The sequence below is a fragment of the Streptomyces sp. NPDC101110 genome, from assembly GCF_044759525.1.
Lineage (GTDB): Bacteria > Actinomycetota > Actinomycetes > Streptomycetales > Streptomycetaceae > Streptomyces.
Genome location: NZ_JBIVZM010000023.1, coordinates 1 through 55,851, shown reverse-complemented (window position 1 = coordinate 55,851; position 55,851 = coordinate 1). Strand labels below are relative to the sequence as shown.

Sequence of the window (55,851 nt, the reverse complement as noted above, 5' to 3'; positions counted from 1 at the left end):
TACGGGTACGAGCGCTGTGGTCCGGAAACCTGGGGAGAGGGCCTTGATGACTCGGCAGCAGCTCTCGGCGACCGGCCCCGTGCCGGGCCTGGCGGTGTTTCCGCTGGCCGGCCGGCAGGGCGTCCGGGCGGCCGGGGAGGTCGGCCTGACGACGCGCGCGATCTGGGAAGGTGTGCTGGAGGAAGCTGTCCGTGAAGGCGAGGACGTGTACTACCTGGAGCTGTCCGACGTGACGTTCGTCGACGTCGCGGGCGCCGGTGCCCTCGCGGCCGCCGCCGGGCAGCTCCCAGACGGCCGGCGGTTCGTGGTGCGCCGGCCGCCGCCCGCCCTGCGGCGCACGCTGGACCTGCTGTGGCCCGGCCAGAGCGGAATCGAGGTGTCGACGTCATGACCGCTGCCGTGACCGAGCCCTTCGGCCCTCTGGGCTCCTTCGCCCACCCGGCCCTCTTCTACCGGGACGAGGAGGAGTACCTCGGCGGCACCCTGCCTTTCGTGCACGACGGCCTGGAGGCCGGCGAACCGGTCGCCGTCGCGGTGCCCGGCAAGAACCTCGCCCTGATCAGGGACGCGCTGGGGGACGCCGCCGCGTCCGTGCGCCTGCTGGACATGCGCGAGGCCGGACGCAACCCCGGGCGGATCATCCCCGGTGTGCTGCTGGCCTTCGCCGACGCCCAGCCCGCCGGCCGCCGGGTGCGGATCGTCGGCGAGCCGGTCTGGGCCGGCCGCTCCGCCACCGAGTACCCGGCCTGCGCCCAGCACGAGGCGCTCATCAACGCCGCGTTCCGGGGGCGCGCCGCGACGATCATGTGCCCGTACGACGTCGCGCAGCTGCCCGAGCACGTCGTCGCCGACGCGTACGCCACCCACCCCGCCGTCATCCACCCCGGCTCCCGGACGGCGCAGGACAGCGCTGCGTACGCCCCCGAGGACGTGGTCGTGCGCTACAACGAGCCGCTGCCGCCGGTGCCGGAGGCGCTGACCTTCGCCTTCGAGTCCGACTCCCTCCCGCACGCCCGGCATGTGGCCGTCGGGGAGGGCGCCCGGCTGGGCCTGGTCGGTGTGAAGCTCGACGACCTGGCCCTCGCCACGGCCGAGCTCACCACCAACAGCGTGGTCCATGGCGGCGGTTCGGGCGTGCTGCGGGTGTGGTCCGAGGCCGGGTACGTGGTGTGCGAGGTCCGCGACGACGGGCTCCTCGGGGACGCCCTGGCCGGGCGCCGGCCGGTGCCGCGCGACCAGCGCGGCGGGCGGGGGATCCTGCTGGTCAACCTGATCGCTGACCTGGTGCGGGTGCACCGGGGCGACGACGGGACGACCGTGCGCTGCTGGTTCGCCCACTGACCCGGCGAGGGGCGCTCGGGCTCCCGGCGCCGCGGTCGGCGCTCAGGTGCCCAGCGGGTCCAGCGCCAGCGGTGCGATCCTGCCCTCCAGCATCGCGCCGAGCCCTTGCACCGCGCACACGTCCGGACGCTCGGCGATGTGCACCGGCATGCCCGTGGCCTGCCGCAGCATCTGGTCCAGCCCCGGCAGCAGCGCACTGCCGCCGACCATCATGATCCCCCGGTCGGCGAGGTCGGCCACCAGGTCGGGCGGGCAGCCCCGCAGCACCTTGCCGATGCCGTCGAGGACCGCGGTGAGCGGCGTCTGGATGGCGTCCCGCACGGCCGCGGTGTCGACCTGGACGGAGCGGGCCAGGCCCGTGGCGACGTCCCGGCCGTGGATCTCCGTGGAGGCCGGGCCCTGCGCGGTGAGGCCGTTGCCGGACAGGGCCAGCTGCAACGGCCGTACCGACTGGCTCGGCAGCATCAGCTCGTGCTCGTGGCGCAGGTGCTGCACGATCGCGTGGTCGACGGCCTCGCCGCCCACCGGGACCCGGTCGGCGGTCACGATCGAGCCGAGGGACAGCACGGCCACCTGCGTGGCCGCCGCCCCGCACACCATGATCATCGTGGCCTCGGGCTGATCCACGGGCAGCCCGCAGCCGACGGCCGCGGCGATGAGCGTGTCGACCAGTTCCACCCGGCGCGCCCCCAGCCCCACGAGCGTCTCGATCGCGGCGCGCTGGGCCAGCGGGTCGGCGTCGTGCGGGGTGCAGGCCGCGGCGCGCAGGATCGGCTTGCGGCGCAGCGCGCGGCGCATCTTGTCGCCGAGGAGATGGCGCAGCATGCGCTGCGCCATCTCGATGTCGACGACGGTGCCGCCGGAGACCGGCCGGACCACCCGGATGTAGTGCGGGGTGCGGCCCTTCATCTTCTCCGCGAGCTCGCCCACGGCGATCAGCGCACCGGTGCGGGTGTTCACGGCGGCGGCGGACGGCTGGTCGACGACGAGCCCGGCACCCTTCACGTAGACACGTGTGCGGGCCGCTCCCAGGTCGACGGCGAAGTGGCAGCGGCGCAACTGCTCCAGACTGGCGGTCATGGCAGGTCCTCCCGAGAGCACAGACCGTGGGGGGCCGCCAGGTGGCGGGCCTCGCAGACGTGGGTCCGCCGGGTGGCGGGCCTCCTTCGCATCGTGCGCGGGAGGGGACCGGGCCGCCTTTCGTAGGGGGCCGGGCGGGGCGCCGCCGAACGGGGGGTTCGGGCCGTGCTACAGCGAGCGGGCGGCCTCCAGAACCGGCGTCAGGGAGGTGACGGTCGTCTCGCAGCCCGCCTCTTCGAGCAGCCGGCCGGCGGTGGTGTTCCGGGCGAGGCCGACGAAGCCCAGGCCCGCCTGCTGTGCGGCGGTCAGTTCGGCCACCGTGGAGCCGATCAGGACGCCTGTCGCGGCGGCGCCGCCCGAGGAGTGCACAGCGCGCAGCAGGCAGTCGGGGTGCGGGGTGAGCAGGGAGAGGTCGGTGCCGCGGGCGTGGATGCCGGCGAGGGGCAGGCCGTACGGGGTGAGGTAGCGCTGGACGGCCGGGGCGCTGACGTCCGAGACGACGCTGACGCGGCGGCCGGAGTCGTGCAGGGCACGCACCAGCGGCACGGAGTTGTGCGTGGTCGGCGCGTCCGGGACCGCGCGCAGTTCGAGTGCGTCGAGGCGGTCGCGCAGGAGCGGGCCCAGCGGGTCCCGGGCGAAGGCCCGCAGCACGTCGAGCGGGTGGGCGAACGTCTCCCGCACCGCGGCCGGCGGGACGTCCCGGGGGTCGCGGTGCTCGGCGACCAGGGCGAGCAGGTCGAGCGCCGCCTCGCCCGCAGTCCGCGCCGAGAACAGCCGGGCCACAGGTCCGTCGAAGCCGAGCAGCACGCAGCCGGCCCCCGCGAGGAGGTCCGACAGCGGGCGCTGCGCCGGGACCGTGCTCCGCGGTCCGGGCAGGGCCGCGCCCTCCGGGGCCAGCTGCACCGAAACCGACACCGACAGACCCGGCACCGGCCAGCGGCGCAGGCCCGCGTTGACCGCCCGCTGGGCCGCGCCGGCCCGGCGCAGCGGATGCCGGCGGGTGATCCGGGCCGCCTCTTCCAGCAGGTGGGCGAGCAGCGGCTCGGAAACCCGGGTGACCTCGGCGCGGACGAAGGCGACCGGGTCCTCGACGTGCCAGGACAGCTCCACCGCGGCCGCGAAGGCGCCCTTGCCGGAGCTCGGCAGCGAGACCCGGTGGTGGGACTGGTGGGTGGTGAGGTCGACCTTGTAGTACGTCACGGACCGCGACGGCCGGTCGCCGTGCGGATGGGCCGGGTCGAAGAGGGTGAGGGGGCCGTCGGGCCGGGTGTGGACGACGGCCGTGCGGCCGGGTGCCGGTCTCCCCAGCCGGGGCAGGTCGTGCGTGATGAAGGGTCCCTCGACCAGGTCGCGGGCCCCGGGTTCGGGCGCCACGGCGGGGATGAGCGGGCAGTACCAGGCGACGGGCGGGGTGTCGGTGGCACCGTCCTGGTAGAGGGGCTGGAGACGCCGGGGGCCCCGGGCGGCGGAGCTGGCGGCGAACTGCTCGTACACGGCCGGGGAGACGATCACCTGGATGCCGGTGGTTACGGGCGGTGCCGCCGGCGGCGGGGTGGGCCGGTCCCAGAAGGTGACGGTCAGCGGCGGGGGGTCCACGAGCCCGGTGAGGACCTCGGGCAAGCCGCGCAGGACGGCGACCAGGACGGGCAGGACGAAGGTGCCGGGCTCGGTGTGGACGACGTAACCGTCGGGACGGACCCGCACGTCGAACCGGTGGGGGGCCAGGGCGCCGCGGGCGAGCATCTCGTGCACCGCGTACTCGAGGGTGATCCGGGCCTCGGGGCGGCCGGTGAGGTCGTCGGCCTCGAAGATGATGGTGGGGGCGGCCTCCCGGGCCTCGTCCGCTTCGGCGTGCAGAGCCCGGAGCCCCGACTTCAGGACCCGCAGACGGTCCCGGGCCGCGGCCGCCGCGGGGCCGGGCACGCCGTCCAGGGCCGGGCCGTACCAGAGGTCGAGCGCCTGTCCGGCTTCGGCGGGGCCGCACGCCGGGTCGTCGAGCAGTTCCTCGCAGTGGAACGCGTCGACACGCACGTCCGGCACGTGCAGGGCGTAGGCGTCCGGGAGACCGACCAGGGCTCCGGGGGGCAGGACCCGGCGCAGCTCGGGGACGAGGTCCTCGATGCGGGCCGCGGCCCGGCGCTCGTCCGGCGGCTCCTCCCACAGACCCCGGGCCAGCTCGGCGTGCGTCACGCGCCGCCCGTGCGAGAGGAGCAGCATGCACAGCAGCGCCTGGGCCTCCGGGGCGGGGGGCTCCACGGGCCGGGTGCCGTGGCTGATGCGCAGGGGGCCCAGCAGGGTGACGTCGAGCGGGGGCGGCCACGGGGCCGTCGCGGCCAGATCGGCGGCGTACCGGGCGGCCGCGGGCAGCCTGCGCCCGTCGATCAGGTCGAGCAGCTCGCGGTGCTCGTCGGGCACCGGCACACTCGTCGCCAACTGCTTGAGCAGCCAACGGAATTCGCTCAGGTCCCACTCGGGATCCTTGCCCCGCGACTCCTCGCCGAGCGCCACCCGGCTCAGCAGCACGCCCCCGTCGGGACGCAGCAGCAGACCGGTGGGCCCGCGCTCCCCGCGCACCAGGCCGCGGTCGTGCAGCGCCTCGAGGCCGGCCAGTCCCTGGGCCACCAGCCGGGCGAACGTCCTGAAGGAGAGCCCGGAGAGCACCTCCGCGAGGGTCAGCCCGTCCACGAACTCGGTGACCAGGTACGGGCTGCCGTCCGCCACACCGAAGTCAAGGACCCGTGTGACGTGCGGGTCCCGGACTTCGGCCAGGGCGCGGGCCTCGCTCAGGAACCGCTCCTGCGCCGCGGGCCGGACGCGGTAGGGGCGCACGACCACCCGCCGGCCGGTGTGGACGTCGACCGCCTCCCACACGGCAGGGTACGTCGCGCGCTTGCCGGCCAGCCGGTACCTGCCGGCGAACAACCGCTCCGGCGGCCCCTGCCCGCCCAGCCGCCGCACGGTCTCCTCGCTGACGGTGGCGAACGCCGGGCCCGAACCGCCCTGCCCGCCGTCGGCCTGTGCCCGGAACTCCCCGGCCGCGAGCCCCGCCCGCTCGTCGATCAGGCCACCGATCTCCGCGAGGAACTCCCGGGTCCGGCCACGGGCCGTGCGGGGCAGGGAGCGCAGCAGCAACTCCCGTACGCCGGGACGGAACGCGTAGGAGCCGGGCGGGCCGGGGACCGCGGTGAGCATGCCGCTGAGGATCACCTCGGCGAGGTGCTGGGGGCGCGGGTCGCGGTCCACGGCGCGCTGGACGAGGCGCATCACCGGGACGGAGGGCACCGCCAGAGCGAGGTGCCCGGCCAGCCGGAAGGCCTCCGGGGACGCGGTCGCGCGAAAACGCAGCACCAGGTCCTCGGGGAAGGAACCGGCGATGTCCGGGGTCGGTTCCACGGGCGGCGCGGGGGCTGGCGGCAGCCAAACCGCCGCGCCCGGGGTGCGGGCGCCGCCCGGGCCGGCGATCAGGGCCGCCCAGTGGGAGAGCCAGGGCGCGCCCGGCTCCAGCACCGGCAGGGGCAGGGCGCGTTGTGGGGGAGGAGCGGCGGGGTCGTACGGGGTGAAGGCCAGGGCCGCCGACGGTGCCGCCGCGGCCGGGGACGTCAGCAGGCCCGGCTCGGCGGGCAGCGCGGTCGAGGACCACAGGCGCTCGGGCAGAGGTTGCACGACGCCCAGGGGCATGCGGTGCGCCCAGTGGCGCAGGGTGCGGTACCAGCGTTCGCCGGCCTCGCCCGGGCGCCACTGCGGGCCCATGCAGTCGCTGACGACGAGAGTGACGGTCCGTCCGTCGTCCGGGTCGGGCACCCGGCGGGCCCGGCCGTCGGGTGTGGCCGGGTGCAGGGTGACCGTGCGGAAGATGCCCGACTGGGCGAGGGCCGAGTGCAGTTCGCCGACCAGGGGGCGCCAGACCGGCATGGTCGGGCCCGTGTCGTGCACGAGGTTCAGGCGCAGCCAGCGGTCGGGGGCCGGGCGCAGCACCGGGAACCACACGTCGGGGTGGGCGCCGAGCCGCGCGATCCGGTCGGCCGTCGCCCCCTCGTCCAGTACTCGCGCGTGCGGGGAGGGCACCGTGCGTTTCAGCGGGCGCAAGGCACGTTGCAGCGCGAGGGGGTGGGGCAGCATCGGGGGCGCGGGGGCGAGCACGGGGTTTCCGTCGCCGCTTCGGGGACGGTCCGGGGACCGCGGGGCGGGCAGGGTCAGCGGCACGCGCTCGGCCGCCGGCCCGGCCGGCTCCCGGCGCGGGGGGAGGGACGCGTCCTCGGGGGATGCGGGCGGGGCAGGCGCGTTCCGAGGCTCGGCCGCAGGCACCGGTGTCTCGGCCGGAGCCTTCTGTTCCGGCGGCGCGTCCAGCCGCCGCTCGGCGTCCAGCCGGCCGGCCAGCCATACCAGTTCGGCGATCTCCCGCGGTGTCGGCTCGGCCCCCGCCGCGACCAGGACGGCGTCGAGCCGGGCGATGGGGGAGGGGCCGGTGCGCCGTGGGGCCCGGGAGCCGGCCGGTGCCGGTGGGATCGAGGGCGGCACCGGCTCGGCGGTGTGCCGTGGCCGCGGGGGCGGTGGGGCGGGGTCAGAAGCCATCGCCGTCCGCCGTGGCGCTGAGGTAGGGCATCAGCTGTTCGGCCAGGTGGTCGCGGGAGTCGGCGTCCAGTCCGGCCACGCCGGTGAGATACAGGGCGTTCAGCAGCTGGTCGGTGGCCAGCTCGCCGCCGGAGGCCCGCTCCAGGAAGCGGGTGATCAGCCGGTCCGCGTCGCCGTCGGGGGTGTCGAGGTGGGCGCGGACGATGTCGGTCAGCTGGTCGCGGTCGGGGCGGCGCAGCTTCAGCCGGACACAGCGCCGCAGGAACGCCGGCGGGAACTCGCGTTCACCGTTGCTGGTCAGGACGACGAACGGGAACGCCCGGCAGCGGACCCGGCCGCGCCGGACGGTGACGGGCGAGTCCGTGCCGTCGGCGAGGACGTCTGCCGCCCCGCCGCCCGAGTGGCGTGCGGCGCGCACCAGTTCGGGGATCTCGTACTGGCCCTCCTCCAGGACGTTCAGCAGGTCGTTCGGCAGGTCCAGGTCGCTCTTGTCGATCTCGTCGACGAGCAGCGCGCGCGGCCGGCCGTAGGGGAGCAGGGCGGTGCCGAGCGGTCCCAGGCGCAGATGGTCCTCGACTCCGCCGGGCCGGTCGAGCCCCTCCCGGGCCGCGTACAGGCGGGACAGCGGGTCGTACTGGTAGAGGCCGTCGGCGAGGGTGCTGCGACTGGTGATGTTCCAGCGCAGCACCGGACCGAGCCGCAGCTCGCGGGCGACCGCGTAGGCCAGCGAGGACTTGCCGGTGCCGGGTGGGCCGGTGACCAGCAGCGGCCGGCGCAGCACGAGCGCGGCGTTGACGAGCCGGACGGTCTCCGGGGTGGCGACGTACGACTTCGCCCGGTGCACCCGGTCCGGCGAGACGGCCGAGACGTCGTCGCCGTCGTGCGGCGGCGGCAGCGCGGGTCCACCGTCGAAGGCCCGCCAGGGCGGCGGGGCCGGAAGGTCGTCGATGCCGTCGTGCGGCTCGTGGTCGCCGGTGTAGACGGACCAGTGCGGCATGGGGGGTGCTCTCCGCTCTCCGTTTCGTGCAGCTGTTCTCGGACGCGTCGGGCCGCTGTCCGGCGGCCCCGGGCGGATCAGGCCACCGGCGACCCCGCGTGCGCGGCGGCGACGGCGTGCGGGTCGGTGAAGACCCGCGGGTCGTCCCACAGCAGCTGGATGCCGTGCGCCCAGTGGTCCTCCTCCGCGTGCGCCTCCTCGCGCAACGCCAGGACGTGACGCGGGAGTTCGCCCGGCGGTACGGCCGCCACGCACGCGTCGAGCGCGTCCAGGAAGGCCTTGCCCGTGCAGCCGTCCGTCCCGGCGCACTCCTCCTGCCCGGAGCCGCAGCCTCCGTGCGACCAGACGATCACCGGGGCCGGGGCCGTGAGCGAGACGTCGAAGTGCGGCCGGGTGCGGGAGGCGGCAGGGGCGTTGCCGAACCCGGCGAGGCAGGCATCGGGCCGCCGCAGCCGCATCCGCAGCCGCCCGGGCTCCTCCGGGCCGCCGCACTCCACGCGGTGCAGCCGCGCGCCCGGGAAGCCGTCGAGCCGCTTCCAGGCCCGGGTCAGCACATGCCGGGTGCTGGCCTTGCGCCGGGCGTGGTCGGTGACGACCAGCGGGTAGAGGCAGCCGAGCGGGGTGGTGTCGTCCGGGGCGCTCTCCCAGCGGTCCACGGGCCAGTCCAGCCAGTCCCGGGGCAGTGCGAACGCCACCAGTTCGTCGGCGCCGGGCGTCAGATACCCGAACGCCGCCTCGATGCCGTCCCGCACGTACGCGGACAGTCCCTGCTGCTCGACCGTGCCGGAGTCGACCGGGTGCCGCCGCCCCTCGCTGTACGCGGACACCTCGACCCGGACCAGGCCGTCGCCCGCCCCGCTGTGGTCGAGTTCGACGAGGATCGGCGACCAGCCGGGCGCCGCGGGCGTCACGGCCGGGGTGTGCAGCAGGGCTTCGAGCCGGTCGGCGAACCGGGCGACGGTCCGTGCGGCGCCCGGGCCGTCGAGCTCGCACAGCACGAACAGGGCCGCCGACCACAGGGAGTCGAACCCCTCCTCGGGCGGCGGCGGATCGAACGGGTCGGCCGCCGCGCGGTACAGCCGCACCGGGTCGCAGTCGACGCCCGCGCGGGCCGCCCTCTCCACCAGGGCGCGCAGCCGGGCCCGGTCGGCGGTGGTGTGGTCGGAGGTCGGGACCAGACCGTGCAGGGCGGGCCAGTAGCGGGCCATGACCTGGGTGGGCATCATCCGGCCGGTGCGCACGTCCCGGGCCTCGGCCGCCGACGTGACCATACCGATGACCTCGCCGGTGTCGGCCAGCGCGACTGCGGCTCCGCTGAAGCCGGGGACCAGCGGCTGCCCGCCGGCGTGCCAGGCCTCCAGCTGGAGCCACTCCCGTCTGATCAACTGCGGTGCGGTGACGCGGTACTCGGCGAGAGTGCCCTCGTCGAAGCCGACCGGGTAGCCGTAGACGACGAGTTTGCGCGGGGGCGTGCCGTGGGCGGCCTCGACCGGCGCGAGGGCGGCCGGGGCGATCGGCATCTCCCGGTCCAGTTCCAGCACGGCGAGGTCGCCGGGGTCGGCCGCGCCGCCGTTCCAGCCGCCGTGGGCGACGACCCGGGCGGGCACGGGCGCCGTGCCCGGCAGCTCGGTGAAGCTCACTGCCGGTTCCTCGCCGGCGCCCACCACATGGGCGCACGTCAGCACCGTACGGGGCGTGACGAGGAAGCCCGCTCCGGCCACCCGGCCCCGTAACTCGATCCGCGCGTGCCACTCGGCGCTGTTCATGAGGCCGGGCTTGCCTCCGTGCCGGCCGGTGACCAGGTCAGTCTGACCACCAGGTGGCCCTCGGCGGTGCCCTTGGCGATGAACGCGCCCGTCTCGGCGGCCAGCTTGACCCCGAACTCGATCTCCACGCCGTCCGGTTTCAGCGACCCGTCGCGGAACACCCGCAGCGCGGACTCGGCGGCCGCCCGCACCCCGTCCAGGGCACCCTCGAACGTGCGGGTCGCCCGGACCGTGCCGTCGCCCCGGGAGACCGGGCGGGAACCGGAGCGCTCCTCGGCCGCCTCGACCGTGACCACCGCACCGTCACCGGTTCTGAACTCGACCAACCCGTCCACGGCACCCCCGTCGTCCTTGCGCTCGGCATTCCCATTGTGACGGACGGTACTTGATGGCGTGTGAGGCGGCCACCGTTACCTCAGGGTCCCACGGTCCCCCGGATCACTCCGAGCTCCACCAGGTCCTGCGGCCGGATGCGGAGCTGGTCCGCCGTCGTCTCCACTTCGCGCGGGGGGCGTTTGAGGATGGCCGCCGCGAGTTCCGGCGCGATCACGGAGAAGTAGCTGTCGGGCGTGGCCCAGGTGTTGCCGGGGGCGGCCAGGGCCAGGGCGCCGCCGGAGCCGCCCTCGCCGATCACCAGCGTGGTCACCGGGGTGCGGGCGGCCGCGACCGCGGCGAACAGGTCGGCGATCGCCGGGCCCGCGCCCTGTCGTTCCGCCTCCGCGTCGTTGGCCGCGCCCGGGGTGTCCACGAGGGTCAGCACCGGGATGCCGAGCCGGTCCGCGAGGCGGATCAGCCGGGCGGCGGTGCGGTAGCCGGCGGGGCGGGTCGCGGTCCCGGTCTGCGCGGCGTAGGCGACCGTGCGGCCCTCGTGCGTGCCGAAGCCGCACAGCATGCCGTCCGGGTCCGTGCCGCCGCAGCGGTCGCCGCTGATGGCGACCCGGTCGGTGAAGTAGGCGTCCAGGTAGGCGGCGGCGCGCGGTCGTCGCGGGGACCGGGCGCGGCGGACGGCGTCCCAGCCCGTGGCGGGCAGGACCGTGGACTCGCCGAGCGGCTCGGGCGGCGGGGCGGGCGTGGTGGAGGGGCACGTCAGCAGTCGCAGCCACCGCCCCAGCGTCTCGCGCAGTTCCTCGGGCCGTACGACCGCGTCGGCCGCTCCCGCCGCGACCTGCGCCTCCGCCGTGTACGCCGCCGGGTCGGCGTCGGCCGGCCGCACCCGGGAGCCTGCGAAGCCCACCTGGGCGCCGGGCAGTGCGAGCGTCACGTCGGCGCCCGCGCCCAGGGTGGCCCAGCCGCCCCCGGTCGTCGGGTCGCGCAGGACCGCGACCTGCGCCAGACCGGCCTCCCGGGTGAGCGCCGACTGGCCTGCCACCCGCTGGAGTTGGGACAGTGCGAGCATGCCCTCCTGCATGCGGCTGCCGCCCGTGGCCACCAACGGCACCAGCGGGAAACGGCGTTCGCGGGCATGGGTGTACGCCGCCTCCAGCCGGTCACCGGTGCGCTCGCCCAGGGAGCCACCGAGGAAGCCGAACTCGAACGCGATCAGCACGGCCCGGGTGCCGCCGACCCGGGCGGTTCCGCACACCACGGACTCCTGCTCGCCGGTGCGTTCGACGGCACGGGCGCGGGAGGCGTCGTAACCGGGCCAGGCGAGCGGGCCGTCGGGCCTGGAGTTCCGTGCCGGGGCGGGGAGTTCGGCGAAGGTGGCGTCGTCGGCGAGGGCGGTGACGACCGCGCGGGCGGACAGGGGTTCAGCCATGGGCCAGCACCCGCTTCATGATCTTCCCCAGGTCGTTGCGGGGCAGGGCGTCGAGGTGGTGGACGACCCGGGGCCGCTTGTGCGGGGCGAGGCGCTCGGCCACATGGCCGGCCAACTCCTCCAGCGTGGGCGGCGCCTGGGGGTCGTCCGGCACGATCCACGCCACGATCCGCTCACCCAGGTCGGCGTCCGGCTCCCCGGTGACGGCAGCCTCCCGCACCCCTGGGTGTTCGAGGAGCGCGTTCTCGATCTCACCGGCCCCGATCTTGTAACCGCCGCTCTTGATCAGGTCGGTGGCCTTGCGGCCGACGATCCGCACATAGCCGTCGGGGTCGCGCACCGCCATGTCGCCGGTGCGGAAGAAACCGTCGGCGGTGAAGGCGGCGGCGGTGGCGTCGGGGCGGTTGAGGTACTCGGTGAACAGGTTCGGGCCGCGTACCTGGATCTCGCCCACCGTCTCCCCGTCGTACGCGGTGATCTCCGAGCCGTCCTCCTCGACCAGCCGCAGCTCCACCCCCGGCAGCGGCACGCCGACCGTGCCCGGGCGGGCCTCGCCGTCGGCGCGGACGGCGGTGTTCATCAGTGTCTCCGTCATGCCGTACCGCTCGATCACCCGCCGTCCGGTCGCGGTCGCGATCCGGCCATGGTCGTGCACCGGCAGCGCGGCGGAGCCGGAGACCAGCAGCCGCGCCCCGGTCAGCCCCTTCACCAGGTCCGGGTCGCTCGTCACCGCCTCCGCGATGCGGTGGTACATCGTCGGCACGCCGAACAGCATGGTGGCCCCGGAGTTCAGCTCGCGGGCGACGCCCTGGGTGCTGAAGCGGCCCAGGTGCCGCACCGAGCCGCCGCGCCGCAGCGGGCCGAGGATGCCCAGGACCAGGCCGTGGACGTGGAACAGCGGCAGTCCGTGGACGAGGACGTCGTCGCCGGTCCACTGCCAGGCGTCGGCCAGCGCGTCCAGGCTGCCGGAGACGGCCCGGCGCGGGATGACGGCGCCCTTGGGCGGGCCGGTGGTGCCCGAGGTGTAGACGATCAGGGCCGGGTCCGCGTCCGCGGCGCGGTCCCCGGGGGCCGGGCCGGTGGCGTGTACGTCGACGTCCACGCGGGCGAGGTCCCGCAGGGGGGCGGGGAGCAGGTCGTCGGGGGCGGTGAGTACGAGGTCGGGGGCACTGTCGGACAGGATGTGCCCGAGTTCCCTCTCGCCGGACCTGGGGTTGAGCGGCACGGCCGGGACTCCGGCCAGGAGCGCGGCGACCACGGCGACGGCCGTCTCCATCGTGGGCGTCGCCAGGACGGCGACCCGTGTGGCCGCGCCGATGCGGCCCGTGAGCGCCCCGGCCGCGGCGGCGAGCTGCGCGTAGGTGAGGGAGCGCTCGCCGAACCGGAGGGCCGGACGGCCGGCCGGGCTGTCGGTCAGGGCCGGGAAGAGAGGGGGCACGCGTCACATCTCCTTGACTGTTGCCTGCTGTTGCCGGTGGGCGGTCGGCCCGACCGGGTCGTCTCCGCCCGGGGACGACCATCACCCGCCGGGCCGCCGCCGGTACGACCGCGACCACAATCCCTCCGTACACCATCAGCTGCCGGAAGAAACGCCCGCGGCGCAAGTCCGGGTCAGCTCTCCACCACGTCCGCCACCACACAGCTGACGTTGTCCGGCCCGCCCGCCGCGTTGGCCGCCGCGACCAGGGCCTGGACCGCCTCGTCCGGGGGGATGGGCGCGGTGAGGAGTTCCCGGACGCGGCCCTCGGGGACGACGCCCGTCAGGCCGTCGGAGCAGAGCAGACAGCGGTCGCCGGGGAGGGCGTCGTGCAGGCGCAGGTCCGGGGCCGTGCCGGTACCGCCTCCGGTGAGGGCCTTCAGGAGCAGGGCGCGCTGGGGGTGGGAGGCCGCCTCCTCGGGCGCCAGCCGGCCCTCGTCGACCATCGACTGGACCATCGTGTGGTCGTGCGTGATGCGGAACAGTTCGCCGTCGCGCAGCAGATAGGCGCGGGAGTCGCCGATGTGCACCAGCGCCAGCCGCGACCCCGTCCACAGCAGCGCCGTCAAGGTCGTACCGATGCCGTCGGAGCCGTCGGCGACGTCCCGCACGGCCTGTTCGGCACCCCGCACCGCGTCCTCCAGGACGCCGAGGACGCCACCGGCGGGCACCTCGTCCGCGTCCAGGACGCGCAACGCCTCCACGGCGGCGCTGCTCGCGGGGCCGCCCGCCGGTCCGAAGCCGTCGGCCACGGCGAGCAGCCGGCCGCCCGCGTAGGCGGTGTCCTGGTTGACGGGGCGCACACGGCCGGTGTCCGAGTGGGCGGAGTAACGCAGTTCCAGCATCGCGGTGTCCTTCCCGGGCCCGTCCGGGCCCGTCGTCAGGTGATCGACCAGGAACGCGGCGAGGTCCCGCCGGACTGCCGTCTCCGCCTCGACCCGTGCCCAGAAGGCCCGAATCTCGTGGGCGGCCGCCGACGCGTCGCGGGCGTGCAGCAGGCACACCCGGCGGATGTCGGCCAGCGGCATGCCCAGCCGCCGCAGCCACACCACCAGCCGTGCCTGCTCCAGCTGCGCGGCCGCGTAGTACCGGTATCCGGTGTCCGGGTCCACGCGGGCGGGGCGCAGCAGGTCCAGCTCGTCGTACAGGCGCAGTGCCTTCGGCGAGAGCCGGCACGCCTTCGCGAAGGCGCCGATCGTGAGCATGGTCATGCGTCCCCCCGGGGCCTCGGGTCCCTCGGTCGTCCGTTCCGTCTCCGATGCTGAGGCTTCACCGAAGGTGAAGGTCAAACGGGGTGTCGCGGTTCCCGGCGGGGTTGTTAGCCTGCGACGGACATCCCGTCGATCGTCCGTACGAAGAGGGAGTGGCCGTGGCCGGCACCCCGCGCATCGCCGTCGTCACCTACGATCCCCGCGGCGAGGAGCACAAGGACCGCGACCTGCCGGTGCTGGTGGACGCGCTGCGGGAGGCCGGGGCCGATGCCCTCGCCGTCGCCTGGGACGACCCGGACGTGGACTGGGCCGGATTCGATCTCGCTCTCCTCCGCTCCACCTGGGACTACAGCTGGCGCGCCCGGGAGTTCACGGCGTGGGCCGAGCGCTGCGCGAGGGCGACGCGGCTCGCCAACCCGCTCCCGGTCGTGCGGTGGAACGCCGACAAGCGCTACCTGGGGCAGCTCGCCGAGGCCGGGGTGCCCACCGTGCCCACCCGGTACTTCGCGCCCGGCGAGCCCGTCGAGCTGCCCGCCGACGGCGAGTACGTGGTGAAGCCCGCCTCCGGAGCCGGAGCCCGGTACGCCGCCCGCTACCCGGCCGGGGAGCGGGACGCCGCCCTGCGGCAGGCCGAGCGCATGCACGCCGAGGGGCTCACCGTGATGGTGCAGCCCTACCTGAGCGGCATCGACACCCACGGCGAGCGGGCCGTGCAGTTCTTCGGCGGGCGCCTGCTGCACGCCGGCGTCAAGGGCGCCGTACTCGCACCGGGCACGCCGTACGACGCCGACAAGGTCGCGCACCCCGGCATCCGCCCGTGGCAGCCGACCGCCGCCGAACTGGATGTCGCCGAGCGGGCGCTGGCCGCCGTGCCCGGGGACGCGGAGCTGCTGTACGCGCGCGTGGACCTGGCCACCGGGCCGGCGGGCGAGCCGTGCGTGATGGAGCTGGAGCTGATCGAGCCGAACCTGTTCCTCGATCTGCACCCGGGCTCGGTGCCCAGGGTGGTGGAGGCGGTGCTGGCCGCCGCCGGCTGAGCGCGGCACGCGGGGGTATACGTCCCCTGATGGGGCTTTTGGTGTACTGCTAGGGCCATGCCCTCCGAGCGACGGTCCTGGGCACCGCTGCTGGCGGTGTGCGCCGGGTACTTCATGGTGATCCTCGACGTGACGGTCATCAACGTCGCGGTGCCGGTGGTCGGGCGGGAGCTGTCGGCCTCGCTCACCGGCATCCAGTGGATCACCGACGGGTACACGCTCGTCTTCGCCGGGTTCCTGCTGACGGGCGGGGCGCTGGGGGACCGGCTGGGCAACCGGCGGGTCTTCTGCTGGGGTGTGGCGGTGTTCACCGCTGCCTCGGCGGCCTGCGCGCTCGCGCCCAGCACGCCCTTCCTGGTGGTGGCCCGGCTGGTCGAGGGGCTCGGCGCGGCGCTGATCGTGCCCGGGTCTCTGGCCCTGCTCCAGCAGGCCTACCCCGAGCCCGACGTGCGCGCGCGGGCCTTCGGGCTGTGGGGATCGATGGCGGGCATCGCGGCCTCCGCCGGGCCGTTGCTGGGCGGGCTGCTCGTCTCCACCGTGGGCTGGCGCTGGGTGTTCCTCGTCAACCTGCCCGTCGGCGCGGCCTGCCTGGCGCTCACCCTGCGGCACGTGGCCCGCTCGCCGCGGCGCGCCGACCGGGCCCTGGACCTGCCCGCACAGGTCGCGGTCGTCGCCGCGGTGGCGCTGCTGACCGCGGCGCTCAACGAGGCCGGGCGGCGCGGCTGGTCCGATCCGGCCGTACTCGCCGGGCTCGGACTGGCCGTCCTGGCCGCCGCGGCCTTCGCCCTGCGCGAGCGGCTGGCCCGGTCCCCGGCCCTCCCGCTCGACATGCTGCGCTCACGCGCCATGGGCGGCGGCGCCGCCATCGGCCTGCTGTTCAACTTCGGCTTCTACGGCATGGTGTTCACCGCCAGCCTGGAGTTTCAGCACCAGCGCGGCTACAGCGCCCTCGGCACGGGTCTCGCGCTGTTCCCCGCGGTGGCCATGACCATGTTCGCCTCGGTCCTGTCCGGCCGGCTGTCCCGCCGTACCGGCCACCGCCCCCTGGTCGTCTCGGGCATGCTCCTGGCCGCCCTGGGCCTGGCCGGCTGGGCCGCGGCGGGCCCCGATCCCGCCTACGGTCTCCTGGTGCTCCCGATGATGGCCGCCGGCTTCGGCACGTCCTTCGCCCTCACCGGCTCGACCGCCACCGTCATGGGCGCCGCGCCGCCGTCCTACTCGGGCGCCGCCTCCGCCCTGTTCAACACCACCCGCCAGATCGGCAGCGCCGCCGGCGTCGCCCTCGGCGGCAGCCTGCTCGCCTCCGCCGCGACCTACGGCACCGGGATCCGGACCAGCATGGGCATCGGGGCCGCCGCCTACCTGACGGCGGCGGCCCTCGCCTGGTGGTGCGTGCCGTCGAGGACCCGGCGCCCGGACCCGGTCTAGAACTCACGGGTCCGGGCGAACTACTGGCGAATTCCGCCCACTTGGCACAAAGTCGCGATGTACGGTCGTCGCCGACGTGGTCGAGCCGCACGGGGGAGTGGGCATGGGGAGCACCTTTCGCTACTGGGCCGAGCGCATCGTGCTGGGGCTCACCGCCGCAGTCGGCATCGTCGTCACCCTCGCCGACCAACTGGACCTGCTGGACGGTCTGGCGAGCGACACGGTCCCGAAGCTCACGCTGCTGATCCTCAGCACCGTCACGCTGTTCCTGCTGTTCGAGATCGACCGGCTCAAGGCGCTGGACAACATCAGCACCCAGCTGTCCAAGCTGGACATCGACGCCCTCGCGCGGGACCTCAAGCGTGAGCACTACGGCGGTGTGGTGCGGGTGCACCGGCGCTTCCCGGAGGAGGCCTTCGAGGGCTTCCTGAACAGCGCCGAGCGTGAGGTCACCATCCTGCAGACCTGGATCCCGAACGTGCACCGTTTCGAGTCGGCGCTGAAACAGGCCATCGCCGACCGCCGGGTCCAGGTGCGGGTCCTGCTGCTGCACCCGTCCTCGCCGGTCGCGGACCTGCGCAACGAGGCACTGCGCGGCCTGCGGGACCCCGCCCTGGAGGAGGACGTCCAGGCCGGTGTCGCACGCTGTCTGTCGACCCTCGCCTCCCTCTTCCAGAGCGTGCGCGACGGCGACCGGGCGCGACTGCAGGTGCGGGTCTACCAGGCGCTGCCGTCGATCGCCGTCTACAAGGCCGACGAGCACTATCTGGTGAGTTCCTTCCTGCACGGCCAACTCGCCATCGACTCGACCCAGTTGGAGATCGAAGGCGGCAACACCGTGATGGGCGGGGAGATCCAGGAGGAACTGGACACCCTGTGGCGCATCGGCCGCGACGTCGACCTGGACGACTGGCGCAGGTCCGTCGACACCGGCCGGTGAACCACCGGCACCACCCGTGACCCTCGGAAAGGGGTACGACATGAGAGACCTGGACGCCTTCGAGGACGGGCTGATCGAGCGGTTCCGGCAGCATCCCGTGCTGGCCGGCACCGGACGGCTGGCGCAGGACGACTTCGCGGCGCTGCTGCTCCAGCGGCGCTTCGTCTCCCTGGCCTTCACACCCTCGTACGACCTGGCGATCGACCTGCTGACCGACGAGGCCGGCCTGCGGATCGCCCGGGCCATCCTGCGCGAGGAGTATCCGGACGGCCGCGGCCACACCCGCTCGCACCGCGAGGACATGAAGGAGGACCTGCTCCAGCTGGGCATCAGCCGTGCGGAGCTGGTGGCCTCCCGGCCGACCGAGGCCACCCGGCGGGCCATTGACGATGCCTTCGCGCTGATCGCCGACGCGGGCGGGCACGAGGACGCCGACCTGCGGCTGCTCACGTTCCTGCGGTTCTGGGGCGAGGTCCTGGTGTCCGTGGAGTACGAGCACTTGTGGCGGCGCATGGAACCGGTGCTGGCGGGCGAGGACGGCCGCAACCGCTCCCGCTTCTACTACCCGCACTACGTCCACGACGCCAAGGCCCACCCCCTCACCACCGTCTCCCTGCTGTCGGCCACTCACTCCGACCGCCTGGCCACCCGCATCAGCGACCTCCTGGCACGCCAGGGCGGAGCCGAGGCCTTCCGCGAGACCGAGGAGCGGGCCCTGCGCCTCAAGGCCGCCTTCTACGACCAGTTCCTCCCGGCCCTCGACCGGGTCGGCGCACCTCAGGCCTGAGCGCCGCCCACGGACACCCGCTGCAGCAGCCCCCAGGTGAACTCCGCGACCGTCTCCCGCGGGACACCCCCGGCGTCGGGCGCGGTGAACGCCAGTCCCCACCGGGTCGGTGCCGTGCCCTCCAGGGGACGCGCCGGGGCGAAGGCCCGGGCCGCCTCGTCGACCGTGCAGGACCAGGGGGTCAGGTCGTCCAGCGTGCGCAGCTCGGGGCCCCTCGCGCCCGGCGCGCGAACCAGCCACTCGTTCCACACGGCGCGGTTCGGGGCGGTCAGCACCTCGAAGCGCAAGGCGGGCCAGAGGGGCACCGGCCAGAGCCAGGCCTCGCAGTCCAGGGCGCCGCGCCGGATCGGCGTCCTGGACTCGGGCTCGCCCAGCACCTGGCGGTACCGGGAGAGCGGCGCCCGGGAGCGCGGGGAGCGGACCATCGCCTGCCAGCGCCTGTTCGCCTCGCGCATGTCGGCGATCGACACCCCCAGCTCATGGCGGGCGTCCTCCACCAGGCCGGGGTTGTGGTCGGCCATGCGGCGCAGCAGCACCAGCTGGAAGTCGAGCGGGGTGAAGGGGCTAGCGGGGGGCTTTCCGGAGGGCATGGGACCCATCGTCGCCCACCCGGGCCCGGGCTGGACGGCGGCCGTCGGGCAGGAACAGCACCGAGTTGACGTAGCGCGGGCCGCGCAGGTGCGGCGAGGGCAGGACCCGGCGGAGCAGGCCGTGCGAGACGACGTAGGACGCACGGGCCTGGTGGTCCTCCAGCGGGAACTTCGCCAGCGGCACCCAGGTGTCGCCGGGCAGGACCCAGCCGTCGTAGCCGAGCAGGGCCAGGTAGGTCACCACCGGCGCGATCGGCTGGATGCGGGACTCCAGTTCCACGAACAGGGCCGGCCGGTCACGGGCGAGCAGGCCCGTCGCCCCGCGCAGCACCGCGGGCTCGTTGCCGTCCACGTCGATCTTGATGAAGCCGACGTCGCGCAGTCCCAGCTCGTCCAGCGTGAGGCACGGGACGTCCAGCGCGCGGCCGTGGATGTCGCGCCGGACCAGCGACGACACGCCCCGGTCGCCGGAGTCGTCCGGCGGCAGCCACAGGCGGGCGATGCCCGGCCGGTCCGAGGCCGCCGCGCGGATCACGCGGACGTTGGGCGGTGCGGCGGCGGTCAGCAGCCGGGCCAGATGGGGCACCGGCTCGACGGTCACGACCTGCTCGGCGAGGCCCGACAGGCGGTGCGTCCAGGGCCCGTACCAGCCGCCGACGTCCACCGCCGTGCCGCAGCGGGGCGGGCACAGCTCGGCGAGCCGGGCCAGCTCCGGTTCGAACCGCGGGTACAGCGCCCGGGCCGTCGCGGCCACCAGGCGGGTGGGCAGCAAGGGGGCGAGGCGGGCCGCCAGGCTGGTCACGGGGCCATCCTCTTGAGGAGTTCCTCGTGTTCGTCGTCCGGCACCTGCTCGCCCGAGGACGGCAGCAACTGCGGAATGCCGTCGGTGATCGGGTAACGGCGGTGCAGACGCGGGTTGTACAGCGCCTCCTCCCGCCCGGCCTCCTCGGCCAGCAGGTGCAGCGGGCCCTTGTCGATCGGGCAGGCCAGGATCTTCAGCAGCGGGTCGTCGGGCTTCACGGTGAGGTCAGCTCCTTGGCGGGTGGGGAGGGTTGGGGAGAGGCGTCGTGCTTCGGCATGGTCAGCAGCACGGCCACCGCCAGGGCCGTGCCCGCCACCCGCAGCGCGAGCCGCAGCGGCTCGTCCGGCAGGGCCTCGCCGAACGACAGCGTGCCGAGCACCGCCGTGAACAGGCTCGTCACGGTCGTGCACACCGGCACGATCAGCGAGGCCCGGCAGCGCTGCAACGCCGCCTGCGACATCACCAGGCCGAACGCACCGGTGAACAGGAGGAGATACGGATAGGGGGAGGCCAGCAGGCCCAGCACCGCGCCGCCGAGCCCGTCGGTCGTCAGACGGCTCGAGACGCCCTTGATGGCCAGCGAGCTGACCCCGTACAGCAGGCCCACCGCCACGCCGTACTCGACGCCGGTCGTCGGGCGCCGGTGCCGGTTGCGGGCCCGCCGCTCGGCGGAGCCGTACAGCCACACCCCGGTGGCCAGCGACGGCACGCACACCAGCAGGATCAGCTGGTAGGGCGCGTCCTGGCTGACGGTGTCGGCGCCCTCGCGCAGCGACAGCACCACCATCAGCAGCGCCAGCAGGATCGCGCCCAGCGCGTATCGCTCCCGGCCGGAGGTCTCCTCCCCGAGCAGCCGCGCCGACAGCAGCACCAGCAGCACCAGGCCGGAGACGAAGATGCCCTGCGCGGCGGCGATCGGCAGGGTGCGGTAGACGACGAGCTGCGCGGCGAAACCGGCCGCGAGGGCGAGGGAGCCGCCGATCCACAGCGGACTGCCGACGACGAGGCGCAGCAGCCGGGCCGGCCGGCGGATCGACACCTCGGGCAGGGCGGTGAGCGCCCTTTTCTCCAGCACGAAGCCCAGGCTGTACAGGGTGTTCGCCAGCAGCGCGGCGGCCACTCCCCACCACATGGGCTACGTCCTCCTGGCGTGCAGCAGCAGGATCGACGCGAGCTGCGGCCGGGCGCAGGCCAGCCGGTCCAGCGGCCGCAGCGGGCGCGGCACACCGTGGAAGGGGGCCCCTTCGAGCCGTTCGACGGTGAACCCGGACGCGGCGACGAACTCCTTGAGCGCCCGGGCGGTGTAGAGCCGCAGGTGGCCCACGACCTCCTTGCCCGGGCGGCCGTGGATGCCGCGCAGGCTGACCTCCGAGAACACCGGCTGCACACCGGCCAGCAGCAGGCCGCGGTTGTACCAGGCGGCGAGGTTCGGCGTGGACAGCATCAGATGCCCGCCGGGGCGCAGGATCCGCCGGATCTCGTCGAGGGCCGCGTCCGGGTCGACGAGGTGCTCGACGACCTCGCTGAACAGCACCGCGTCGGCCGACCCGGACGCGAACGGCAGTCCACCGCCGGTGAGTTCGCCGCGCACCGCGTACGGGATGCGGGTGCGGGCGCGGCGCAGGGCGTCCTGGGACCAGTCGACGCCGATGACGCGGTGACCCGGCAGGAGCGGGGCGGCGGTGGCGGCGGCGGTGCCGTCCCCGCAGCCGATGTCGAGGATCGTCTGCGGGCGCGCGCTCGCCGGGCTGTTCAGGGCGCGGGCCAGCATCCTGGCCTGACGGAGACTGCGCGGGGTGCCGGAGGCGACCGGCACGGCGGGGTTCTCGTAGAAGTCGCGCAGGTCGCGGGGTGGGGGGCCGGTCGTGGTCGGTGTCGTCACCCGGTCACCTCCGTGGTGTGCAGGTAGTGCTCGAAGAGATCGCGGAGGTGGGCGCCGTCACCGCTGCTGAGCAGGGCCTTCGACCAGCGCAGGGCCAGGTGGAGGCGGCCGGCCGTGGAGGCGGTGGTCACGGTCAGACCGCGTGGCATCCGGGCCGGGGCAGAGAACCAGACCGCGTGGGCGCGGCCCGCCTCTTCCCCGAAGTCCAGCGGGTAGGGGATGCGGCCGATGTTGCTGAGCAGGGTCGTCGACGTCCAGGGCGCGGCGGCCCGGCGCAGGGTGCGGGTGAGGGCGGCGCGGGCGGCGACCGGCGCCCAGGGCGAGGTCAGGAGGGCGGCGCCGTGGCCGAGTTGAGGACGCGGAAGGGCCTTGAGGGCCCGGGTCCGCTCCGCGGTGCGGCGCAGCAGGGCGGGCATGTCGGTGACGTCCGGTTCCCCCGGCGCGAACGGGACCTCGACCAGGCGGGTGCCGTTGCCGATGGGCATCGTGATGTCGCGGGGCCGGTCGTCCACGGGCATGGTGATGCGCAGGGGGCGGGGACGGGCGCCGTGCTCCCTGTTCCAGTGGGCGATGGTCAGGGCCGTGGTCACCATGAGCTGGTCGTTGACGGTGTACGGGGAACCCTTGGGGCGGTGCGGGAGGGGCAGCTCGGACACCAGCAGGCCGTTGCCGGGGGAGGGTTCGGGCGTTCCGTGCGCCACCCGGGCCGGGGGTGACCAGCCGGCCGGGGCGTCCGGGACCTCCCGCCGCCCGGGGTCGGCCGGGCGGGTCGGGGGCGCCGCCGGGGCGTTGTCCCGGCCCCCGTACACCTCGGCTGCCGTGGCCAGGACGCGCAGGCACGCCGGGCCGTCCAGTGCCGTGTGGTTGATGGTGAGCAGCAGGACCGAGTCCACCACCTCGAGCCGGATCGGCGGGGACGCCGACAGCGGCGGGGCGTGGGTGAGGGCCCGGGCCCTGGCGTCCCGCAGGGCTCGCGGGCCGGGCGCGGCGAAGGACACCACCTCCACGTCGGGCTCCGGTGTCAGCTCCCACTCGTACCGCCGCCGGTACCAGGGCCCCCGCGCCTCCCGCATCAGGATCCGCGGATGCCGGTGCAGGGCCTCCAGGAACGCCTTGCGCAGCCGCGCGTGGTCGAGGGGGCCCGGGAGGTGGACCTCGATGTGGACCGTCTCCGGCTCCGCCTCCTGGAGGCAGTGCCGGGACACCTCGTCCACCACCGGGAACGGGATGCGTACCGGTGCCGTCATACGGGCTTGCCCTCCCCGGTCTCCGTCCTCGGCAGCTGCCGCGTCGGCGCCTCCGACGGCGGCGGCCCCTCGCGCAGGCTCACCAGCCCCGCGAACAGGCCGATCAGCGCCAGCAGTTGGGCCACGTGCCCGAACGCCCCCCCGCCCGCGCCCACCGGCTCCCCGGCGCCGAGGGCCGCGACGAGCCCCGCCCCGGCCAGGGCGGCGAAGGCGATCGGCACCAGCAGGGTGTGCCGCCGCGCGGCGAGCAGCGCCAGCGCCGGGACCAGCAGCGCGAACCAGCCTGCGATCACCACCCCGACCAGGGTCAGCGCGACCGTGCCGAGCCACAGCCCGGGCAGCGGCGGGGCCGGCTGCGGCGCGTCGGGGTTGGGGGCGCGGCGGCGCCACAGCGCCAGGCCGATCAGGACCGCGATGCCGATGCCGCTGCCGATCAGGGCGGCGTCGTAGGTCGTGGCCGGCTCGTACGACAGGGTGACCCGGCCACCCGCCCCGGCCGGGACCCGCCAGCCCTGCTGCCAGCCGTCCAGGCGCACCGGGGTCAGCTCCTTGCCGTTCAGCGTGGCCCGCCAGCCGTCGTTGAAGTTCTCGTACGTCGTCAGGTACGAGGCCGCGCCCGAGCCGACCGTCACCGCGCGCCGGTCGCCCAGCCAGTCCCGGATCCGCAGGTCGCGCCCGGCCACGGCGGCCTCGGGGACCGTGCCGCGGGTCAGGGTCACGTCCGTGAGCGCGAGCGGCCCGGCGTCGCCGCCCTCCAAGCGGTGCTCGCCGGCGTCCAGCCGCACCTCGGGGTCGCCGCGGCCCTCCTGGCAGAGCGTCACCTCCACGCCCCGCCGCTCCACCAGGTCCCGCACGGTCCCCTTCGCGCCCGTCTCGTACAGCTCACCGTCCAGCGCCACCACCGGGCCCTTGCCGCAGGGCACGGAGAACTTCCGGGTGCCGTCCGGCTGCGGGGTGCGGTACTGGTCGAGGGACGGGAGGTACGCCTCCGTGAGGCCCACCGGCAGGCGCAGGTCCTCGTCGGCGACCGGGTTGTGCAGGGTCAGCGGGGCCGTCCGGGTGATCGTGATGTCGAGCCGGTCGGTGGTGATCGGCGGGAAGCGGACCCAGCCGTTCTCGTCGGCCCCGGCGATGGCGGCGCCGTCCGGGGAGCTGATGTGCACCTCGGACGCGCGGGACGACAGGCCGCCCGCGGGGGCCAGCACCAGTTCGCCGACCGGCTGCTTGCCCTCCCAGCGCAGGTGGATCGTCGGCCGGTCGCCCGCGATCCACGCCGTCGTCAGGTCGCCGTCGGTGAGGTTGCGTGCCGTGAGGCCCGCGCCGAGGCTCGCCGTGGAGTCGGCGGTGGCGACGATCCGGGACCGCTGCTCGGGCGCGACCTCGTAGAGCAGTTCGTCGAGTTCCGTGCCCGGCACGGGCACCGCGCTCGCCTTGACCCGGTACGTCCCGGCGGCCGGTGTCGTGAAGCGGCGGTGCAGGCCCGCCTCGGTGCCGGTCGCGGACAGGCCCGTGGGGTCGGAGGCCCGGTGCAGGGACACGACGGTCGCGGCCGCCGCGGCGTCGCCGGCCTCCGCCGGAAGCCGCAGCAGGCGGGTCACCTGCACGTCCGGCAGGCCGATCTCGGAGAAGCCGGCGCCGGTGAGACCGCTTCGGCGTTCCACGGAGTCCACGATCGTCAGCTTCATCCACCCCGTCGCGCCCTCGGGCGCCTTGATCCGCTGCGTCTTGCCGTTCGGCTGGAGGAAACTGGTCTTCTCGCCCTTCTCGGTCTCCACCCGCACCTTCGTCGCCGCCGCACGGACGCTCTCCTGCGGCAGCGGAGTGACCTTGAAGGAGGACGGCATGTCATAGCGGCCGGTGAAGCCGATGCGCAGCCATTGCCCGTCCGGAGTGTCCGGCGCGCCCTCCGCCCACGCGGTGTCCGGGTTGCCGTCGAATGCGTTGACCGGGTCGTACTGCGGAAGATGGAAGAGCCAGTTGCCGTAGGAGGACGCCGACACCGAACGGGCGCCGCGCAGTTCGGCCACCGTCTGGTGATCGGTGCCCTCGGTGGGCAGGATCTGCCGCGGCTTCTCACCCGGGTCCTGAAGCGCGTCCGGCGCGTTCCGCTCGTCGCGCGTGTACGTGTACGACGTACCGGCGCTGACCAGCCCGAAGCGGGTGTCCGCCCGTCGCAGCCCGTCGCCGAGCACCTGGACGGCCGGGGTGCCCAGCCCGGGGTGGTTGTCGCCGGTCAGCACGGTCGCGCGTCCGCGCAGCCGCTCCGCCAGCGGCAGCAGCGCCTCCGGCCCACCGGACACCACGGCCGTGTCGGCGACCGGGGCGAGCCCCGCCTGCCCCGGCCGGACCACGTCCTCACCGGCCGGCCGGTAGATCTCCACGGCCCGCTGCCGCGGGTACAGCCCCTCGACCTGGAGCGGCGCGTCCTGCGCGATCCGGCCGCCGGTCATCACCGGCCCGAGCCCCGTCACCCGCTCGTACCCCGACTGTTCGAGGGTGCGCTTGACCGTCGTCGTGGGCACGTAGCCGATCTGGTCGGGGTCGAGGTCGTTGCGTACGACGACGTAGTACAGCCCGGCCCGGCTCAAGTAGTCGGCCAGCCCCGGGACTTCGGCCCCGGACGTCAGCGCCTGCTCGACGGCGTCCATCGCGCGCCGGTTGCCGGGGGTGCCGAACGGCACGTAGTCGCGCTGCGCCCACCGCGACTCGGCGAGCACGTCGAGCGGCTGGTCGACGGGGGAGCCCCAGGTGTACAGGCCGTGCGCGGTGGCCGGGACGACCAGGGCCCGCGAGTCGGGCGAGTACTTCTCCAGCCAGTCGGCCGTGGCCTGCCAGTGGGTGGGGAGCTTCCGGAACGAACCCGGGTTGAGGATCGATCCGTTGAGGTACGGCCACAGCAGCCCGGGCAGGATCAGCACGGCCGCGACCAGCGGGGCGAAGCGCCGTCCGCGCACCTGCCGGGCCCCGCGCGGCTCGGCGGCCACCCCCACCAGATGCGCCAGACCGAGTACGAGCGCCAGCGCCACGCCGGCCTGGAACTTGTAGATGTTCCTGAACGGCGACAGCCACCCGTCCAGCCAGCCCTGCACCACCCCGTGGAACGGCGCCCCGAACGCCCCGCCGTACCCGGCGAGCAGAACCGGCACGGCAACGAGCACCGTCAGCACCAGCCACCGCCGCTCGGGCATGTCCCGCCGGGCGAGCCCGGCGAGGCCGAGTCCGGCGGCGAGCGCCGAGCACACGATCACGACGACGGAGGAGGCCACGGCCCAGCCGGCCGGCAGCCACGCCTCACCGAGGTGCAGATAGGCGACCCAGTTGCCGGCCCCGCGCAGTGCCTCGGTCGCCGACATGGTGTCCGTCGTCGTCCGCGCGGTCTCTATGTAGGGGAGGAAGTTCTCGCCGTACACGCCGAGCAGCAGCAGCGGCACCCACCACCAGGCGGTCACCACGATCACGGCCGGGGCCCACCAGGCGATCAGCTTGCGCCGGCGCGGGCCGGGCGGCCGGGACAGCAGGTACAGCCCGGCCGGCAGCAGGGAGGCCAGGGTCGCCGACGCGTTGACCCCGCCCATGAACGGCACCAGCAGTGCCGACCGCAGGGCCGCGACCCGGGCTGCGAAGCGCTCGTTCGTCAGCGGCAGCAGCACCCACGGCAGGAACGCCCCGGGCAGCGCCGCGGCAGACGTCGACCCGATGACGGTGGTGAACACCGGCCAGAGCGCGTACGCCACCGCCCCCAGCAGCCGGGACGCCCCACTGCCCACCCGCAGCCGCTCCGCCAGCCGCAACGCCCCCCAGAAGGCGACCGACACGATCAGCGACAGCCACAGCCGCTCCGCCAGCCACACCGGCAGCCGCACGAGGTCGCACAGCCAGTGGAACGGCAGCATCGGCCACAGATAGCCGACGTACTGGTCCTGGATCCCGCCGAACCCGGCCCGGTCGTGCCACAACTGGCCCAGATCGGCGAGGAACCGCCCCGGGTCGACCGTGACCCCGAGCTTGGTGTCGAAGGTCTGCCGCCCGGGCCGCACCGCGAGGAACAACACGAACACCACGGCCCAGAAACCCAGCAGCCAACGTCGCGACCGCGGCCCGTCGGGCGGGCCCGAGGTGGTCGCGGTGGTGGGGACGGCTGCCGGGGGAGGAGCCTGGACCGTGGTTGTCATGTAGGACACCGCCGCAGAATGAGGAGGAGGTTCCAGGTGGCGAACTCACGGATGCCGGGCGCCTTGACGACGGTCTCCGCGAGGAACGGCCAGTAGCGGGAACGCGCCGAGACGAGCGTGACGTCGTCCCGGGCGCGCACCTGCCGCAGGGTGGAGCCGATGTGCACCGCGAACAGGTTCTCGCCGAGGGTGTGCTTGGCCGGCCGGCCCGTCCGCCGCAGGTAGCGGGCCCGGGCCCGCTCGGCGCCGAACCAGTGCCACGGGGCCCACTCGTGCCCGCCCCACGGTGACAGCCAGTTGGTGAACGACACGTAGATCAGCCCGCCCGGCCGCGTCACCCGGGCCAGCTCGCTGAGGAACGTCTCCGGATCGGCCACGTGCTCCAGCACGTTGGAGGAGAAGGTGACGTCCGCGACGCCGTCCCGCAGCGGCAGCAGGTACCCGTCGGCGACGACCGCCGCGGCGGGAGGTTTCCCGCCGAGCTCGGCCGGGTCGGGCTCGAAGAGGAACGCGTGCGCCCCGCGCCGCCTGAACTCCTCGGTGAAGTACCCGCTGCCGCCACCGACGTCGAGGACGGTGCGCCCGGCCACGGGTCCGTCGTAGGCCTCGACCTGATCGGCGGCGTCGCGGGCCAGCAGGGCGTAGCAGGCCTCGGGGTCCTCCTGCTCGCGGCGGAACGCGCGGAACAGGGCGAGGGAACGCCGGAAGGACGGATCCCTCCAGCCGAGGCGCCGCGAGGCGCCTTCCGGGCCAGGGGCGGTGACGTGTGCGGCTCCGCCGCGCGGGCGGGTGGACGGTGTCACGGGGCCCAGCCCTTCACCGCCTCCGTGGCGACGGCCCTGAACTGCCGCACGGTCCGGTCCCACCGGAACTGCGCCGCACGCTCCCGGGCCGCCTTGCCCATCAGCTCCCGTTGCCGCCCGGACAGCGTCAGCGCGCACCACGCCGCGGCGAACGACGACTCACCGCGCGCGAGGATCCCGGTCTCGCCGTCCACCACGGAGTCCTTGAGCCCCGGCACGTCGAAGGCCACACTCGGCGTCTCCCGGGCCGCGGCCTCCGTCACGACCAGACCCCAGCCCTCCACCGCGGACGGATGCAGCAACAGCCAGGCCGCGCACAGCAGTCGGTGCTTCTCCGCCTCCGTCACGTACCCGGTGAACTCCACCCCCGGACCGGCGAGCCGCTCCAGGCGTTCCCGCTCCGGCCCGTCACCGACGATCACCAGCCGGCCGCCGGTCACCGGCCGCACCCGCTCCCAGAGCCGCAACAGCAGATCGACCCGCTTGTACTCGACCAGCCGCCCGACGGCGACGAACAGCGGCTCGGCCGAGCGGTCGGCCCTCGGGCCCGGCTCCTCGACCCCGTTGTGCACGACCCTGATGCGGTCCCGCTCGACCCCGATCGCCCGCAGCGCGTGGGCGGTCGAGGAGGACACGGCGACGAGCAGGTTCCGCTGCTGCGCGCCGGTCAGGGCCCAGTGCTCGAGTCTTCGGCCGATCCGTGCCGCCGGCGCCAGCGGCCCGCCGAAGCGCATCCTCCACAGGTCCGTGTGGACGTGGTTGACCAGACACAGGGTGGGCCCCCGGTGCCACAACGGCGCCAGGTACGGCATGCCGTTGCACACCTCGACCAGCAGATCGCAGTCGCCGACCCGGCGTGTGAAGGCCGATCTGGCGCGCAGGTAGTGCCCGTACGGGCCGCCCGCCGACACGACCCGGTAGTCGCGCAGGGCCGCGGGTCCCCCGCACAGCAGGGTCACCTGGTGGCCCAGGCGGGTCAGGCCGTCGGCGAGTCTGTCGACCAGCAGCTCGGAGCCGCCGGCTGAGGAGTTGCCCAGATCACGGTGGGCGAGGAAGACGATCCGGCGCGGATGTGGGGGGAGCGCCGGAGGGTGCTGCCGTGCGCCCGGGGACGCGGCGCGCAGGGCGGACGGTACGTGCTGGGGCATGGGTGCTCCAACTCGTCTCGGGGTGCGGAACTCAGCGTGGGGAAGACGTGGGCGATGCGGTCGTCGCAGAGGGCGGCCTGTGGGGGGCCTGAGCCCTTCCTGGGAGGGGAGTGTGGACGGGATGTGCTCGGGTGGGGTTGGACAGTTTTCGCCCGGACGTTCGCCAGGGCTACTCACCGACGTGACAATTTCGGGCTTTGTTGGAGCTGACGTCACATCACATCGTGAGGGTGGGCTGGGGTGAATCGGACCTTTCCGTCGGAACGGGGTTCTCCGGCTCCTTCCGCCCACGCGTCACGAGAGCACCCCCCACCACCGCCAGCACGAAGCCGGCCGCCGCGGCCCCGATCGGCAGCGTCGTGCCCACCAGCCGCAGCTGCCCGCTGTCCCGCTTCGCCTGGCGCACCGCCTCCTTCTGCGTAGCGGTCGTGAACGACACCTTCCGGCTGTCCAGCAGCACCGCCGCGTCCTTCTTCCCGTCCGGCGCCCGCAGCGTCCGCCGGGGGCCGGTCCGGGCGTAGAGCACGCGGCCCGTCGCCTGGTCCACGACCAGCTCGAAGCCGTGGTTGGAGTACCACTCCTCGGCCAGCACCTGCGGCCGCTTCGGCTGGTCGACGAGGCTGCCGGGCACCATGCGCGTGCCGGTCCGCGTCGGCGGCACGGAGCCGGTGAACCGGTAGCCGGTGTAGCCCTGGATCTTCGCGGTGCCCCGGTAGCGCAGCACGACCGTGTCGCCGAGGGAGTTGTCCCACCACTGGTAGGAGCGTTTCTGCACGTCGAAGGGGAACTTCAGGTACGCCTCGCCCTCGATGTACGGCTTCTCCCCGCAGCAGTGCACCGGCCGCGTGGTCCGGCGGTCCATCACCCAGCGGTGCGGCACGAAGTCCAGCGCGTCGTGCGGATCGGCGGCCGGCAGCGACTTGTCGGTGTCGACCGTGGTCGTCACGTCCCACACGGCGTTGCCGCTGCGTTCGCTGTCCTCGACGTTGCCCCGCACCCGCTGCGTCACGGTGATCTTCCGGTCGGGCACCGTCTCGATCCGGTCGGTGTCGAAGACGCTGCCCCGGCCGGTGTAGACGGCGGTCGTGTCGATGTCGATCGGGTTGACCGCGGCACGCGGTTCCACGTACCAGGCGAGCAGTGGCGCCAGCACCAGCAGGAACGTGCCGAGACCCAGCAGGACCAGGGAAAAGGGGGAGGTTGTACGGCGCATCCGGGCACTCCAGTGGCTTGGGACGGCTCGACGTACGAGAGGGCCGGCACGGCAGCGAGAAGCGCGCGTGCGGCTGGGCCGGGAACCGTAGGCCGCTCTTGACGGGGTGTCAATGCTTGTCGAGACTGGGCGCGACAGGCAGGGACGGGGTGCCGGGGTGGGGCAACCTCCGGACGATCTCCGGACGAATCCGGACAGAGAGGCTGACCCTGCGATGTCAAGACTGCTCGCTGCCGCACTGACCGTCGCGCTCTCCGCCGCCCTCGCCGTGGGCGCCGCGCTGGGCGTGGTCGCGCTGCTCGAAGCCACACCCGACCAACCGAACACCCCTCTGATCACGTACGAACAAGACAGTCAGGGGAGTTGACGGTGACGGCCGCCCGCACCGCAGCCGTCACGACGCGCTCGGCCTGGCACGACGTACCGCGCTTCCAGGTGCGCCGGTTCGCCGCGATCGCCATGGCCGAGGCGCCCGAGCTCGCCGAAGAGATCCTCCGCGAGATCCAGCGCGAGTACCCGCACCTGCCCGTCGTCCTCGACGACTCCGGCGAGCCGATGGCCCTGGTCGGCATCCGGCGCGCCATCGAGGTGTTCGTGCAGCACCTGGAGCACTCGGAGGGGCGCCCGACCGTCCCGCCGGGCGTCTTCCAGGACTTCGGCCGCGGCGAGGGCCTCAACGGCCGCTCCCTCGACTCCCTCCAGGCCGTCTACCGCATGGGGGTACGCCTGGCCTGGCGCCGCTTCGCCGACATCGGCCAGCGCGTGGAGATCCCGCCCCCGGCCATGTACGAACTCGTCGACGCGGGCTACGAGTACCTCGACGGACTGGTCGACCAGTCCGTACGCGGCTACGCCGAGGCCGCCGCCCGCCAGGCGGGCGAACGTCTGCGCCTGCAACGCCGCCTGATGGAGCTGCTCCTCGCCGAGCACCACCGCGGCGACCCCGCCGAGGCCCTGACCGAACGCGCCGCCCGCATCGGCTGGCCCTTACCGGCGAAGGTCGCGGTCGGCGTGCTGCTCCGCCCGGCCCGGGAGGCGATGGCCCCCGCGGTCGGTCAGGGCGTCCTGCTCGACATGGAGTACGAGCAGCCCCGCATGGTCGTGCCCGAGCCGGACGCCGCGGGCCGCCCCGAGCTCCTGCACCGGGCCCTGGCCGGCTGGTCCGGCGCGATCGGCCCACCGGTCCCGCTCACCGACGCGGCGAAGTCGCTGCGCTGGGCGGAGGCGGCGGTCCGTCTGATGGAACGCGACCTCCTCCCCTCCGGCGAGGTCCTCCACTGCACCGAACACACCGAGGCCCTGGTCCTCCTCCAGCCCGAGGAACTCATCGACGACCTGGCCCTCAGGTGCCTGGCCCCCCTGACCCACTGCGGCCCCACGCACGGCCGCCGCCTCGCCGAGACCCTCCTGGCGTGGCTGGAGACCCGCGGCGGCGCCCCGGAGGTCGCCGCCCGCCTCGGCGTCCACCCCCAGACGGTCCGCTACCGCCTGCGCCAGATCCGCGAACTGTGGGGCGACGAGATCGACGACCCGGACCGCCGCTTCGAACTGGAACTGGTGCTGCGGGCACAGCGGCTGCGGGGCGAGCTGGGGGTGACGGCGGAGCGACGGAAACGAGCGTGAGCCACACCTCGGCGGGCGCTTCTCATCGGGGCGGCTCCGGTCACGAACGTGCCGGGTGGGGGCTGCTTCTCGGCCGGGTGTCTCTCAGTGGGGTGGTTCTGTCACGTATGTGCCGGGTGGGGGCTGCTTCTCGGCCGGGTGTCTCTCAGCGGGGTGGTTCTGTCACGAATGTGCCGGGTGGGGGCTGCTTCTCGGCCATCGCGCGGCCCCCCGCGAGTCTCGCCCTGAGCCGGATGACGGTTCCCGGCGGCAGGCCCTCCACCAGTGCGCCGGGCACCGCGAGTTCCAGGCGCTCGCCCACGTACCGGGACAGCAGGTCGGCGTAGCCGGGGACCGGCCGGGCGTCGAGCACGTCGACGAGCAGCCGGTCCCAGCCGTCCAGCCGCGGGTGCGGACCGGAGGCGACCACCCGGGTGTCCAACGCGGTGAGATTCTCGATCGCCTGCACCATCCCGGTCACCTCCGTGTGTCCGCCGACTGCCGGCCGCGGCCCGTGTCCGCCGAGTCCCGCCCGCCGCGCGACGCCCGGCCCGTGCGCTCTCCGCACCGGACGCCGCGGGGGCCCGCCCTCCGGACGGAGGACGGGGCTCTGCGGAGACGGCCTACGACCTACGGCCGACGGTACGAGTGCCCCACGCCGCCCCCGGTCGAATTCGCCGCACGCGGCGCACCGTTGAGCTCCGGCTGCGAACCCGCCTCGGTGAACGGTTCGGGCCCGCGCGCGGAGGCGCTCATCCGCTGCTCCAGAGCGTCGAGCCGGGCCTGGAGGGCGTGGACCGTCTCGGCCAGCCCGGTCTCTGCCGGCCCGGTCCTGCCCGCCGGTGCCGCGCGCCCCGCGCCGGAGTGGACCGGCATGTGGACGGGACCCGGCACGGTGACCCCGACGGCGGCCGTCATCGTGGGGCCGGAGGCGGAGATGCCGCTGACGGACACACCGGTCGCGGCGCCCGCGTAGGAGTGCGAACTCGGTGCGGTGGACGGGCCGAACGCGGTGTTGCCGGAGCTGCCGGGATAGGCGTCCCCGGCGTCGCCGCGGTTGGCCCCGAGCTCCAGCTCCCGCTCGTCGTCCGCCTGCACCAGACCCACCATGTAGTGGGTCTCGTCGGAGTTGTCCGGCTGGTGCTCGTCGATGTGCCAGATCAGCAGCCCGTCGCCCGGCAGCGAGGCGTCGTACCCCGTGCGCTGGCGGTTCTCGAGCAGGAAGTACTCGCTGCCCGGCAGCCCCCCGGTCCACAACCGGTGCACCTGGTGGCTGTTCTTCACGTCGGGCAGGGACAGCGTCGTGGAACCGGTGACGTTGGCGACCGTCGCCCAGCCCTGGTCGATCTTGCACCAGGCCGACGGATGCGTCGGGACGTCACCACCGCCGCCCCAGGAACCGCCGCCCATCAGGCACCAGTTGCCGACGCCCTCGGACGAGCCGTCGATGTCGTACAGGTCCGGGAAGCCGAAGACGAGGTGCCCCAGCTCATGGGCGCAGACACCGATCCTGGCGTCCTCGGGGATGGTGAGGTAGGCGAAGATCCGTGCGCCGTCGGCGTTGTAGGCGTCCGGCAGGACCCACTTGTGCGACCAGATGTCCCCGGGGTCACCGGTGACCTCGCCGCCCCGCCCCGCGTGCACGACGATGAACGCGTCGACGAACCCGTTGCCGTCGTTGTCGTACGGGGCGTAGTTGATCTGCGGGTCGGCGGTGATCGCGGTGTCCCGGGCCATCAGCTGCGCACGGGCCTCCCCGGAGGGCCGGCCGATGCCGAAGTTGCCGTTGGCGTAGAACGACAGCTTCTTCGGCAGCCTCACCGGGCCGACGACCTCGCCGACGATGTCGACCAGACCGTGCGTCGCCTCCCGGAAGTACTCCCGGACACTGCCGTGCGGCATCGAGCCGAGGGAGAAGAACAGCTCCTCGAAGTGTTCCTGAGTGGCCGTCATCTCCTTGTCGGCGAAGTCGGCGAGGATGACGACCACGCGTACCGCGCCGGTGAGCGGGGCGCGTTCGGCGGCCGCTGCGGCGATGGACTCCCGGGGTGTGCCCACGGGGAACTCGTCGGGTGGCTTGATCGTGCCGTCGTTGAAGCCGGGGTGGTGCGGCTCGCCGCCCACGACGAACTGGCCGCCCAGCGGCGAGGCGGACTCGATGCGCAGCCGCTCCTCCTGGAGCCGCTCACGCAGTTCGGGACTCGGGGAGACGGCGCAGAAGTCGGACCGGACGGCGACGGCGCCCATACGGCGGGGGAGATGGTCGGACATGGTGGTGCCCCTCGAAGTGGGAAGGTCGGGTTTCGGCCAGTGACGCACGCTGCCCGAGCCGTCGCAACCGCAGCGGCCGGCCGCCCCGCGCGGTCCATCTCCCCGTCGCGGGGCCCTCGGTGTGCATGTGCGCGCCGGTCCGATCCGAGGTTTGATGGAAGGGAACGCCGGGCAGCTCCGCCCGCGCGAAGTCCTCAACAGGACGGCACAACATTCAACTTCATCGGGTCGCCCCCGATCCCCGGCGCGGGCCCTCGCACTCACCACCCCCAGCGCCGCTCCAGTGACACACTCCTGTGTGGAGCACCCCCATGCCTGGCACCCCGGACTCGAACCGCCCTCCGCTCTCCGCCGCGGAGATCCGCACCTCCCCCCTCCAGGTCCCGCAGCACGACACTGCGGACCCCAACGGCTTCAAGCCGGCCGAACTGCCCAAGTCGACGGTCGTCCCCGTGCGGGCCGCGGCGGCGGGCGAAACGGCTGCGCCCGACCTCGCGCCGTCGATGCCGACCGGGCAGGACGGCATCCGACTCGAACCGAACCGCTTCCCGGTCGGCGAGCCCCCGCAGCTCGTCTTCGCCGGGCAGGAACTGGAACCGCTCCTGGTCTTCAACCCCGACGGCCGGCGGCCCTACGACGACCGCACCTTCCCCTGGGTGCTGGCCTGCCGGGTGTTCTCCGGCTCGGGTAACGGGTCCGGCGCACTGATCGGGCCGCGGCACGTGCTGACCGCGAGTCACGTCATCGACTGGCAGGCACTCACCGTCTCCGTCAGCCTGATCCAGGGATCCACCCAGCTCGCGAGCGCGGGCGGGACCCACATCATGGCCTACGAGCACATCGTGGACGTGACGTACAGCAACGCCGACGACGACTACGCGATCGTGATGCTGGACCGCAGGCTGGGTGACGGCTTCGGATTCTTCGGCTGCCGCACCTACGACTCCGGCTGGGACAACGAGACCGCGAACTGGTTCAACATCGCCTACGAGCCGCTCCTGCACGCCACGGCGGCGAACTTCCAGACCGGCTTCTTCCTCGACGAGGACGACTTCGACCTCGGCGGCGGCCGCATGCTGATCACCAAGACCGGTGACTTCCTCAAGGGCATGTCGGGCAGCCCGGTCTTCGGCTTCTGGCCGGAGGGCCCGTTCGTGGTCGGTGTGGCCAGCGCCGGCGCCAACGGCGGTGTCTTCGGCAACTACAACGCCATCGCCGGAGGCAACAACCTGACCCGGCTCGTCAACAAGGCCAGGGCCGACTTCCCCTGATCCACGGCCCGCCTGTGCACCGGCAGGAGCCGCCGCAGGAACGCGGCCCCTGCCGGTGCGCGTCCGTGCCGGGCGGGCCTTCGCCCGATGCGTGTCCCGGTCCCTTGCGTGCCTCTGCCCATTGCCCGGGCATACCTCTATGGCTAGCCTGTGTTCGTCATGCCGATCGCCTGTTGAAATCTCGAACACAGGCGCCTGAGACGTATAGGGAGGGGGCCGGTCGTGGGACGCCTCGTACCAGCCGTGACCCGGGCTCTCGACATTCTCGAGCTCTTTCTCGACGGGGACGGGACGCTCTCCGCCCCCGACATCGTGCGCCGGCTCCAGCTGCCGCGCACCACCGTGCACGAGCTGGTGACCACGCTCGCCGCCCGGAAGTACATCGTCCCGGTGCCCGGCCAGCCCGGACGCTACCGGCTCGGCGTACGCCCGTACCAGCTCGGAGCCCGCTACTCCGAGCAGCTCGACCTCGCCGCCGAGGGCCAGCAGGTCGCCCGGTCCGTCGCCGAGACCTGCGACGAGACCGTGCACGTGGCGATCCTGGAGGACACGGACGTCATCTACATCGCCAAGGTCGACTCCACGCACGCCGTGCGGATGGTGTCGGCGGCCGGGCGCAGGCTGCCCGCCCACTGCACCTCCGTCGGCAAGATGCTGCTGGCCTCCCTTCCGGAGCCGGAGCTCACCGCGCGGATCCCGGACGGTGCCGAGCTGGTCGCGATGACTCCCAACAGCATCACCGACCCGGCCGCGCTGCGCGAGGCCCTGGCCGAGATCCGTGAGCGCGGCCTCGCCGTGGAGAACCGCGAGTCCAACCCGGACGTGTCCTGTGTGGCCGCGCCGGTCCGCGACCGCACCGGGCAGGTCGTCGCCGCCCTGTCGATCTCCGTGCCCATGATCCGCTGGAGCGAGGAGCGCCGGGCCGAGCTGGAGCAGCTCGCCGCCAAGGGTGCCGCCGAGCTGTCCGAGCACCTCGGTCACCGGGGCGTGGCATGACCACGTCCTGGGAGGTCGCGGTGCGGGCCGAGGCCGAGCTGGGCGAGGGACCCACCTGGGACGCGGCGGCCGGCCGGCTGCTGTGGATCGACATCCTCGGCTCCCGCCTGCACACCTACGACCCGGCCACCGGGCGCCGCACCCTGCGCCGCACGGAACAGCACGTCGGCGCCGCCAAGCCGCGCGCCGGCGGCGGAATGGTGCTGAACCTGCGCGACGGGGTCGGCCTCCTCGACCCCGACGGCACCTTCCGCTGGCTGCACCACGAGCCGGTCCCCGGCCGCCGCGCCAACGACGCGGCCGTCGCACCCGACGGCGCGCTGTGGGCGGGCACCATGCGCTACGACGAGGCGCCGGGCGGAGGCACCCTGTCCCGCCTCACCGGCGACGGCACGACCGAGGTCGTGCTCGACGACGTGGCCGTCAGCAACGGCACGGGGTGGAGCCCCGACGGGCGGCTCATGTACTACATCGACACCCCGACCCGGCGCGTGGACGTCTTCGACCACGCGGACGGGCGGCTCTCCGGACGGCGGACCCTCGCCGTCGTCGAGGAGGACGCGGGCTTCCCGGACGGGCTCACCGTGGACGCCGAGGGGTGCGTGTGGGTCGCCCTGTGGCAGGGGTCGGCGGTGCGGCGGTACACGCCCGACGGTGAGCTGGACCGGGTGATCGGGCTGCCGGTGCCGCTGGTGACGGCGTGCGCGTTCGGCGGGGACGGGCTGACCGACCTGTACGTGACGACCGCCCGGGCGGGACTGGCCGAGCCGCCCGCGCTGGCGGGGTCCCTGTTCGTGGTGCCGGGGGCGGGCAAGGGACTGGCACAGCCCGCGTTCGCCGGCTGACGAGGGGCCGCGGCACGGGCGCGGCCGGGCCCCCGGCGCGCCCGCACGCGGGACGCCCGTGCCTCAGCGGCCCGTCCGGTCCAGCCGCCGCAGGATCGCGCGCTCGTCGTCCGTCAGCGGCGCCCCCACCGCCGCCGGCAACGGCGGTCCGCTCAGCGTCGCCAGTACCGTCGACGGCCGGAGCAGCCGCGTCGGCCCCGTCGTCATGCTCATCACGTCCCAGAGCGCGGACGCCGCGGTGTACGAGCCGGTCGCCGTGCGGATCATGCGGCGGGTGTAGGCGGTGACCAGACGGTCGGCGACGCCGGGCGAACCGCCACGCGTCCCGGGGTACCAGACGTCCTGGCTCACGGCCATCGTCCACGCGGACTCCACCGGCCTGGCCGCCCGCCGCTGCACCCGCCTCGCGAGCCCGGGCTCGCCGAGGCCGGACCGCCGCAGCTCCCGGCCCAGCTCACGGGCGCCCAACGCGGCCACCGACATGCCCTGCCCGTAGGCCGGGTTGAACGTGGCCAGCGCGTCACCGAGGACGACCAGCCGCTCGGGCCAGGAACGGACCTTCTCCAGATACCGGCGGTGATTGCTGGTGCTGCGGCTGACATGGACGTCGGTGAGCGGTTCCGCGCCGGAGATCAGCCGGCCCACGATGGGGTCGGGCAGATCCAGGGTGTACCGGTGGAACGCGTCCGGGTCGGACGGCGGTTCGCCGCCGCCCCGCGTGCCGGCGAGGCTGACCATCCAGCGGTCGCCCTCGATCGGCAGCACCATGCCGCTGCGGCCGGGCCGCCCCTGGTACGGGTCGGCCTGCACCATGGTGAGAGGGAAACGCTCGGCTCCCTCGGGGGTGCGGTAGAGACGGGTGGCGTTCACCAGGCCGGCGTCCACCGTCTTCTCGCGCACGTCGTGGACGCCCAGCGCCGCCAGCCAGGTCACGATCCGCGAGCCGCGCCCGCTCGCGTCCACCACGAAGTCGGCGGCGAGTTCCTCGTCCCCGGCCGCCGTCGAGAGGCGAACACCGGTCACCCGCTGCCGCGACCCGGTCAGCTCCAGCACCCGCGCCTTGCGTATCACCACCCCGGTGCTGTCCAGCACGGCGCCCCGCACCGCCCAGTCGAGCAGGGCGCGGGTGCAGGTCAGCATCCGCGGTCCGGGGTGCCGCCAGCGCCGGAACCAGCCCTCGGGCGTGAGGGCGACCATGCCCGAACCGAGCGGAATCTCGTGCGCCCCGGCGGCGAGCAGGTGCTTGCGCATGCTCACGCCCGGCACCAGGTCCTCCATGGGGGCCAGACCCCCGGCCATGAGGAGATGCGCGTGACGTCCCTGCGGCAGGCCCTTGCGGTGCTCCGGCCCCTCGGGCAGGTCGTCGCGGTCGAGTACGACCACCTCGTCCGCTACGGCGGACAGGGCCGCCGCGGCCAGCATGCCGGCCAGACCCGCACCGATGACGACAGCTCTACGCGACATGCGACTCCTCGCACTCAGCCATGAAGGCTCCTTCGCCCCTGAGGGCGCTCCCCGACGTCCGGCCACAGCGGTGCGGCGCACAACACCCGTGCGCCGGCACCGGTTTCGAGCCATACGGGCCTCGTTCCGGACAGCTCTCACCGTACCTTCACGTTCCGTGCGCGCGGCCTTCCGTGCGGGTCTCGACCGGGTATCCGGCCGGGCCCGGCCACCGTGGCCGCGGGGCAGACCCGGGGCGCGGTCAGCCGGTGAGCGACCTGCCGTCCGTGTGGTCGCGGGCCAGGGCGCGGATCACCCGCAGGTCCTCGGTGCGGCGCAGGGCCCGGGACACGGCGCCGATCTCGCGCAGCAGGTCCGTGGTGTCACGGGCACCGGTGCCGTCGTCGTCCCGCGTCAGGTGCCTGGAGTCGGCCGCGTCCAGGATCGCCGCGGTGGCGGCGAGTGCCTTCGCCCGGTCGGGCGGGTGGCCGAGTGCCAGGGCGGCGTCGTGGAACCGTTCGCGCCGGTCCTCGTCGATGTGCCGGGCGAGCGGGAGCAGCACGTCGCGGATGAACGTCTCCCGGCGGACCAGCCGCAGCTCCGGCGTCGCACGCAACAGGAACGGGACCCCGGTGCCGTTGACCGTCCTCATCAGCAGGTACAGCGGCCGCAGTTCGTGCAGGGCGAGCCGGACGTGCCAGCGGCCGTGCAGGTACTGCCCGGCGTGCGGCAGGATGAAGCCGACCGCGATGAGCACCGCGGACAGGCAGGCGAGCGGCGGGGCGACGGCGGTGCTCAGCCAGTCCAGGTCCCGCCCGGACCAACGGGCCACCACGGCGCTGATCTTGGCGGCGTCGAAGAGCAACTGCGCGGCATAGCCCACGCCGAGGAACTTCAGCCCCCAGCGCAGCAGCGAGTCGAGCCCGTCCGTGCGGACCCAGTTCCAGATCAGCCCGTTGGTGACCAGCGCGGCCACGGTGTGCGCGAGCAGGTACAGCACGATCACCTCGCGCATGTACGGGGTGTTCGCGTAGTACGTGTCGAGGTCCCGCAGCCGCTCCACCGGCACGTCCGCGAGGGCGAACAGCAGCCACATCGCGACGATCACACCCGCGTAGACCGCGACGACCCCGCGCATCGCCCGCCGGGTGCGGTCCGAGCGGTCGGACAGGCCGTTGCGCCAGGAGATGATCAGCAGCAGGCAGAAGGCGCAGAACGCGGTGAGCAGCGAGTAGACCCAGGGGCCGGAGAAGTTCGAAACCCCGGTGAGCCGGTTGACCCGGGCGATCGTCGACGGCGCCACGAAGACGAACACCGCGCAGGCGAGCAGCAGCAGCCCGCCGACCGCGCGCAGCATCGGGTCCTTCCAGAGCCGGATGATGCTGGGCAGTTTGATCGCCAGGGCCGCGGCCAGGACCCCCGCGGGGATCCACCAGAAGTTCGGATAGAACTGGTTGACGAACTCGGCCGGGGTCAGTGCCACCGTCGTCACGACGTCGCACCTCCCCGCGGACCCCGGTAGTACAGGGACCGCTGCACGGGCTCGAGGGGTGCATCGGGGTCGCGCCCGCCCGGCAGCAGCGCCCGGCACCCCGCCGCCAGCCAGTGTCCGAACGCGTCGGCCTCCGCCTCGTCCCGTTCCCGGGAGCCGTGCCGGGCGGCCACCGCCAGGGCGACGTCCTCCCAGCCGGGCCGGTCGGCGAAAGCGTGGGCCGCCGCCGCACCCACCCCGTGGTGATGCCCGTGTCCCGCGTGCAGATGCCACAGCTCGTGTCCGAGGATGACCAGCTGCTGCACGGCCTCGGCCCGTTCCTCGACGATGACGAGGTCGAAGTCCTGGAACTCGACCCACAGGCCGGTCACTTCTATCTCGTCGGGGAAGCGCTCGAACCGCAGCTCCACGGGCCGCCCGCCGCGCCGCGCGCTCATCTCCTCGCACAGCGCCCGGCACAGCGACCGTACGTCGGTGGGCCGCCGGGGTCTTTTCCGGACCGCGGTGGCGAGCTCGGCGGCCAGCCCGCGCATGGCCGGGCCATTGCATGAGCGCCTGAACGCGGCGGCGACTCGGGCGGCCCTGATCCGCGCGCCCGCGATGTCCATCGCTCCCCCTTCTCGGCCCCCGGCCAACGGCTTTGGCGGCGCGTCCGAGACTACGCGCCCGAAAGTGTGCGCGTCATGCGATCCGATGTCCGTAGTTCATCCGGGAACGACCGAACTCGCCCAAAAGTCCCGCGCGAACTTCATGCATGACCATTGACGCGCAGGCGCTTCGAATTTACGGTCCCGTTCGAAGTTGCGAGCGTCATTCGGGATACCGAACAGGCGAACAGTCGAACAGCAAAGGCAGGGCATGGGACGACCCGACCTGAATCGCAGGCAGCTTCTCGGCGGGCTCGGCGGACCCCGCCGCGCTGGTCCACATCCTCTAGTGGCAGGCGTGGCCCACACAGGCTCGGCCGGGCAATGACGCCCTTCCTTTTGGGGGCGCGGGGAACTGCGCGACAAGCCACGAACCACCCGCAGACGACACTGAACCGCGAAAGGCAAGCATGCACACCGCCCGCTTCACCCTCGACCCGGCCTTCACCGTCGGCGAAGTAAACCCCCGCCTCTTCGGCAGCTTCGTGGAACACCTCGGCCGCTGCGTCTACACCGGCATCTTCGAACCCGGCCACCCCACCGCGGACGCGGCGGGCCTCCGCCAGGACGTCCTGGGCCTCGTCCGCGAGCTCGGCGTCACCGCCGTCCGCTACCCCGGCGGCAACTTCGTCTCCGGATACAAGTGGGAGGACTCCGTCGGCCCGGTCGAGGACCGCCCCCGCCGCCTCGACCTCGCCTGGCGCTCCACCGAGACCAACCGCTTCGGCCTCTCCGAGTACATCGACTTCCTGAGGAAGGTCGGCCCCCGGGCCGAACCCATGATGGCCGTCAACCTCGGCACCCGCGGCGTCGCCGAGGCCCTCGAACTCCAGGAGTACGCCAACCACCCCGCCGGCACGGCCCTGTCCGACCTCCGTGCCGCGCACGGCGACAAGGATCCCTTCGGCATCAAGCTGTGGTGCCTGGGCAACGAGATGGACGGCCCCTGGCAGACCGGCCACAAGACCGCCCAGGAGTACGGCCGGACCGCCGCCGAGACCGCCCGCGCGATGCGCCAGATCGATCCGGGCGTCGAACTCGTCGCCTGCGGCTCCTCCAGCCAGTCCATGCCGACCTTCGCCGCGTGGGAGGCGACGGTCCTGGAGGAGACGTACGACCTCGTCGACTACATCTCCCTGCACGCCTACTACCAGCCCGAGAACGGCGACGTCGACTCCTTCCTGGCCTCCGCCGTCGACATGGAGTCCTTCATCGAGAACGTGGTCGCCACCGCCGACCACGTCGGCGCGAAGCTGAAGTCCAAGAAGAAGATCAACCTCTCCTTCGACGAGTGGAACGTCTGGTACATCTCAAAGTGGCACGAGATCGAGAACTCCGACGCGCGGGACTGGCCCGAGGCCCCGCGTCTGCTGGAGGACAACTACAGCGTCACGGACGCGGTCGTCTTCGGCTCGCTCCTCATCGCCCTGCTCCGGCACGCCGACCGAGTCACGGTCGCCTGCCTCGCCCAGCTCGTCAACGTCATCGCACCGATCATGACCGAGCCCGGCGGCCCGGCCTGGCGGCAGACCACGTTCTTCCCGTTCGCGCAGGCGGCGCGGTACGGCCGTGGCCGGGTCCTGGACGTCCGCGTGGACTCCCCGACGTACGAGACGAAGAAGTACGGCGAGACCGACCTGCTGCACGCCACCGCGGTGCGCGCCGAGGACGGCACCGTCACCGTCTTCGCCGTCAACCGCAGCCGCACCGACGCCCTGCCGCTCGACATCACCCTCAGCGGACTCGACCTGACGCGGGTCGTCGAGCACAGCGCCCTCGCGGACACCGACCCCGACGCCCGCAACACCCTCGACGACCCCGAGCGGGTCACTCCGCACCCCGTCGACGGCACGGCCCTGCGGGACGGCACGCTGAGCGCCGTGCTGGAGCCACTGTCCTGGAACATGATCCGGCTGGGGTGAGGAGCCGGGGCCCGGTCAGCGTTCGATGCGCGGCAGGGCGGTCGAGGACGCCGAGGTCGAGGTCGTCCCGACCGCCCAGTAGCCGTCCGAACCCGGCACCTTCGCCAGGGTGTTCATGACGACGGGGGTCGTGGCCACCGGCCCCCGCTCGCTCACCCAGGCCGCGCCGTCCCAGCGCAGGTAGTGGGCCCGGGTCTGGTCCCAGAAGTCCCAGCCGGCGATCCGGTCGGGCCGCCCCTGTGCGTCGGCGACGATCCCGTTGAGCATGCCGACGCCGAACGGCCCGGTGACGCCCTGCCAGGTGCTGCCGTCACCGTGCAGGAGCAGCACACCCGGGGGCTTGCCGATCGGGCCGCCCACCCCGTAGTCGTGGCCGACCAGCCACAGGTCGTCGTCGGCGACCGGCAGCAACCCCGTGATGGTCGCCCGGATGCCCTGGTGGGCGGGGAGTTCGGTCCAGGCGGAGCCGTCCCAGCGGGCCACGATGCCGACGCCGTACAGCCAGACGTCGCCGCGCGGGGTGAGGCGCACCCCCGAGGGCGTGGCCGCGGGCGCGCCGGGCGGTGCGGGGAGCCAGGTCCAGGTGCCGCCGTCGTGGTGCAGGAGCAGCCGGCCGTCGGAGGTGCGCCCGGAGAACCAGGCCCCGCCGCCCGGGTCGACCGCGACGTCCGTGAGGGAGGTGCCGGACCGGCCGCGGCCCGGGAAGTCGGTCTCCCGCCAGGTTCCGCCGTGCCACCCGAGCAGATGCGTGGCCCCGGCCGTGTCGGTGCCGATCGCCCACGCCGAGCGCGCGCAGGTCCCGGCGACGGAGTGCAGATAGCCGCGGAAGCCCGCAGCGCCGGAGCCGGTCCGCGCCCACGCCGCGCCGTCCCACACCAGCGCCAGCGGCGACCCGAGGGTGCCGCCGCTGCGGCCTTCCTCGCCCACGGCCCACGCCAGGCCGTCCCCGGCCGCCGCCACGTCCCGCAGCTGGGCGGCCGGTGCGCCGTCGGGCACGGGCACGGCCTGCCACGTACGGGCCGCCCCCGCTGCCCCCGCCGCCCCGGCGGGCACCGCCGCGGCCGGCCCGGAGCCCGCCGAGGCGAGCCCCAGGCCCGCCCCCGCCCCCACCAATCCGCCGATGAATCGCCGTCTCCGCACCAGGGCCCCTCCCTGCCGGCAGCGCTGAAGGGTCACACGGTGAACCAGCGTGCGGGAGAAGGCAAGGCGCGCGGACGGCTGGATCCGGTCACACGCGCGTTCCGGAGAGGGCAAGGCGCGCGGACGGCTCGATCCGGTCACACCGGATCGACGGGCACCCCTCCGGCGGCCGCGCCCAGCAGCGTCAGCCGTACCTCACCGGGCCCGGCCGGTGTGGTCCCGTCGGACAGCACCGCCAACGCCAGTGTGTTGGCGCCACGGGTGCGCAGAATCCCGTTCGGCAACACGAACGTGTGCTGCGGACCTACGTCGTTGACGTACTGGCCCATGTTCCAGCCGTTGAGGAAGATCTGGACGCGGTAGGCCCGGTCCGGGTCGTCGTCGAGGACGAGTCCGACCGAGGCGTCCACGCCCGGGGCGACGTCCAGCCGGAAGCCCGTCCGGTACCAGGTGACGCCCTGGCGCCGGTCGGCCCGGGGGAGTTCGGCGGGCTTCCAGCCGCCGTCGTCGTACTCGGGCAGGTGCCAGCCCTCGCGCTCCCCGTGGAGGCCGCCGTTGTTCATCGGCCCGCGCACGGGATCCGGTGTGGAAGCGCCCTGGATACGCCACGTCACCTCGGGGGAGCCGCCCTCGAAGGTGACGGCGGTCAGTCCACGCGCCGCCTTGTGCGTGTCGAGCGCCTCGCCGTCCATGTCGTGCTGCATCCGCCGCACGAGCACGCAGAGCACATGCCGCTCGCGCTTCCCACCCTGCTTGCGCCCCTTCTCCCGCTCCTCGCGAAACCTCTCCCGCAGCCTCTCCGGCAGGTCGAAGGCGGCCTTCGCGGTCCACGTGCCCTGCCGTGCCCGGTCCTTGTCCGGCACCGGCATCCGGTGCGTGCCGAGCGGCTCGCCGTCCATCCAGGCCATCAACAGGCCCTGTGTGCCCGTGCTGTAGGCGAGGGACACGGACTCGACGTCGCCGGCGCCGCTCCACTCACCGCGGTACCAGACGTCGCCGTAGTGGAAGCCGTAGTCGTCGGCGAACAGGACGGGCTGCCCGCCGGGCACCGGCGTGGTACTGAAAGTCGTCTCCTTGTCGGCCGTCGTCCAGTCCGAGTCGTCGAAGTCCGGCTCGGCCTCGGGGTTGCCGGCCCGCCGCCGCCAGCCGTCGAGGGCGGGCAGGACCGGCCGGGCCACGCCGGGCAGCGGCCGCAGGGCCAGCAGACTGCCGGAGGCACTGATCCGGGTGGCGACCGGGCGCCCGTTCCAGGTGACGTGGGTGATCCCGCGCGGCCCCCACACCTCGAGGCCGGTCTGCCCGATGGTGTCGCCGCGGAGATGGACCGTCGAGCCGCGCAGCTCGGCCGACCGCAGCAGGGCCGGGCCGTAGACGAGGAGCTGGCCGGACGGGGTCTCGTAGGGCCACAGCCGCAGCGAGGTGGCGTCGTCGGCGAACAGCACCAGCATCGGCGTGTCCACGCCGTCGCCCTCGACCCGCACCCGGCTCAGTCCGCCGGCGCCGAGCGGGGCGGTGATGTTCAGCTTGTTGAGGTTCCAGGACCACGCGGGCTCCGCGTCCAGCCGCATGGGAGTCGGCTCGTCGGGGCAGTCCAGTACGACCTGCGCGAGATCGCCCCGCCGGCCTGCGAACACGGCGATGTCCAGCCGTCCGGCGGTCAGGCTCAGCATCGGCTGCACGGTGGCGTGCACCAGCGTCCGCTTCCCGAGCTTCAGATCGGCGGCGATCAGCTTGGCGTCCCGCGCGGGGACCGTGACCGGCACGTCGATCCCGGCGTCCGGCAGCGTCATGGAGACCGCCTCGGCGGAGTCGTTGCGCAGGACGTAGAAGTGGGCCCCGGTGTCGGGGTTGGTCAGGTGGTAGACCTTGATCCGCTCGTCGGTGGCCCGCACCGCCTTCGCCCGGTGCAGCTTGGCGAGGTCGGGCACGGACCGCAGCAACTGCCCGATCTGGTGCATCGGGGCGAGCTTCGGGGTGGCGTTGCGCGCCTCGTCGAAAGCGGCGCCGTAGTCGTACGAGGTGTAGACCGCCGGCGCGGGCAGCCAGCCCCAGGAGGTGCCGCCGTACGTCATGTAGACGTTGTGCAGGGTGATTCCGTTGGCGAGGTTGGTGAGGTAGAAGCGCCGTTCGTAGACCGCGTCCCGGGTCCGGCGCGCCTCGGCATACCCCTTGCCGTCGAACGTCGACCCGCCCCACGGGTCGAACCAGCCCCCGCCGAACTCGGGCACGAACCCGGGCGTGCGCGGACTGGCGCTCGCCCCGCCCTTGCGGCCGCCGGCCCCGAACGACCCCCAGTCCGGCGGCACCTGCTCCGGCTCCGGATACCCGTCGAACCCGTAGAGCCAGCGACCCTTTTCACCGCCGGTGCCGAACGATCCCGGGGTCCAGTGACCGTTGCGCCCCTTGTCGTTGTGGAACAGCGGCACGTCGATGCCGTCCGCGCGGACCTTGTCGTACAGGTACGACATGTAGGCGCGCCCGGACGGCTCGTCGGCGTGTGCGTCGTACTCGTTCTCGATCTGGTAGAGCAGGACCGTGCCCGTACCGCGGGTGAACAGGCGCTTGGCCACGATGGCGTTGACGGCGGTCAGCCACTCGTCGACATAGCGCAGATACGTCGGGTCGGAGGTCCGGGCCCGTCCCTCGGTGGCGGTCAGCCAGCCGGGGAAGCCGCCGGCGTCGACCTCCGCGTTGATGTACGGCCCGGGCCGCAGGATCACGTACATCCCCGTCTCGGCGGCCGTCCGCAGGAACAGGTCAAGGTCGCGCACGCCGGTGAAGTCGTAGCGGCCGGGGGCGGGGGAGTGGTGGTTCCAGGCGACGTACACGCTGACGGCGTTGTAGCCGTGCGCGCGCATCTTCTCCAGGACGTCCCGCCACAGCGAGGGGCTCGGCAGCCGGAAGGGGTGCATCTCGCCCGACCACAGCACCAGGCGACGGCCGTCGACGATCAGCGAGAAGTGGTCGAAGCCGATCTCGTGCGGCCTGCCGTCCGCGCCCGGCACCGGCGGCGGCGGGCCGGTCGGTGCGCTCCGTGCCGGGTTGGCGGAGGTCGGCGACCCGCTGCCGGTCAGCGCGAAGCCGAGTGCCGCCGTGCCGGCCAGAGCGTGGAAGGTGCGCCTGCTGAGCTCCAAGGGAGCGCCTCCTGTTGTGCCTTGCGATACGTGGTGTGCGGTGCGTGTGCTTGTCGTACGGGGTGCGTGTGCTCGCTGTGGTGCGCGGTGCGTGTGCTCAATGTCTACAGGGTGACGGCGACAATGGTCCTATGAGGATCTCGGCACGAGCGGACTACGCGGTACGAGCGGTCGTGGAGCTGGCCGTCCGGCAGGGGGAGGGGCCGGTCAAGGCGGAGGCCGTCGCCACCGCGCAGGACATCCCCCACAAGTTCCTGGAGGGCATCCTCGGCGATCTGCGGCGGGGCGGTGTCGTCGACAGTCGGCGCGGCGGGGGCGGCGGCTACCGGCTGGCCCGGGAGGCCTCTCGGATCACGGTCGCGGACGTGATCCGCGCGGTGGACGGGCCGATCGTCTCGGTGCGCGGTGAGCGGCCGACCGGCCTCGCCTATTCCGGCACCGCGGAGCCGCTGCTGCCGCTGTGGATCGCCCTGCGGGCGAACGTGCGCCGGATCCTGGAGGGCGTGACGGTCGCCGACCTCGCGGCCGGGGCACTGCCCGAGCCGGTGGAACGGCTCGCGGCGGAACCGGCGGCCTGGGAGAACCCCTGAGGGGCGGCGCCCGTGCGCGGCGCGGTGCGTGATCCTCATTTCCGTCCTCGGGATGTCCTCGGGTTGTCCTCGGGTTGTCCTCGGGTTGTCCTCGGTCTGACGCCTTGGTGCAACGCACCCTATGCGCCCACCGGAGCCCGGGTGAATTCCCGCCAGTGTGAATGGCCGGAGAGCTACCTGGCCCGCCCCTGCCGCCCTGCGTACGATGCGACCGCTCCCGGCCTTCACAGCTCCTTCATGGAACGGTCACAGACCCGGGGGTGCATGCGCTGTCGCTTTGACATGCTCATGTCTATCGCCTGTTCCACCCCCCACGTACGGATGGGAGAACCATGGCCGGTGGCCTGCTCCTGAGCGGCGCGATCGCCGCACTGCTCACCAGCGCACTTCCCGCACAGACCCCGTCCTCCGGCGGCTTCGACGACCCGCCCCCGGACAAGATCATCATCCAGGTCGCCACGGTGAACGGTTCCGGCTGCCCGCAGGGCACGGCCGCGGTCGCCGTCTCCGAGGACAACACCGCCTTCACGGTGACCTACAGCGACTACCTCGCCCAGGCCGGCGGGAACTCCGACCCGACCGCGTTCCGCAGGAACTGCCAGCTCAACCTGAAGGTCCACGTCCCCGGCGGCTTCACCTACGCCATCGCGAGCGCGGACTACCGGGGATTCGCCTCACTCCAGAAGGGCGCGAACGCCACCCAGCGGGCCTCGTACTACTTCCAGGGCTCGCCCAGCACGGTGTTCAGGAACCACCCCTTCAGCGGCCCTCTCAACGACAACTGGCAGGCCACCGACGAGACCGACTGGGCCCAGCTGGTCTACGCACCTTGCGGAGTCCAGCGCAACTTCAACATCAACACCGAGATCCGCGTCAACGCCGGCACCCAGTCGGCCGACAAGGTCAGCTTCATGACGATGGACTCCACGGACGGGGACATCAGCACGGTGTACCACCTGGCGTGGAAGGAGTGCCCCCCGAAGAAGTCGTGAGGGTGTGAACGGGGGTGGCTCAACGGGCCGGTGGCCCGCGGGGCCGCCCCCGGCGGCGTCCCGGACCGGCGCCGGCCAGTCCTGTCCCGGCCAGGATCCAGACGGTGAGGGCGGGCAGCGGCATGAACCCGCCCGGGCGGTCGATCCCATCGACGAAGGCCAAGGAGAGCACCGCCCAGACCAGTCCGCCGCCGACCATGAGCGCGGTGTTGCCGTGCTCCCGCAGGACGCGCATGCCCGCCCCCAGTAGAAGGGGCATGAGAGCCCAGGAAGCGGCCGTGGTCACCAGCCACTCGACGGCGCCGGCAAACATCGTCGCCTCACCCGCCGCCGCTCTGCCGCGGGCCCAGGCGTAGCCGGCGGCCATCAGGTGTGGCAGGCGGCGGTGGCGACGGCGACGGTGACGGTGCCTTTGACAAGTCGTACGGACCGCATGGGGGAGGATCCCCGTTCCCCGATGAGGGCCGCTCAGCCCCGGGACGTCAGCGCCGCCGCGGTGGCCTCCACGAAGGCCTCCGGGTTGTCCAGCATGATGTTGTGGCCGCAACCGGGGAGCGCGACGACGGACACCCCGGCCTCGGTGAGGGCGCCCGTCCCGGGGAGCGGGCCGTCGGACGCGGGAAGCAGGAAGGTGCGGGGGATCCTCAGCTCCAGCAGCAGCTCCCGCATCGTGGGGGTCGTGCCGCGGGTGAGGTGGAAGGCGCTGCGGTGCAGGGCCTCACGGCCGGCCAGGCGCATCGTGGACCACCAGTGGGGGCCGACCCGGTCACGGACCTCCGCCCAGCCGTCCGCCAGGAACTCTTCCTCCGTATAGGAGGCGATGCCGCTGCTGCCCGATGAACCGGGTTCGCGCGGGATCGGGTCGAGGTTCGCGTCGACCAGCACCAGGCGGGAGACCAGGTGGGGGTGGCGGGCCGCCAGCACGATCGCCACCGAGCCGCCCATGCTGTGCGCGATCACCTCGGCGGCCGAGACACCCGCCGCGGTCAGAGCGCCGGCGAGCGCGTCGGCGTGGGACTCCAGGGTGTAGTCGAAGTGCGCCGGGCGGTCGCTGATGCCGTGGCCCAGCAGGTCGACCAGCAGGGAACGGCGTCCGGCCAGGCGCGGGTCGACCGCGACTTCCGTGAAGTAGGCACCTGACGTGGCGCCCAGCCCGTGCACATAGACCCGCGACGGTTCCTGCCCCGGCAGCTCGACCCAGCGGATTCGGTCGCCCTCGGGCGTTACGGCGGCGCTGCGCACGGTCGGCATCTCCTGCGGGCGTGAAGCGTCGGTGTCGGTGGACGGTCAACAGTAGCCTCAGCGACATGGAGTTCTTCTGCTATCACCGGGATCGGCCCGGGTCCCTCCCGTTGCGCGAGGAGCTGGGGGAGGCGCACTGGGCCTACATGGACCGCTACGAGGCGGAGTTGATCGCCCGCGGCCCGACCTTCGCCGCAGACGGGGAGACACCCACCGGCAGCGTGCACATCGTCGGCCTGCCGGACCCCGCAGCCGCCCGCGCCTTCGCCTTCGACGAGCCCAACCACCAGGCCGGGGTGTACCGGGACGTCCTGCTGCGGCGGTGGCGCAACCTGCTGGGCCGCACCATGTGGGACTTCCCCGGCGGCCGTTCGGGAGGCCACCGCTTCCTGGTACTCGGCCTCGGCGACGGTCCGGCCGCCGACCTCGACGTCCCGTCCTGCCGCGACGAACTGATCGCGTACGGGCCGCTGTTGTCCGACGACGGCGCCGCGTGGCTGGGTACGGCCGCGCTGCTGCGGGCGCCGGACGCCGAGGCGGCCCGGGCCGTACTGACCCGCGAGCGGTACGCCGGCATCGAGGTGCACGACTGGGAGTTCGGCGGGCGGCGGTGAGGGACGGGGGCCGCCCGGTGGACGAACGGCCCCCGCGGTGCGCAAGTATCTGACCGGACAGGTACTTTGAGGGTCCTGGTGGGGCCACTCGCCCCTTGAAGCAGACCGTGGAGGCACGACACTGCGAACAGGCGGGCGGCCGCCGCAGTTACTCGCCGGCGTGCGTGAGGAAGACGGACCAGGCGGTGGGGGAGAGGCGGAGCTGGGGGCCCTGCTTGTTCTTCGAGTCCCGGATGTGGACGGCTTCGGGGGAGGTGGCTATCTCGACGCAGTCGCCGGAACCGCCGCTGCTGTGGCTGGACTTCTTCCAGGCCGGTTCGCTGGTGCTCATAGGTCCCCTCGCATCCGCTGCAACAGGCTCATGGAGTCCTTGAGAGTGAGAGCCTGTGAGCGCATCCTGGCATACCGCATCTGGAGCATGCTGACCACCTTTCGGTCAGCGATGAACTGCCCGCTCTCCTGCCCTTCGCAGTAGGCGAACCACTTGTTCTCCGGGGTTTCCAGCAACTGTATGGGGCCGTCCAGTCCCGCGTGCGTGTCCTGTTCCGTGGGCATGACCTGGATCTCCACGTTGCGCAGCTCGGCGATCTCCAGAAGGTGGCCGATGAGTTCCCGCGTGACCTCGGTTCCGCCGGTGCGTCGCCGGAACAGGTGTTCCTCCAGGATGAAGCCGAAGGCCGTGTTCGGCCGCTGATGCAACAGCCGTTGGCGTTCCGCCCGTGCTGCCCACTGTGCCTCGATCTGGTCATCGCTCAGTGGTGGGAGCTGGTTCGTGAACAGCGTCCGTGCGTACTCCTCGGTCTGCAGCAGGCCCGGTACCAAACGGCACTCGTACGTATACAGCGTGATCGCCGACTGCTCCAGTGCCGCCCACCGTCGAAACCAAGCCGCCAGCCCGGGCTGCCTTTCCAGGCACCCCGCTGCCTTCCGTAACGCCCCCGTCCTGCCGAACACCTCCTCCGCCCGCTCCACGAACACCGGATCCGGCATCCGCCTCCCCAGCTCCACGGAAGCCACCGTGTGTTTGGAGAACCGCACCAGCTCGCCGAACTCCTCCCGGCTCAACCCCGCGTGCTCACGCAGGCCCTGGACCACCGCCCCGAACGTGCGCAGGCTGTCCGAGGACGCCGGCTCGCCGCCCGTGCCCGCCCCCACCACGCCATCGACCACCGTCGATCACCTCCCGCGCGCCATGGTCACGGCACGTCACCAGTACTGTCCAGTCGGTGACCGCGTACGCTGCGTCGGCGTACGCGGCTGCGACCTCGCGCAAACGGGTCGGGGGACGGGACATTGGGCGCATGACAGCACCTGCCTCTCCCCGGCGTCCGGTCACAGTGCGTGTGTTCGTGCAGCGGCTCAGCGCCACTCCCCGCGGCGCCCGCCTGGCCCGGCACCTTGCCGTCGCCCGGCTGTGCGTCTGGGGCATCCCCTACGGCGCGGACGTCTCCGACGCCGTCGGCCTGGTCGTCGCCGAGCTGGCCGCGAATGCCGTGACGCACGGGCGCGTGCCGGGCAGGGACTTCGAGTTGCGGCTGTCACTCGTCGGCGGCAGCGTCCGGGTCGAGGTGACCGACACGCACAGTGGGCCGCCGAGTCTGCCCGGGCCGGACGGGGTGGAGCGGTCGGGCCCGCTCGACGAACACGGTCGGGGTCTGGTCCTCGTCGCCGCGCTCGCCGATCGGTGGGAGGTCCTGGAGCGGAAGCCGTCGCCCGGCAAGACCGTGCGGGCCGAGATCGACCTGCCGGGGTGGCTTTCCCCGCTTCGGGCGGGCACGGCCGGTCCGTAGGCGCACAGCAGGGCGGGAGCGCAGGGAGGGGGCACACTTTCTCCCCTCCAGGCGAAATGAGCCGCCCCGCAACGGTGTTGGCGATGGAATGACGCAAACTCCGGCACCTCGCCTCCTGTCCGACGCGGCCCTCTCCGACCTGCTCGGTGCGCAGCGGTTCGGCACGCTCGCCACCGTCAAGCGCAGTGGCCATCCGCATCTGACCACCATGCTGTACAGCTGGGACCCCGAGTCCCGCATCGTGCGGTTCTCCACGACGGCCGACCGTGTCAAGGTCACACACCTGCGGCGCGACCCGCGCGCGGCACTGCACGTGCAGGGCGGGGACGTCTGGTCGTTCGCCGTCGCAGAGGGCGAGGCGGAGGTCTCCGAGGCCACGGCGGTCCCCGGCGACCCGGTCGGCCGGGAACTGCTCGCGATGATCCCGGCGGATGCCAGGCCGGAGGACGAGGACGCCTTCCTCCGGCAACTGGTCGACGAGCGGCGGGTCGTCATCAGGCTGAAGGCGGACCGGCTGTACGGGACCGCGCTCGACGTCGAGGGGTAGGGCTGCGGCACGATGAGCGCATGAACGCACAACGGGGCAGCACTGACGAACAAACCCTCGCGGACCTCGCCCGGCGACTCCTCGCGGTGGACACCGGCGGCTGGTCGCCGGAGGGGGTGCAGACCATGGCAGATGGCCTCGGCTGGGCCCGGGGCGGCACCGCGGATCATCCCGTCCTGGTCACCGGCCGGTCCGCGGGCAACGCCCGTCTGCGTCCGGTCGGCCGGTACGAAGAGCGCTACACCGAAGGCGAGTCGTACGTGGAACTCGCCGTGCCGGTGGCGAGCACCGCACCCGACGCCGCGGCACAGGCCGCCGCTTTCCGCGCCGCCGGGGAGGAATTGACCGCGGCCCTGGGGCGTCCGTCCGTCATGGGTTCGCACGGAGAGATGGGCCCCTTCTACGACAGCGGGCCGCTCTGGGGCGCCCCCTTCCTGCGCTGGCGCGGCAGTACGGACACCCTGGAGCTGCGCGCCGGGAAGGCGGGACCGGAGCTGGTCCTGCAGCCCACCGGCCCGGCGGAGAACTGGTTCTGGCGGCAGGGCCACGGCGAAGAGCACGCGATCAGCGGCTTCTTCGGCAGCAATCGTGACCCGGCCAACGCCGGCCTCGGCTTCCCCGGCGGCTGGACCGCCCGCAGCTGGGAGACCGTCACCCGGTCGCTGGGAGATTTCCTGGAAGCCCTGCCCGCCGAGGCCGCCGCCCTCGGCGTCGGTTTCGGCATGCCGTTCTACGGGCGGACCCGTGGCAGTGCGCCGCTCCTCTTCGACGTGACGTGCGGGGAGCGGCTGTCGATCGGCTGCTTCGCACCGGACGGCGTCGACGCGGCCTCGCTCGGCTGGGGCACCGTCGCCGAACACCCGGGCACCGCCTCGGTCTGGAGCGACGACGATCCGGTCTGGCGGGTCGACGCGGGTGGCCCCGGCGAGCCCAAGGGCCGTGCCCTCGCCGAGATGCTCGTGGCGACGGCCAGGGCGGCGGGGGTGAGCGAACCGACCGATCTGATCCTCGGCGGTGAGGCCGAGTACGTGGACGGTTATCACGTGACGTACTACGGGCTGGGTCTCCGCACCGGCTGATTTCCGGGGGAGCTGCTACCCCGGGGCGGTGATTCCGCCCCGGGGAACGGTGGTCGGCGCGCGGACCATTGACGCGGTCCGCCGACGGCGACCTGATCGTCCACCACTACTACGAAGGCAACGCGGGCGGCACACCAAGCTCGGCATCAACCTCCTGAACTGGAGCAGCGGATGGCCGGTCGTCGCCCACTGATGGGGCACGAGGTGATTTTCCGTCAGCCCTTCGCCGTATCCCCTGACCGGTGACGGGCTGATCCCAGGGCCGGGGCGTCGTATTTCTCGCCGGAAGGGCATCCGGGCGTGCGTGCCGCTGCACCACGATGCAGTCGGGCCGGACGGAACGGGGCGCTCCCGGAGGCGTCGGTCTGCGATTGCCGCACCACTGGGGGGAAATCTTGAGCCACGCTTCCTTCGACATCCATGACATCCTCCATCCCCTTGATCTCGCCGCCCGGCAGCAGTTGGAGAAGATCCCGGGGTTGCAGGCGGCGGTGAGGAAGTACCGCGGTCTGGTCGCGGACCGCCGTGACCGGGCCATGCTGCTGTCCAACGCGATCCGGCTGGGCCCGCGTCAGGTGCCGGACGTCCACAGACTGCTGCCGCCGATCTGCGCGTCCTTCGGCATCGAGGAACCCGAGCTCTACCTCATGCCGGGTCAGGCCAACGCGATGACCATAGGGCACTCCAGAACCTGCGTCGTCATCCACAACGAGCTGCTCCTGGACCTTCCCGAGGACGAGATCCAGGCGGTGCTGGCCCACGAGTGCGGCCACATCATGGCCGAGCACGTGCTCTACCGCCAGATGTCGATCGCGCTGTTCAGCGGCATGGGTTCGCTGGGCGGCAAGGCGGGCATCGTGGCCGCGCTGTTCTCGGAGCCCCTGAAGGCGGCCCTGCTGGACTGGTACCGCAAGAGCGAACTCACCGCCGACCGGGCCGCGGTGATGTTCATGGGAGGCCCCGAAGAACTGCAGAGAGCCCTCTTCCACCTCCACGGGATTCCCAAGTGGCTGCCCAAGGAGCAGATCGACTACGAGGCGTTCACCGCCCAGGCCGACGAGTTCGACGCGGCGATGAACGAGACGAAGCTGGACCGCTTCCTGCTGCGCCACATGGACAAGGAGATGACCCACCCCAACCCGGCGCTGCGCTTACGGGAGATCGGGCGCTGGGCGCAGTCCGAGACGTACCGGCAGGTCCGCGCGATCGCTCAGGCCGCGAAGACCCCGGCCTCCGCCGAGGGTGACCCGGACGACTGCGGCGGATGCGGCCGCCCCGTCCGGACCGACTGGCTGTTCTGCCAGAGCTGCGGAAACGGCCTCAGGACGACGGCGGAGGCAGGCGCATGAGCGCGTTCAGCAGCGAGAAACTCATCACCGTCGTGGTTCCCGACCTCGCGCCGGTGGCCGACGACGTAGTCGCCCACTTCAGGGAACGGGACTACGACACCGCCTGCGTCGCGGTGCCGGGCGGCGGACAAGAGGTCAGCATCACCAAGGGGGGCGTGTTCAAGAAGGCGCTGGGTCTGCGCACCGCGCTCAAGATCGAGATCCTGCCGCAGCCGACGGGGACGCTGGTCAGGGCAGGGGTGGGGATCTTCGGAAAACAGGCGGTACCGTTCGCGATCGCCATGCTCGTCACCTGGCCGGTCCTCCTGACTCAGATCTGGGGGCTCATCAACCAGGCCGGGCTGGACGACGAGGCGATCAAGGTGACCGAGCTGAGTCTGAACCGCCTGTCCCGGTTGGCGGGCGGACCCGACATCACCGGTGGACCTGCCAAGTCGTCCGACCGGGCACCGGGCTTCTGCCATCGGTGCGGTCAAGCACGGGCCGTCGATGCCGACTTCTGCACGCGGTGCGGTGCTCCACGCCTCGATCACATGGCAATCCCCTAGGTGTGCTGACCGGACAGGTTGGTGACGCGGCTGGCTGGGGTGTGGCCGCTGATTCCGGTGTGGGGTCGGTGGTAGTTGTACCAGTCCA

At 73.3% G+C, this 55,851-nt stretch carries 49 protein-coding genes and 1 pseudogene; 21 read left to right on the top strand and 29 right to left on the bottom strand.

Annotation, left to right across the window (positions count from 1 at the left end):
- Window positions 1-46: 46 nt before the first annotated feature.
- On the top strand, window positions 47-391 hold the full coding sequence (locus ACIQU3_RS35950; protein ID WP_403929868.1) for an STAS domain-containing protein: 345 nt from the start codon (window positions 47-49) through the stop codon (window positions 389-391).
- A complete protein-coding gene (locus ACIQU3_RS35945; protein WP_403743574.1) occupies window positions 388-1,341 on the top strand; it encodes an anti-sigma factor RsbA family regulatory protein in 954 nt (317 codons plus the stop codon). Before ACIQU3_RS35950 ends, ACIQU3_RS35945 begins: the two co-directional genes overlap by 4 nt.
- A 42-nt stretch (window positions 1,342-1,383) precedes the next feature.
- On the opposite strand, the gene ACIQU3_RS35940 is transcribed toward ACIQU3_RS35945, so the two are convergent.
- The 8 genes from ACIQU3_RS35940 to ACIQU3_RS35905 form a co-directional block, all read right to left on the bottom strand.
- Entirely contained in the window at window positions 1,384-2,421 is a 1,038-nt protein-coding gene (locus tag ACIQU3_RS35940) for a rod shape-determining protein (protein ID WP_403743577.1), read from the bottom strand.
- Window positions 2,422-2,589: 168 nt separating this feature from the next.
- Window positions 2,590-6,993 (bottom strand): SAV_2336 N-terminal domain-related protein, encoded by a 4,404-nt coding sequence (locus ACIQU3_RS35935; RefSeq protein ID WP_403929865.1) that lies wholly within the window; start codon window positions 6,991-6,993, stop codon window positions 2,590-2,592.
- Window positions 6,983-7,990 (bottom strand): AAA family ATPase, encoded by a 1,008-nt coding sequence (locus ACIQU3_RS35930; RefSeq protein WP_403743582.1) that lies wholly within the window; start codon window positions 7,988-7,990, stop codon window positions 6,983-6,985. Before ACIQU3_RS35930 ends, ACIQU3_RS35935 begins: the two co-directional genes overlap by 11 nt.
- A 77-nt stretch (window positions 7,991-8,067) precedes the next feature.
- On the bottom strand, window positions 8,068-9,756 hold the full coding sequence (locus ACIQU3_RS35925; protein ID WP_403929863.1) for a trypsin-like peptidase domain-containing protein: 1,689 nt from the start codon (window positions 9,754-9,756) through the stop codon (window positions 8,068-8,070).
- Window positions 9,753-10,091: a CU044_2847 family protein gene (locus tag ACIQU3_RS35920; protein WP_403743587.1), complete on the bottom strand. Its 339-nt coding sequence runs from the start codon at window positions 10,089-10,091 to the stop codon at window positions 9,753-9,755. The genes ACIQU3_RS35925 and ACIQU3_RS35920 overlap by 4 nt, the downstream gene beginning before the upstream one ends.
- 80 nt (window positions 10,092-10,171) lie before the next feature.
- Window positions 10,172-11,512, bottom strand: coding sequence for a carboxyl transferase domain-containing protein (locus tag ACIQU3_RS35915; RefSeq protein WP_403743591.1), 1,341 nt, complete (start codon window positions 11,510-11,512; stop codon window positions 10,172-10,174).
- Window positions 11,505-12,950, bottom strand: a complete 1,446-nt coding sequence (locus ACIQU3_RS35910; protein WP_403929860.1) for an acyl-CoA synthetase — start codon at window positions 12,948-12,950, stop codon at window positions 11,505-11,507. Before ACIQU3_RS35910 ends, ACIQU3_RS35915 begins: the two co-directional genes overlap by 8 nt.
- A gap of 173 nt (window positions 12,951-13,123) precedes the next feature.
- Window positions 13,124-14,200: a MerR family transcriptional regulator gene (locus ACIQU3_RS35905; RefSeq protein WP_403743596.1), complete on the bottom strand. Its 1,077-nt coding sequence runs from the start codon at window positions 14,198-14,200 to the stop codon at window positions 13,124-13,126.
- 158 nt (window positions 14,201-14,358) lie between these two features.
- On the opposite strand from ACIQU3_RS35905, the gene ACIQU3_RS35900 reads away from it, so the two are divergent.
- From ACIQU3_RS35900 to ACIQU3_RS35885, 4 genes are all read left to right on the top strand, one after another.
- Complete coding sequence (locus ACIQU3_RS35900) at window positions 14,359-15,237, top strand: RimK family alpha-L-glutamate ligase (RefSeq protein WP_403743598.1); 879 nt, start codon at window positions 14,359-14,361, stop codon at window positions 15,235-15,237.
- Between the two features lie 57 nt (window positions 15,238-15,294).
- Entirely contained in the window at window positions 15,295-16,665 is a 1,371-nt protein-coding gene (locus ACIQU3_RS35895) for an MFS transporter (protein WP_403929857.1), read from the top strand.
- A gap of 103 nt (window positions 16,666-16,768) precedes the next feature.
- Complete coding sequence (locus tag ACIQU3_RS35890) at window positions 16,769-17,605, top strand: hypothetical protein (RefSeq protein ID WP_403743602.1); 837 nt, start codon at window positions 16,769-16,771, stop codon at window positions 17,603-17,605.
- A 40-nt stretch (window positions 17,606-17,645) separates the two neighbouring features.
- Window positions 17,646-18,392: a hypothetical protein gene (locus ACIQU3_RS35885; RefSeq protein WP_403743604.1), complete on the top strand. Its 747-nt coding sequence runs from the start codon at window positions 17,646-17,648 to the stop codon at window positions 18,390-18,392.
- Here the strand turns inward: ACIQU3_RS35885 and ACIQU3_RS35880 are convergent.
- The 10 genes from ACIQU3_RS35880 to ACIQU3_RS35835 all read right to left on the bottom strand — a co-directional run bounded on the left by ACIQU3_RS35880 (window position 18,383) and on the right by ACIQU3_RS35835 (window position 30,249).
- Complete coding sequence (locus ACIQU3_RS35880) at window positions 18,383-18,991, bottom strand: hypothetical protein (RefSeq protein WP_403929854.1); 609 nt, start codon at window positions 18,989-18,991, stop codon at window positions 18,383-18,385. The two genes, ACIQU3_RS35885 and ACIQU3_RS35880, sit on opposite strands and share 10 nt — an antisense overlap.
- A complete protein-coding gene (locus ACIQU3_RS35875; protein ID WP_403929851.1) occupies window positions 18,957-19,784 on the bottom strand; it encodes an FkbM family methyltransferase in 828 nt (275 codons plus the stop codon). The genes ACIQU3_RS35880 and ACIQU3_RS35875 overlap by 35 nt, the downstream gene beginning before the upstream one ends.
- On the bottom strand, window positions 19,781-20,002 hold the full coding sequence (locus tag ACIQU3_RS35870; protein WP_053672201.1) for a Trm112 family protein: 222 nt from the start codon (window positions 20,000-20,002) through the stop codon (window positions 19,781-19,783). The genes ACIQU3_RS35875 and ACIQU3_RS35870 overlap by 4 nt, the downstream gene beginning before the upstream one ends.
- On the bottom strand, window positions 19,999-20,904 hold the full coding sequence (locus tag ACIQU3_RS35865) for a hypothetical protein (protein WP_403929908.1): 906 nt from the start codon (window positions 20,902-20,904) through the stop codon (window positions 19,999-20,001). Before ACIQU3_RS35865 ends, ACIQU3_RS35870 begins: the two co-directional genes overlap by 4 nt.
- A gap of 15 nt (window positions 20,905-20,919) precedes the next feature.
- The gene (locus ACIQU3_RS35860) at window positions 20,920-21,666 is read right to left on the bottom strand and encodes a class I SAM-dependent methyltransferase (RefSeq protein ID WP_403743611.1); all 747 of its coding nucleotides are present in this window, start codon (window positions 21,664-21,666) and stop codon (window positions 20,920-20,922) included.
- A complete protein-coding gene (locus ACIQU3_RS35855; RefSeq protein WP_403743613.1) occupies window positions 21,663-22,913 on the bottom strand; it encodes a condensation protein in 1,251 nt (416 codons plus the stop codon). Before ACIQU3_RS35855 ends, ACIQU3_RS35860 begins: the two co-directional genes overlap by 4 nt.
- Window positions 22,910-27,085, bottom strand: coding sequence for an alpha-(1->3)-arabinofuranosyltransferase family protein (locus tag ACIQU3_RS35850; RefSeq protein WP_403929848.1), 4,176 nt, complete (start codon window positions 27,083-27,085; stop codon window positions 22,910-22,912). Before ACIQU3_RS35850 ends, ACIQU3_RS35855 begins: the two co-directional genes overlap by 4 nt.
- Window positions 27,082-27,888, bottom strand: a complete 807-nt coding sequence (locus ACIQU3_RS35845) for a class I SAM-dependent methyltransferase (protein ID WP_403743620.1) — start codon at window positions 27,886-27,888, stop codon at window positions 27,082-27,084. The genes ACIQU3_RS35850 and ACIQU3_RS35845 overlap by 4 nt, the downstream gene beginning before the upstream one ends.
- Window positions 27,885-29,036, bottom strand: coding sequence for a glycosyltransferase family 4 protein (locus ACIQU3_RS35840; protein WP_403743622.1), 1,152 nt, complete (start codon window positions 29,034-29,036; stop codon window positions 27,885-27,887). Before ACIQU3_RS35840 ends, ACIQU3_RS35845 begins: the two co-directional genes overlap by 4 nt.
- Window positions 29,037-29,253: 217 nt before the next feature.
- The gene (locus ACIQU3_RS35835) at window positions 29,254-30,249 is read right to left on the bottom strand and encodes a DUF3068 domain-containing protein (protein ID WP_403743624.1); all 996 of its coding nucleotides are present in this window, start codon (window positions 30,247-30,249) and stop codon (window positions 29,254-29,256) included.
- A 214-nt stretch (window positions 30,250-30,463) separates the two neighbouring features.
- Between ACIQU3_RS35835 and ACIQU3_RS35830 the strand changes: the two genes are divergently transcribed.
- Together ACIQU3_RS35830 and ACIQU3_RS35825 are read left to right on the top strand one after the other, a co-directional pair.
- Window positions 30,464-30,616 (top strand): hypothetical protein, encoded by a 153-nt coding sequence (locus ACIQU3_RS35830; RefSeq protein WP_403743626.1) that lies wholly within the window; start codon window positions 30,464-30,466, stop codon window positions 30,614-30,616.
- Between the two features lie 2 nt (window positions 30,617-30,618).
- The gene (locus ACIQU3_RS35825) at window positions 30,619-31,872 is read left to right on the top strand and encodes a PucR family transcriptional regulator (RefSeq protein ID WP_403743628.1); all 1,254 of its coding nucleotides are present in this window, start codon (window positions 30,619-30,621) and stop codon (window positions 31,870-31,872) included.
- A gap of 145 nt (window positions 31,873-32,017) precedes the next feature.
- On the opposite strand, the gene ACIQU3_RS35820 is transcribed toward ACIQU3_RS35825, so the two are convergent.
- Together ACIQU3_RS35820 and ACIQU3_RS35815 are read right to left on the bottom strand one after the other, a co-directional pair.
- Window positions 32,018-32,323 (bottom strand): hypothetical protein, encoded by a 306-nt coding sequence (locus ACIQU3_RS35820; RefSeq protein ID WP_403743630.1) that lies wholly within the window; start codon window positions 32,321-32,323, stop codon window positions 32,018-32,020.
- A 158-nt stretch (window positions 32,324-32,481) separates the two neighbouring features.
- Window positions 32,482-34,122 (bottom strand): M6 family metalloprotease domain-containing protein, encoded by a 1,641-nt coding sequence (locus tag ACIQU3_RS35815; protein ID WP_403743632.1) that lies wholly within the window; start codon window positions 34,120-34,122, stop codon window positions 32,482-32,484.
- Window positions 34,123-34,433: 311 nt separating this feature from the next.
- Between ACIQU3_RS35815 and ACIQU3_RS35810 the strand changes: the two genes are divergently transcribed.
- From ACIQU3_RS35810 to ACIQU3_RS35800, 3 genes are all read left to right on the top strand, one after another.
- The gene (locus ACIQU3_RS35810; protein ID WP_403743636.1) at window positions 34,434-35,393 is read left to right on the top strand and encodes a trypsin-like serine peptidase; all 960 of its coding nucleotides are present in this window, start codon (window positions 34,434-34,436) and stop codon (window positions 35,391-35,393) included.
- Window positions 35,394-35,615: 222 nt separating this feature from the next.
- Complete coding sequence (locus ACIQU3_RS35805; protein WP_366715570.1) at window positions 35,616-36,389, top strand: IclR family transcriptional regulator; 774 nt, start codon at window positions 35,616-35,618, stop codon at window positions 36,387-36,389.
- Window positions 36,386-37,234, top strand: a complete 849-nt coding sequence (locus ACIQU3_RS35800) for an SMP-30/gluconolactonase/LRE family protein (RefSeq protein ID WP_403743639.1) — start codon at window positions 36,386-36,388, stop codon at window positions 37,232-37,234. Before ACIQU3_RS35805 ends, ACIQU3_RS35800 begins: the two co-directional genes overlap by 4 nt.
- 63 nt (window positions 37,235-37,297) lie before the next feature.
- Here the strand turns inward: ACIQU3_RS35800 and ACIQU3_RS35795 are convergent, their stop codons facing one another.
- The 3 genes from ACIQU3_RS35795 to ACIQU3_RS35785 all read right to left on the bottom strand — a co-directional run bounded on the left by ACIQU3_RS35795 (window position 37,298) and on the right by ACIQU3_RS35785 (window position 40,777).
- Window positions 37,298-38,698 carry an NAD(P)/FAD-dependent oxidoreductase gene (locus ACIQU3_RS35795; RefSeq protein ID WP_403929842.1) on the bottom strand — a complete coding sequence of 467 codons (1,401 nt, stop codon included), beginning with the start codon at window positions 38,696-38,698 and terminating at the stop codon, window positions 37,298-37,300.
- A gap of 241 nt (window positions 38,699-38,939) precedes the next feature.
- The gene (locus tag ACIQU3_RS35790; protein ID WP_403929839.1) at window positions 38,940-40,169 is read right to left on the bottom strand and encodes a DUF6545 domain-containing protein; all 1,230 of its coding nucleotides are present in this window, start codon (window positions 40,167-40,169) and stop codon (window positions 38,940-38,942) included.
- Window positions 40,166-40,777, bottom strand: a complete 612-nt coding sequence (locus ACIQU3_RS35785; protein WP_403929836.1) for a toxin-antitoxin system, toxin component family protein — start codon at window positions 40,775-40,777, stop codon at window positions 40,166-40,168. The genes ACIQU3_RS35790 and ACIQU3_RS35785 overlap by 4 nt, the downstream gene beginning before the upstream one ends.
- Window positions 40,778-41,226: 449 nt before the next feature.
- Here ACIQU3_RS35785 and ACIQU3_RS35780 point away from each other — a divergent pair, with 449 nt between their 5' ends.
- Window positions 41,227-42,738, top strand: a complete 1,512-nt coding sequence (locus ACIQU3_RS35780; protein ID WP_403743649.1) for an alpha-N-arabinofuranosidase — start codon at window positions 41,227-41,229, stop codon at window positions 42,736-42,738.
- Window positions 42,739-42,753: 15 nt separating this feature from the next.
- On the opposite strand, the gene ACIQU3_RS35775 is transcribed toward ACIQU3_RS35780, so the two are convergent.
- Both ACIQU3_RS35775 and ACIQU3_RS35770 read right to left on the bottom strand, forming a co-directional pair.
- Entirely contained in the window at window positions 42,754-43,878 is a 1,125-nt protein-coding gene (locus ACIQU3_RS35775) for a hypothetical protein (RefSeq protein WP_403743651.1), read from the bottom strand.
- A gap of 137 nt (window positions 43,879-44,015) precedes the next feature.
- A complete protein-coding gene (locus tag ACIQU3_RS35770; protein WP_403929833.1) occupies window positions 44,016-47,012 on the bottom strand; it encodes a beta-galactosidase in 2,997 nt (998 codons plus the stop codon).
- Window positions 47,013-47,143: 131 nt separating this feature from the next.
- Between ACIQU3_RS35770 and ACIQU3_RS35765 the strand changes: the two genes are divergently transcribed.
- A complete protein-coding gene (locus ACIQU3_RS35765) occupies window positions 47,144-47,602 on the top strand; it encodes an RrF2 family transcriptional regulator (protein ID WP_385656193.1) in 459 nt (152 codons plus the stop codon).
- A gap of 332 nt (window positions 47,603-47,934) precedes the next feature.
- Entirely contained in the window at window positions 47,935-48,594 is a 660-nt protein-coding gene (locus tag ACIQU3_RS35760) for a DUF4360 domain-containing protein (protein WP_403743656.1), read from the top strand.
- A gap of 19 nt (window positions 48,595-48,613) precedes the next feature.
- On the opposite strand, the gene ACIQU3_RS35755 is transcribed toward ACIQU3_RS35760, so the two are convergent.
- Complete coding sequence (locus ACIQU3_RS35755) at window positions 48,614-48,961, bottom strand: hypothetical protein (RefSeq protein ID WP_403929830.1); 348 nt, start codon at window positions 48,959-48,961, stop codon at window positions 48,614-48,616.
- A gap of 101 nt (window positions 48,962-49,062) precedes the next feature.
- Window positions 49,063-49,836, bottom strand: a complete 774-nt coding sequence (locus ACIQU3_RS35750) for an alpha/beta fold hydrolase (protein WP_403743660.1) — start codon at window positions 49,834-49,836, stop codon at window positions 49,063-49,065.
- Between the two features lie 65 nt (window positions 49,837-49,901).
- On the opposite strand from ACIQU3_RS35750, the gene ACIQU3_RS35745 reads away from it, so the two are divergent.
- The gene (locus ACIQU3_RS35745; RefSeq protein ID WP_403743662.1) at window positions 49,902-50,450 is read left to right on the top strand and encodes a YciI family protein; all 549 of its coding nucleotides are present in this window, start codon (window positions 49,902-49,904) and stop codon (window positions 50,448-50,450) included.
- A gap of 148 nt (window positions 50,451-50,598) precedes the next feature.
- Here the strand turns inward: ACIQU3_RS35745 and ACIQU3_RS35740 are convergent, their stop codons facing one another.
- Both ACIQU3_RS35740 and ACIQU3_RS35735 read right to left on the bottom strand, forming a co-directional pair.
- The gene (locus ACIQU3_RS35740) at window positions 50,599-50,781 is read right to left on the bottom strand and encodes a DUF397 domain-containing protein (protein ID WP_403929827.1); all 183 of its coding nucleotides are present in this window, start codon (window positions 50,779-50,781) and stop codon (window positions 50,599-50,601) included.
- Complete coding sequence (locus tag ACIQU3_RS35735) at window positions 50,778-51,620, bottom strand: Scr1 family TA system antitoxin-like transcriptional regulator (protein WP_403929824.1); 843 nt, start codon at window positions 51,618-51,620, stop codon at window positions 50,778-50,780. Before ACIQU3_RS35735 ends, ACIQU3_RS35740 begins: the two co-directional genes overlap by 4 nt.
- Before the next feature lie 131 nt (window positions 51,621-51,751).
- Here ACIQU3_RS35735 and ACIQU3_RS35730 point away from each other — a divergent pair, with 131 nt between their 5' ends.
- The 6 genes and pseudogenes from ACIQU3_RS35730 to ACIQU3_RS35705 all read left to right on the top strand — a co-directional run bounded on the left by ACIQU3_RS35730 (window position 51,752) and on the right by ACIQU3_RS35705 (window position 55,763).
- Window positions 51,752-52,240, top strand: coding sequence for an ATP-binding protein (locus ACIQU3_RS35730; RefSeq protein ID WP_403743668.1), 489 nt, complete (start codon window positions 51,752-51,754; stop codon window positions 52,238-52,240).
- An 88-nt stretch (window positions 52,241-52,328) separates the two neighbouring features.
- On the top strand, window positions 52,329-52,787 hold the full coding sequence (locus ACIQU3_RS35725; RefSeq protein ID WP_403929821.1) for a PPOX class F420-dependent oxidoreductase: 459 nt from the start codon (window positions 52,329-52,331) through the stop codon (window positions 52,785-52,787).
- A 20-nt stretch (window positions 52,788-52,807) separates the two neighbouring features.
- On the top strand, window positions 52,808-53,866 hold the full coding sequence (locus ACIQU3_RS35720; RefSeq protein WP_403929818.1) for a hypothetical protein: 1,059 nt from the start codon (window positions 52,808-52,810) through the stop codon (window positions 53,864-53,866).
- An 80-nt stretch (window positions 53,867-53,946) separates the two neighbouring features.
- Window positions 53,947-54,059, top strand: a pseudogene (locus ACIQU3_RS35715) (arabinan endo-1,5-alpha-L-arabinosidase); the annotation flags it as partial.
- A gap of 202 nt (window positions 54,060-54,261) precedes the next feature.
- Window positions 54,262-55,215 (top strand): M48 family metalloprotease, encoded by a 954-nt coding sequence (locus tag ACIQU3_RS35710; protein ID WP_403743674.1) that lies wholly within the window; start codon window positions 54,262-54,264, stop codon window positions 55,213-55,215.
- On the top strand, window positions 55,212-55,763 hold the full coding sequence (locus ACIQU3_RS35705; protein WP_403929815.1) for a hypothetical protein: 552 nt from the start codon (window positions 55,212-55,214) through the stop codon (window positions 55,761-55,763). The genes ACIQU3_RS35710 and ACIQU3_RS35705 overlap by 4 nt, the downstream gene beginning before the upstream one ends.
- Window positions 55,764-55,851 lie beyond the last annotated feature (88 nt).

What these genes read in the sequence shown, in the direction of transcription:
- ACIQU3_RS35950 (WP_403929868.1), top strand. Translation starts at nt 47, where the DNA reads ATGACTCGGCAGCAGCTCTCGGCGACCGGCCCCGTGCCGGGCCTGGCG.
- ACIQU3_RS35945 (WP_403743574.1), top strand. Translation starts at nt 388, where the DNA reads ATGACCGCTGCCGTGACCGAGCCCTTCGGCCCTCTGGGCTCCTTCGCC.
- ACIQU3_RS35940 (WP_403743577.1), bottom strand. Translation starts at nt 2,421, where the DNA reads ATGACCGCCAGTCTGGAGCAGTTGCGCCGCTGCCACTTCGCCGTCGAC.
- ACIQU3_RS35935 (WP_403929865.1), bottom strand. Translation starts at nt 6,993, where the DNA reads ATGGCTTCTGACCCCGCCCCACCGCCCCCGCGGCCACGGCACACCGCC.
- ACIQU3_RS35930 (WP_403743582.1), bottom strand. Translation starts at nt 7,990, where the DNA reads ATGCCGCACTGGTCCGTCTACACCGGCGACCACGAGCCGCACGACGGC.
- ACIQU3_RS35925 (WP_403929863.1), bottom strand. Translation starts at nt 9,756, where the DNA reads ATGAACAGCGCCGAGTGGCACGCGCGGATCGAGTTACGGGGCCGGGTG.
- ACIQU3_RS35915 (WP_403743591.1), bottom strand. Translation starts at nt 11,512, where the DNA reads ATGGCTGAACCCCTGTCCGCCCGCGCGGTCGTCACCGCCCTCGCCGAC.
- ACIQU3_RS35905 (WP_403743596.1), bottom strand. Translation starts at nt 14,200, where the DNA reads ATGACCATGCTCACGATCGGCGCCTTCGCGAAGGCGTGCCGGCTCTCG.
- ACIQU3_RS35895 (WP_403929857.1), top strand. Translation starts at nt 15,295, where the DNA reads ATGCCCTCCGAGCGACGGTCCTGGGCACCGCTGCTGGCGGTGTGCGCC.
- ACIQU3_RS35890 (WP_403743602.1), top strand. Translation starts at nt 16,769, where the DNA reads ATGGGGAGCACCTTTCGCTACTGGGCCGAGCGCATCGTGCTGGGGCTC.
- ACIQU3_RS35885 (WP_403743604.1), top strand. Translation starts at nt 17,646, where the DNA reads ATGAGAGACCTGGACGCCTTCGAGGACGGGCTGATCGAGCGGTTCCGG.
- ACIQU3_RS35880 (WP_403929854.1), bottom strand. Translation starts at nt 18,991, where the DNA reads ATGGGTCCCATGCCCTCCGGAAAGCCCCCCGCTAGCCCCTTCACCCCG.
- ACIQU3_RS35855 (WP_403743613.1), bottom strand. Translation starts at nt 22,913, where the DNA reads ATGACGGCACCGGTACGCATCCCGTTCCCGGTGGTGGACGAGGTGTCC.
- ACIQU3_RS35850 (WP_403929848.1), bottom strand. Translation starts at nt 27,085, where the DNA reads ATGACAACCACGGTCCAGGCTCCTCCCCCGGCAGCCGTCCCCACCACC.
- ACIQU3_RS35840 (WP_403743622.1), bottom strand. Translation starts at nt 29,036, where the DNA reads ATGCCCCAGCACGTACCGTCCGCCCTGCGCGCCGCGTCCCCGGGCGCA.
- ACIQU3_RS35835 (WP_403743624.1), bottom strand. Translation starts at nt 30,249, where the DNA reads ATGCGCCGTACAACCTCCCCCTTTTCCCTGGTCCTGCTGGGTCTCGGC.
- ACIQU3_RS35830 (WP_403743626.1), top strand. Translation starts at nt 30,464, where the DNA reads ATGTCAAGACTGCTCGCTGCCGCACTGACCGTCGCGCTCTCCGCCGCC.
- ACIQU3_RS35820 (WP_403743630.1), bottom strand. Translation starts at nt 32,323, where the DNA reads ATGGTGCAGGCGATCGAGAATCTCACCGCGTTGGACACCCGGGTGGTC.
- ACIQU3_RS35815 (WP_403743632.1), bottom strand. Translation starts at nt 34,122, where the DNA reads ATGTCCGACCATCTCCCCCGCCGTATGGGCGCCGTCGCCGTCCGGTCC.
- ACIQU3_RS35810 (WP_403743636.1), top strand. Translation starts at nt 34,434, where the DNA reads ATGCCTGGCACCCCGGACTCGAACCGCCCTCCGCTCTCCGCCGCGGAG.
- ACIQU3_RS35800 (WP_403743639.1), top strand. Translation starts at nt 36,386, where the DNA reads ATGACCACGTCCTGGGAGGTCGCGGTGCGGGCCGAGGCCGAGCTGGGC.
- ACIQU3_RS35795 (WP_403929842.1), bottom strand. Translation starts at nt 38,698, where the DNA reads ATGTCGCGTAGAGCTGTCGTCATCGGTGCGGGTCTGGCCGGCATGCTG.
- ACIQU3_RS35785 (WP_403929836.1), bottom strand. Translation starts at nt 40,777, where the DNA reads ATGGACATCGCGGGCGCGCGGATCAGGGCCGCCCGAGTCGCCGCCGCG.
- ACIQU3_RS35780 (WP_403743649.1), top strand. Translation starts at nt 41,227, where the DNA reads ATGCACACCGCCCGCTTCACCCTCGACCCGGCCTTCACCGTCGGCGAA.
- ACIQU3_RS35765 (WP_385656193.1), top strand. Translation starts at nt 47,144, where the DNA reads ATGAGGATCTCGGCACGAGCGGACTACGCGGTACGAGCGGTCGTGGAG.
- ACIQU3_RS35760 (WP_403743656.1), top strand. Translation starts at nt 47,935, where the DNA reads ATGGCCGGTGGCCTGCTCCTGAGCGGCGCGATCGCCGCACTGCTCACC.
- ACIQU3_RS35755 (WP_403929830.1), bottom strand. Translation starts at nt 48,961, where the DNA reads ATGGCCGCCGGCTACGCCTGGGCCCGCGGCAGAGCGGCGGCGGGTGAG.
- ACIQU3_RS35745 (WP_403743662.1), top strand. Translation starts at nt 49,902, where the DNA reads ATGGAGTTCTTCTGCTATCACCGGGATCGGCCCGGGTCCCTCCCGTTG.
- ACIQU3_RS35740 (WP_403929827.1), bottom strand. Translation starts at nt 50,781, where the DNA reads ATGAGCACCAGCGAACCGGCCTGGAAGAAGTCCAGCCACAGCAGCGGC.
- ACIQU3_RS35730 (WP_403743668.1), top strand. Translation starts at nt 51,752, where the DNA reads ATGACAGCACCTGCCTCTCCCCGGCGTCCGGTCACAGTGCGTGTGTTC.
- ACIQU3_RS35725 (WP_403929821.1), top strand. Translation starts at nt 52,329, where the DNA reads ATGACGCAAACTCCGGCACCTCGCCTCCTGTCCGACGCGGCCCTCTCC.
- ACIQU3_RS35720 (WP_403929818.1), top strand. Translation starts at nt 52,808, where the DNA reads ATGAACGCACAACGGGGCAGCACTGACGAACAAACCCTCGCGGACCTC.
- ACIQU3_RS35705 (WP_403929815.1), top strand. Translation starts at nt 55,212, where the DNA reads ATGAGCGCGTTCAGCAGCGAGAAACTCATCACCGTCGTGGTTCCCGAC.